General features: G+C 50.8%; 53 protein-coding genes, 1 tRNA gene and 2 pseudogenes (2 of these 56 running past the window's edge). 22 read left to right on the top strand and 34 right to left on the bottom strand.

The genetic code is table 11. The annotated features are described in order from the left end of the window. The 3 genes from pgk to AC534G_RS04160 form a co-directional block, all read right to left on the bottom strand. Positions 1 to 312, bottom strand: the start of a protein-coding gene (pgk, locus tag AC534G_RS04170) for a phosphoglycerate kinase (RefSeq protein ID WP_038633545.1). Its footprint begins 852 nt before the window's first position; 312 of the gene's 1,164 nt are visible here — the first part of the coding sequence; the start codon lies at positions 310 to 312; its stop codon lies beyond the left edge, outside the window. A gap of 39 nt (positions 313 to 351) precedes the next feature. Further along, positions 352 to 1,380, bottom strand: coding sequence for an erythrose-4-phosphate dehydrogenase (gene epd / locus AC534G_RS04165; protein WP_038633548.1), 1,029 nt, complete (start codon positions 1,378 to 1,380; stop codon positions 352 to 354). A 332-nt stretch (positions 1,381 to 1,712) separates the two neighbouring features. Further along, complete coding sequence (locus AC534G_RS04160) at positions 1,713 to 4,037, bottom strand: glycoside hydrolase family 18 protein (protein WP_110496891.1); 2,325 nt, start codon at positions 4,035 to 4,037, stop codon at positions 1,713 to 1,715. Between the two features lie 198 nt (positions 4,038 to 4,235). On the opposite strand from AC534G_RS04160, the pseudogene AC534G_RS04155 reads away from it, so the two are divergent. Then, a pseudogene (locus AC534G_RS04155) lies at positions 4,236 to 4,448 on the top strand (ABC transporter ATP-binding protein); the annotation flags it as partial. Here AC534G_RS04155 and AC534G_RS04150 read toward each other — a convergent pair. The 7 genes from AC534G_RS04150 to tkt form a co-directional block, all read right to left on the bottom strand. Then, complete coding sequence (locus tag AC534G_RS04150) at positions 4,405 to 5,115, bottom strand: nucleoside/nucleotide kinase family protein (RefSeq protein WP_110496889.1); 711 nt, start codon at positions 5,113 to 5,115, stop codon at positions 4,405 to 4,407. The pseudogene AC534G_RS04155 and the gene AC534G_RS04150 overlap by 44 nt on opposite strands. After that, positions 5,112 to 5,621, bottom strand: coding sequence for an MltR family transcriptional regulator (locus AC534G_RS04145; protein WP_038633553.1), 510 nt, complete (start codon positions 5,619 to 5,621; stop codon positions 5,112 to 5,114). The genes AC534G_RS04150 and AC534G_RS04145 overlap by 4 nt, the downstream gene beginning before the upstream one ends. 15 nt (positions 5,622 to 5,636) lie before the next feature. After that, complete coding sequence (glpX, locus tag AC534G_RS04140; protein WP_038633557.1) at positions 5,637 to 6,608, bottom strand: class II fructose-bisphosphatase; 972 nt, start codon at positions 6,606 to 6,608, stop codon at positions 5,637 to 5,639. After that, positions 6,605 to 7,882 (bottom strand): zinc-binding dehydrogenase, encoded by a 1,278-nt coding sequence (locus AC534G_RS04135; protein ID WP_038633560.1) that lies wholly within the window; start codon positions 7,880 to 7,882, stop codon positions 6,605 to 6,607. The genes glpX and AC534G_RS04135 overlap by 4 nt, the downstream gene beginning before the upstream one ends. Positions 7,883 to 7,906: 24 nt before the next feature. After that, on the bottom strand, positions 7,907 to 9,286 hold the full coding sequence (locus AC534G_RS04130; protein ID WP_038633562.1) for a PTS mannitol transporter subunit IIBC: 1,380 nt from the start codon (positions 9,284 to 9,286) through the stop codon (positions 7,907 to 7,909). A gap of 27 nt (positions 9,287 to 9,313) precedes the next feature. Beyond that, positions 9,314 to 9,757, bottom strand: a complete 444-nt coding sequence (gene cmtB, locus AC534G_RS04125) for a PTS mannitol transporter subunit IIA (protein WP_069324805.1) — start codon at positions 9,755 to 9,757, stop codon at positions 9,314 to 9,316. 317 nt (positions 9,758 to 10,074) lie between these two features. Beyond that, on the bottom strand, positions 10,075 to 12,066 hold the full coding sequence (gene tkt, locus AC534G_RS04120) for a transketolase (RefSeq protein ID WP_038633569.1): 1,992 nt from the start codon (positions 12,064 to 12,066) through the stop codon (positions 10,075 to 10,077). Between the two features lie 279 nt (positions 12,067 to 12,345). Between tkt and loiP the strand changes: the two genes are divergently transcribed. Beyond that, complete coding sequence (gene loiP, locus AC534G_RS04115) at positions 12,346 to 13,104, top strand: metalloprotease LoiP (protein WP_038633572.1); 759 nt, start codon at positions 12,346 to 12,348, stop codon at positions 13,102 to 13,104. Between the two features lie 185 nt (positions 13,105 to 13,289). Here loiP and speB read toward each other — a convergent pair whose 3' ends face one another. From speB to yqgG, 4 genes and pseudogenes are all read right to left on the bottom strand, one after another. Then, positions 13,290 to 14,210, bottom strand: a complete 921-nt coding sequence (gene speB / locus AC534G_RS04110; protein ID WP_038633575.1) for an agmatinase — start codon at positions 14,208 to 14,210, stop codon at positions 13,290 to 13,292. A 164-nt stretch (positions 14,211 to 14,374) separates the two neighbouring features. After that, positions 14,375 to 16,351, bottom strand: coding sequence for a biosynthetic arginine decarboxylase (gene speA, locus AC534G_RS04105; protein WP_496594503.1), 1,977 nt, complete (start codon positions 16,349 to 16,351; stop codon positions 14,375 to 14,377). An 8-nt stretch (positions 16,352 to 16,359) separates the two neighbouring features. Continuing rightward, positions 16,360 to 16,491, bottom strand: coding sequence for an acid stress response protein YqgB (gene yqgB, locus AC534G_RS04100; RefSeq protein WP_064507034.1), 132 nt, complete (start codon positions 16,489 to 16,491; stop codon positions 16,360 to 16,362). Between the two features lie 258 nt (positions 16,492 to 16,749). Then, positions 16,750 to 16,851 (bottom strand): annotated as a pseudogene (yqgG, locus tag AC534G_RS04095) (small protein YqgG); the annotation flags it as partial. A 417-nt stretch (positions 16,852 to 17,268) separates the two neighbouring features. Between yqgG and metK the strand changes: the two are divergent. From metK to ruvX, 8 genes are all read left to right on the top strand, one after another. Further along, positions 17,269 to 18,423, top strand: a complete 1,155-nt coding sequence (metK, locus tag AC534G_RS04090; RefSeq protein ID WP_006686850.1) for a methionine adenosyltransferase — start codon at positions 17,269 to 17,271, stop codon at positions 18,421 to 18,423. Positions 18,424 to 18,825: 402 nt separating this feature from the next. Continuing rightward, the gene (gene galP, locus AC534G_RS04085; RefSeq protein ID WP_110496887.1) at positions 18,826 to 20,220 is read left to right on the top strand and encodes a galactose/proton symporter; all 1,395 of its coding nucleotides are present in this window, start codon (positions 18,826 to 18,828) and stop codon (positions 20,218 to 20,220) included. Positions 20,221 to 20,298: 78 nt separating this feature from the next. Further along, complete coding sequence (locus AC534G_RS04080) at positions 20,299 to 20,796, top strand: SprT family zinc-dependent metalloprotease (RefSeq protein ID WP_038633587.1); 498 nt, start codon at positions 20,299 to 20,301, stop codon at positions 20,794 to 20,796. 94 nt (positions 20,797 to 20,890) lie between these two features. Further along, a complete protein-coding gene (gene endA / locus AC534G_RS04075) occupies positions 20,891 to 21,598 on the top strand; it encodes a deoxyribonuclease I (protein ID WP_038633590.1) in 708 nt (235 codons plus the stop codon). Positions 21,599 to 21,672: 74 nt separating this feature from the next. Further along, positions 21,673 to 22,404, top strand: a complete 732-nt coding sequence (gene rsmE, locus AC534G_RS04070) for a 16S rRNA (uracil(1498)-N(3))-methyltransferase (protein ID WP_110496885.1) — start codon at positions 21,673 to 21,675, stop codon at positions 22,402 to 22,404. Between the two features lie 12 nt (positions 22,405 to 22,416). After that, positions 22,417 to 23,364: a glutathione synthase gene (gene gshB, locus AC534G_RS04065; protein ID WP_038633598.1), complete on the top strand. Its 948-nt coding sequence runs from the start codon at positions 22,417 to 22,419 to the stop codon at positions 23,362 to 23,364. Positions 23,365 to 23,475: 111 nt separating this feature from the next. Then, entirely contained in the window at positions 23,476 to 24,039 is a 564-nt protein-coding gene (locus tag AC534G_RS04060) for a YqgE/AlgH family protein (RefSeq protein WP_032940453.1), read from the top strand. After that, positions 24,039 to 24,455 carry a Holliday junction resolvase RuvX gene (gene ruvX / locus AC534G_RS04055; RefSeq protein WP_038633601.1) on the top strand — a complete coding sequence of 139 codons (417 nt, stop codon included), beginning with the start codon at positions 24,039 to 24,041 and terminating at the stop codon, positions 24,453 to 24,455. The genes AC534G_RS04060 and ruvX overlap by 1 nt, the downstream gene beginning before the upstream one ends. Here ruvX and AC534G_RS04050 read toward each other — a convergent pair. Next, entirely contained in the window at positions 24,452 to 25,432 is a 981-nt protein-coding gene (locus tag AC534G_RS04050; RefSeq protein ID WP_110496882.1) for a type IV pilus twitching motility protein PilT, read from the bottom strand. The two genes, ruvX and AC534G_RS04050, sit on opposite strands and share 4 nt — an antisense overlap. Positions 25,433 to 25,449: 17 nt before the next feature. Between AC534G_RS04050 and AC534G_RS04045 the strand changes: the two genes are divergently transcribed. The 5 genes from AC534G_RS04045 to hemW are packed head-to-tail and all read left to right on the top strand — an operon-like array spanning position 25,450 to position 28,756. Then, a complete protein-coding gene (locus AC534G_RS04045; protein ID WP_069324800.1) occupies positions 25,450 to 26,154 on the top strand; it encodes a YggS family pyridoxal phosphate-dependent enzyme in 705 nt (234 codons plus the stop codon). 18 nt (positions 26,155 to 26,172) lie between these two features. Beyond that, positions 26,173 to 26,739, top strand: coding sequence for a YggT family protein (locus AC534G_RS04040; RefSeq protein WP_038633609.1), 567 nt, complete (start codon positions 26,173 to 26,175; stop codon positions 26,737 to 26,739). Next, positions 26,736 to 27,026, top strand: coding sequence for a DUF167 family protein YggU (gene yggU / locus AC534G_RS04035; protein ID WP_003027101.1), 291 nt, complete (start codon positions 26,736 to 26,738; stop codon positions 27,024 to 27,026). The genes AC534G_RS04040 and yggU overlap by 4 nt, the downstream gene beginning before the upstream one ends. 7 nt (positions 27,027 to 27,033) lie before the next feature. After that, positions 27,034 to 27,627, top strand: a complete 594-nt coding sequence (locus tag AC534G_RS04030) for an XTP/dITP diphosphatase (RefSeq protein ID WP_038633614.1) — start codon at positions 27,034 to 27,036, stop codon at positions 27,625 to 27,627. Continuing rightward, the gene (hemW, locus tag AC534G_RS04025) at positions 27,620 to 28,756 is read left to right on the top strand and encodes a radical SAM family heme chaperone HemW (protein WP_110496880.1); all 1,137 of its coding nucleotides are present in this window, start codon (positions 27,620 to 27,622) and stop codon (positions 28,754 to 28,756) included. The genes AC534G_RS04030 and hemW overlap by 8 nt, the downstream gene beginning before the upstream one ends. A 116-nt stretch (positions 28,757 to 28,872) precedes the next feature. Here hemW and ansB read toward each other — a convergent pair whose 3' ends face one another. The 4 genes from ansB to trmB form a co-directional block, all read right to left on the bottom strand. After that, a complete protein-coding gene (gene ansB, locus AC534G_RS04020; protein ID WP_038633619.1) occupies positions 28,873 to 29,919 on the bottom strand; it encodes an L-asparaginase 2 in 1,047 nt (348 codons plus the stop codon). A 188-nt stretch (positions 29,920 to 30,107) separates the two neighbouring features. After that, the gene (locus AC534G_RS04015; RefSeq protein ID WP_038633622.1) at positions 30,108 to 30,827 is read right to left on the bottom strand and encodes a YggN family protein; all 720 of its coding nucleotides are present in this window, start codon (positions 30,825 to 30,827) and stop codon (positions 30,108 to 30,110) included. 49 nt (positions 30,828 to 30,876) lie between these two features. Beyond that, entirely contained in the window at positions 30,877 to 31,203 is a 327-nt protein-coding gene (locus AC534G_RS04010; protein WP_038633626.1) for a YggL family protein, read from the bottom strand. Further along, the gene (trmB, locus tag AC534G_RS04005; protein WP_038633629.1) at positions 31,203 to 31,922 is read right to left on the bottom strand and encodes a tRNA (guanosine(46)-N7)-methyltransferase TrmB; all 720 of its coding nucleotides are present in this window, start codon (positions 31,920 to 31,922) and stop codon (positions 31,203 to 31,205) included. Before trmB ends, AC534G_RS04010 begins: the two co-directional genes overlap by 1 nt. 161 nt (positions 31,923 to 32,083) lie before the next feature. Here trmB and mutY point away from each other — a divergent pair, with 161 nt between their 5' ends. The 4 genes from mutY to AC534G_RS03985 all read left to right on the top strand — a co-directional run bounded on the left by mutY (position 32,084) and on the right by AC534G_RS03985 (position 36,072). Then, positions 32,084 to 33,136 carry an A/G-specific adenine glycosylase gene (mutY, locus tag AC534G_RS04000; RefSeq protein WP_110496878.1) on the top strand — a complete coding sequence of 351 codons (1,053 nt, stop codon included), beginning with the start codon at positions 32,084 to 32,086 and terminating at the stop codon, positions 33,134 to 33,136. A gap of 27 nt (positions 33,137 to 33,163) precedes the next feature. Next, a complete protein-coding gene (locus AC534G_RS03995; protein ID WP_003027126.1) occupies positions 33,164 to 33,433 on the top strand; it encodes an oxidative damage protection protein in 270 nt (89 codons plus the stop codon). Positions 33,434 to 33,519: 86 nt separating this feature from the next. Next, the gene (mltC, locus tag AC534G_RS03990; RefSeq protein WP_129694833.1) at positions 33,520 to 34,605 is read left to right on the top strand and encodes a membrane-bound lytic murein transglycosylase MltC; all 1,086 of its coding nucleotides are present in this window, start codon (positions 33,520 to 33,522) and stop codon (positions 34,603 to 34,605) included. 210 nt (positions 34,606 to 34,815) lie between these two features. After that, entirely contained in the window at positions 34,816 to 36,072 is a 1,257-nt protein-coding gene (locus tag AC534G_RS03985; protein ID WP_110496876.1) for a nucleoside permease, read from the top strand. Between the two features lie 56 nt (positions 36,073 to 36,128). On the opposite strand, the gene AC534G_RS03980 is transcribed toward AC534G_RS03985, so the two are convergent. Next, complete coding sequence (locus AC534G_RS03980; protein ID WP_110496874.1) at positions 36,129 to 38,264, bottom strand: ornithine decarboxylase; 2,136 nt, start codon at positions 38,262 to 38,264, stop codon at positions 36,129 to 36,131. A 467-nt stretch (positions 38,265 to 38,731) separates the two neighbouring features. Between AC534G_RS03980 and AC534G_RS03975 the strand changes: the two genes are divergently transcribed. Both AC534G_RS03975 and AC534G_RS03970 read left to right on the top strand, forming a co-directional pair. Then, the gene (locus AC534G_RS03975; protein ID WP_110496872.1) at positions 38,732 to 39,439 is read left to right on the top strand and encodes a DUF554 domain-containing protein; all 708 of its coding nucleotides are present in this window, start codon (positions 38,732 to 38,734) and stop codon (positions 39,437 to 39,439) included. A gap of 105 nt (positions 39,440 to 39,544) precedes the next feature. Further along, positions 39,545 to 39,620: transfer RNA gene (locus AC534G_RS03970), tRNA-Phe, on the top strand. Between the two features lie 594 nt (positions 39,621 to 40,214). Here the strand turns inward: AC534G_RS03970 and AC534G_RS03965 are convergent. After that, the gene (locus AC534G_RS03965; RefSeq protein WP_370606899.1) at positions 40,215 to 40,505 is read right to left on the bottom strand and encodes a hypothetical protein; all 291 of its coding nucleotides are present in this window, start codon (positions 40,503 to 40,505) and stop codon (positions 40,215 to 40,217) included. Positions 40,506 to 40,542: 37 nt separating this feature from the next. Here AC534G_RS03965 and AC534G_RS03960 point away from each other — a divergent pair. Continuing rightward, positions 40,543 to 41,690, top strand: a protein-coding gene (locus tag AC534G_RS03960) for an IS3 family transposase (protein ID WP_096755719.1) whose coding sequence is annotated in 2 segments (ribosomal slippage) — positions 40,543 to 40,780 and positions 40,780 to 41,690 — 1,149 coding nt in all. Because the reading frame shifts where the segments join, the coding sequence is not laid out codon by codon here. Between the two features lie 174 nt (positions 41,691 to 41,864). On the opposite strand, the gene AC534G_RS03955 is transcribed toward AC534G_RS03960, so the two are convergent. The 13 genes from AC534G_RS03955 to tssB form a co-directional block, all read right to left on the bottom strand. Further along, a complete protein-coding gene (locus AC534G_RS03955; protein ID WP_199981236.1) occupies positions 41,865 to 42,182 on the bottom strand; it encodes a hypothetical protein in 318 nt (105 codons plus the stop codon). Between the two features lie 38 nt (positions 42,183 to 42,220). Continuing rightward, positions 42,221 to 43,102: a formylglycine-generating enzyme family protein gene (locus AC534G_RS03950; RefSeq protein WP_110496846.1), complete on the bottom strand. Its 882-nt coding sequence runs from the start codon at positions 43,100 to 43,102 to the stop codon at positions 42,221 to 42,223. Between the two features lie 14 nt (positions 43,103 to 43,116). Then, the gene (locus AC534G_RS03945) at positions 43,117 to 45,396 is read right to left on the bottom strand and encodes a hypothetical protein (protein WP_496594502.1); all 2,280 of its coding nucleotides are present in this window, start codon (positions 45,394 to 45,396) and stop codon (positions 43,117 to 43,119) included. A gap of 28 nt (positions 45,397 to 45,424) precedes the next feature. Further along, on the bottom strand, positions 45,425 to 47,935 hold the full coding sequence (locus tag AC534G_RS03940; RefSeq protein ID WP_110496844.1) for a type VI secretion system Vgr family protein: 2,511 nt from the start codon (positions 47,933 to 47,935) through the stop codon (positions 45,425 to 45,427). A gap of 53 nt (positions 47,936 to 47,988) precedes the next feature. After that, positions 47,989 to 48,390, bottom strand: coding sequence for a hypothetical protein (locus tag AC534G_RS03935; RefSeq protein WP_162620710.1), 402 nt, complete (start codon positions 48,388 to 48,390; stop codon positions 47,989 to 47,991). Between the two features lie 6 nt (positions 48,391 to 48,396). Then, entirely contained in the window at positions 48,397 to 49,089 is a 693-nt protein-coding gene (locus tag AC534G_RS03930; RefSeq protein ID WP_110496840.1) for a hypothetical protein, read from the bottom strand. Continuing rightward, positions 49,082 to 51,706, bottom strand: a complete 2,625-nt coding sequence (gene tssH / locus AC534G_RS03925; RefSeq protein ID WP_110496838.1) for a type VI secretion system ATPase TssH — start codon at positions 51,704 to 51,706, stop codon at positions 49,082 to 49,084. Before tssH ends, AC534G_RS03930 begins: the two co-directional genes overlap by 8 nt. A gap of 160 nt (positions 51,707 to 51,866) precedes the next feature. Next, positions 51,867 to 52,358: a type VI secretion system tube protein TssD gene (gene tssD, locus AC534G_RS03920; RefSeq protein WP_003024437.1), complete on the bottom strand. Its 492-nt coding sequence runs from the start codon at positions 52,356 to 52,358 to the stop codon at positions 51,867 to 51,869. A 17-nt stretch (positions 52,359 to 52,375) separates the two neighbouring features. Further along, a complete protein-coding gene (locus tag AC534G_RS03915) occupies positions 52,376 to 54,040 on the bottom strand; it encodes an OmpA family protein (protein ID WP_110496836.1) in 1,665 nt (554 codons plus the stop codon). A gap of 3 nt (positions 54,041 to 54,043) precedes the next feature. Continuing rightward, positions 54,044 to 54,685 (bottom strand): type VI secretion system protein TssL, short form, encoded by a 642-nt coding sequence (tssL, locus tag AC534G_RS03910; RefSeq protein WP_110496834.1) that lies wholly within the window; start codon positions 54,683 to 54,685, stop codon positions 54,044 to 54,046. A gap of 5 nt (positions 54,686 to 54,690) precedes the next feature. Beyond that, positions 54,691 to 56,028, bottom strand: coding sequence for a type VI secretion system baseplate subunit TssK (gene tssK, locus AC534G_RS03905; protein ID WP_069324334.1), 1,338 nt, complete (start codon positions 56,026 to 56,028; stop codon positions 54,691 to 54,693). Between the two features lie 23 nt (positions 56,029 to 56,051). Next, a complete protein-coding gene (tssC, locus tag AC534G_RS03900) occupies positions 56,052 to 57,581 on the bottom strand; it encodes a type VI secretion system contractile sheath large subunit (protein ID WP_110496832.1) in 1,530 nt (509 codons plus the stop codon). A gap of 65 nt (positions 57,582 to 57,646) precedes the next feature. Beyond that, on the bottom strand, positions 57,647 to 57,671 hold the 3' portion of the coding sequence (gene tssB, locus AC534G_RS03895; RefSeq protein WP_038633820.1) for a type VI secretion system contractile sheath small subunit. The gene runs 473 nt beyond the window's last position; only the last 25 of its 498 coding nucleotides appear in the window; its start codon lies beyond the right edge, outside the window — the gene reads right to left on this strand; it ends in the stop codon at positions 57,647 to 57,649.

Here is a 57,671-nt window from a genome sequence, read left to right as displayed (position 1 = left end):
ACCGGCAGCGACTTCAACGCCGTCCAGATAATCTTTTACCAGGCGAACCGGAGCAGACAGTTTGTCTTTCAGGTAGTTAACAACCGGCAGCAGAGAGAATTCTTCGTTGTACTCGCCTTCGGTAGGACGACCCAGGTGGGAAGTTACCATCACTTTAGCACCCTGCTTCAGGGCCAGTTCGATGGTCGGCAGGGAAGCACGGATACGCGCGTCGCTGGTTACTTTCCCTTCTTTAACTGGTACGTTCAGGTCGGCACGGATAAAAACGCGTTTACCAGCCAGATCCAGATCGGTCATCTTAATTACAGACATGGTGAATCCTCTCGTTGATACTTAAAGTTTTGTCGACGCTCAAGCGTCGAGCCTGAAACCAATAGCAGCCATCGCTAACGTTGTGTCGAGCATACGGTTAGCAAAGCCCCATTCATTATCACACCAGACCAGGGTCTTGATCAGGTGAGCACCACTCACGCGCGTTTGCGTACCATCAACGATGGCGCTGTGCGGGTCATGGTTAAAATCTACAGAGACCAACGGTAATTCCGTATAGTCAACTATACCATGAAATGCACCTTGTGCTGCTTTTTGCAGCAACTGGTTGACTTCGCTGGCTTTTACCGGTTTTTTCACCGTCACGCTTAAGTCGATCGCCGTCACATTTATGGTCGGTACACGCACCGCGATCGCTTCAAAACGATCGTTAAATTGCGGAAAAATTCGCGTAATACCCGCCGCCAGTTTGGTATCAACCGGAATAATTGACTGGCTGGCCGCTCGCGTACGACGCAGGTCAGGATGATAGGCATCAATCACCTGCTGATCGTGCATCGCAGAGTGGATCGTTGTAACGGTACCAGACTCAATGCCGTAAGCATCATCCAGCAATTTAATGACGGGAATTATACAATTCGTGGTGCAGGAGGCGTTGGATACAATTCGGTGCTCAGCGCGCAGCTGATCCTGATTAACGCCAAATACAACCGTTGCGTCGATGTCGGGACTGCCAGGATGTGAAAAGAGCACTTTTTTTGCACCGGCGGCAATATGCGCCTCGCCGTGTTCGCGGTTACCGAAGACGCCCGTACAATCCAGCACAACGTCAACACCCAGCTCACGCCATGGCAGCGCGTCGAGCGTTCGCTCATGCAAAATGCGGATCGCGTCATCACCAACGATGAGCTGGTCACGTTCCTGACGAACATCCCAGGCAAAACGCCCATGGCTGGTGTCATATTTCAACAAATGCGCCATGCCTGCAGCATCCGCCAGTTCGTTGATTGCCACCACGGTGATTTCCGCCCGACGCCCGGATTCATACAAAGCACGAACCACGTTGCGTCCGATGCGACCGAAACCATTAATCGCTACGCGTACGGTCATAGGTCTCCTGCAAGGATTTCTCAGAAACGATGTGGCAGACAGAGTAATGCAGCAAATCGCTCAGGGAAACCTTACCTGTCGCAAACTGCGACTAATTGGTTAATTGTCGAACATTTAATCGACTGAAACGCTTCAGCTAGAATAAGCGAAACGCGGAATAAAAGGAATGATTGTCCAGCGACAGAACGCAGTTATCTGACTTGCGTCACATTTTAGCTGGAATAATAGAACGCGCCCATCACGTTTTGAGAATAGCCAAAAAGCCTGGTAAGGGTGGGCTGATACGAAAATGCCCGGGAATTCGCTTCCCGGGCAACTGAGGGATTACGTCATTAATAGTAGAAAATACCGTGGGGAACTGTCAGCGATGCCACCAGTGATTTCGCGCCGTCTACAACATGATACACTTTGATGATGTCATCCTGCTGAACTGAAATGCTGGCATCGGTGATGTACCAAATCCGCTGTGCGCCTAAATAGCTACAGGTCATATGTTCCGCTGAACATTTACCCGTTTTTAAGGTATTTGCTCTGGCTACAAAGGTGTCGTTAAGATAAACATCATACTGTGAGTCAGCATAGCCATCCATATTTAGTTGAATAGTATAGGTAATTCCGTTAGCAGGTGCGATGTAAACAGCTCTTAACTGGGTGCTGGTATCAAGTACCGCATTGCCAAGCATCTCCTGGTTCACTGTTTTTGAGGCGTCAACATACTCCTGTTCGCCATCCTGACGAACGATGGAAACGACATCACCTTCTTTCATCGTCGCATCATTACTGATGATCTTAGCAATCTGACCATCGATTGAAAAAGCCCCGTTTTCGACGATACCCTTATTAATTTTTGCGATAGAAACATTGTTAAGACGCATATCAAAGACGCCGCTTTGGAATTCCGTCACTGGCATCTCCGCATAAATGCCAGGATACACAGTGAACATCGCCGTATCACCATCGTAAGACAATCCTTTCTTAGCGCCACGATCTAAGGAAAGATACGACACAACGTGAGTGCTATCGCTATCATCACCATCGTCATCGCTGTCATCATCACCACTATCTGAAGACTTTAATGTAGCAACGATTTTACCCAGCGTGTGATCGCTGGTATCACCGCTGATATCCCAGATGATAGCCCCGCCAATTCCTTGATCTTTAATGTAATTAACCTTATCAGTAATTGAGGCTTCATCATCATAGGTCAGGAATTCTTTGGTTTTTGCGTTATAAAGATAGGGAACGTGAGACTCCGAATCCCAGTACCGCGTGTAGTCCCCGCTGGCAATTTTCTCCTGCAGCACATAGAACGGATTCGTCCCAGTGTACTGATCTTCATCATCCCATGCGCCGTGGACGGTAGCGGTTCCTGCAGCAAAAAGTCCCGGCAAGCCCTTCACGATTTCAGTGGGTTCAACGTTACCCCAACCACGACCGTAGAAAGGAACCCCCATGGTCAGTTTATTTTTAGCCACACCCCAAGTGTTAACATATTCGTTCATTGCCGAAGAGACGTTAAGTTTCTGATCTTCATCCTGACTATTGGCATACAGCGGGGCGTTATGGCCCGTAATAGCATCAAATGCACCGTGAATGTCATACGCCATCACGTTGACAGAATCGAGTAATGGTGCCGTTACCGCCGGATTGATATAGGCCATATTATTATGGTTTACCGTCACGGCAGCGGAGAGTTGATAGTAAATATCGTTTTGCTTGCCCAGTACATCCAGTTTATTACGTAAGCTGGTAATCAAATTGGTGAACTGCGTTTTTTCAACATCGGTATCAGGATATTCCCAGTCGATATCAACCCCATCGAATTGCCATTTTACGACGTAGTCAACAATACTTTGTGCAAGTTTCTCGACACCTTCAGGCGTAGATGTTGCTGATTCAAACACGCCTTCCTCTGAGTTAGTCCATCCCCCCACAGAAAGAATATTTTTCACCCCTGCCTGTTTGCTGGCGGTGGCAATTTCTTTCATTAACGTCGGGCCTTTCTCTGTATCATGGGTGACCACAACGCCATTTTCTACCACGCCAAAAGCGTAGGTAATATGCGTTATGAGATCCCAGGCGATTTTATCCGTTGTAAAATAGTTATGCGCCGCATAGACCCCCCACTCCGGATAATAACCATAAATTCGCGACTGCTTAGCGACTTTCTCTTTTTGCTGTGTCTGATACTCTTCAGCCTGCTGACCCTGCCACGGCGTAAAATTGTAAGTATCAATAATGTTGGCTTCCAGATTGGTCGCCGCCCCTTTTAACCATACCGAGTTACTGCCAGGAATTTCCCCTGGGTTCGCCCACCATTGGTTGGTCCAGTAATAGCCGTTATAACGTACTTTGGTATTCGGCGTGCCATAGCTTTGCGTTGAATCATACAGTGGCGTCGCCATAACATCGGCAAGTTTGTTGGCGACAACAACCGTTTCTGTGCCGGGAAAATCGTTATTTGTCCCCGCACTGGTTCCATCACTTGTTACAAGCTCCAGCCAACTTTCACCATTGTCAGTGGACCGCATAAGAGAATTACTATACGTGCCTTCAATCTTATTTGTATCGTCATTCGCAGTTAACGCCGCCAGCGCATTTGTAGAGAGCAAACATGCCGACACCGCCATCGCAATTATTGATGGTGATAATTTCATACAATATCCTTATTGGTTTATTGATGATGCTAATGGAAATATATTACTAGTGAACAACTTAATTGAGAGTAACAAAACACATCATTAAAAACCAATGTAGATATTAAGTGAATTACCAAAAGGCATTCATAATATTAATAAAAACAAAAAATAAAAGATATTAATTGAGTATGAATAATATACGAACATTATATTTAAATCCTGCTGGATGAACCGAGCCGGGATTTTGATGCGCACTGGCTGAGTGTTTTTGATAACTGGCTGGCGGTGTGCCGTGCGCGTGGCGCAAGCGTTGTGGCGATCAGTCATGACGCTGCGTTTACGCAGCGTCATTTCTCACGAGTGGTAAGGTTACACAACAAAAATCTCACACAATCCGATATTCACCATCAACCGTCATCTCCAGCATAAAGTCGGCTGGTCGGCTCCCCTCCAGCACCCGACGAACATTCGGTCCGTCGGTACGCTCATAAAACGCCTCAGCGTCAGCTTGCGATAGTCCGCCAGCCAGTTTACGGCCTACCAGTCGCGAACGAAGCGCATTAGCTGGAGCGTGAATAAAAAGCGAGTAATCACAAAATTCGGCTAATGCCCGCCATCTTAGGTCATCGCGCAATAACCAGTTTCCTTCCACAATGACAATCGGCGCAGTCACTTGTATGGCTTCTTCGACCGGATCGTGCTTTTGCCGGTCATACTGCGGCCAGGAACCTTCCCCTACCCTTATCTGGCGCAGATTCTGCGCAAGCTTATCCACATCAAACGTTTCCGGCGCACCTTTGTATGCCCGCAGGTTATGGACCTCCAGCCAGGCGTTGTAGTGATGGAAGCCATCCATTGGCAGCGTCTGGATCTCCGGCAGACCCGGCTCCTGACGGGAGAGATATTCCCAGAAGGTGGTCAGCGTCGATTTACCCGTTCCCGGCGGCGCGCTAAGAAAAACAATCGTTCGTCGCTGCGGGTTAGTAGCGTGTATTTTTGCCAACTGCTGTAATAACAGTTTATGAACGTTCTCTATCTCATCATCATGGTAATGTGCTTCAACCTGTAGCCCATTCACCGTTAGTTCGATTTTCACGGCGTTAATTCCTTTAAAATCGCTGTCACTGCCAGCGTCATTGCCGTCTTGACCATTGCGCTAAAGCGCACTTCAGACCACGCTGCAAAGTCGGCGAATTTCATCGACTCCAGCGCACCATAGAGTGTCGCGTTGCGAGTAATACTGTTCACGTTGCTGACAAAATCCCAGGTAATGTCATCGGCAAAACTGGGAATGTTATCCTGCTCGTTCAGGTACTGATAAAACTGAGAAAAATGAGTAATGTCGGCATAAAGCCATTTATCCATTTTTCCCAGTGCATAAATCAGACGTAACGCAACGTCGATATCGTCAAGCGGTCCACTCTGGGCAAGTAACGGCTTCACTGCATATTCCACGATCTCTTCATCGTTATTGACGAACAGCGACGGTAGAAAGCGCTTAATGCCCTGGAGCAAAATGTTATGTGCCGTCGTCATAAACGAGAGTAAATTATTTTGAGCATCCAGTTGCTCAAGCACATCGTCTTCTGTCAGCGTCGTCATTCGTTTCTCGATAAATCACCATGAATGCAGAGAGTCTATTATATTACACGTTCGATCCGCGCCGCCGATCAGTAAAGTTTGCGTGCGCACACCATTCGCAACCTGTTGGATCCCTTTAACAAGATCGCCGCCCGTAACACCCGTCGCGCTGAAGAGGATCTTATTTCCCCCTACCAGTTCGTCGAGCGCATAGATACGGTTGATCTCAACGCCCATCTCCGCGCAGCGCTGACGTTCCTGTGTCGCAATCAGACGATTATCGGCGCTATCCCCTTTCGCTTCGCAGAAATCGATTAGCTCAGCCTGCATATCGCCTCCCAGCGCTTTAACCGCACAGGCTGAAATAACGCCTTCAGGTGCCCCGCCAATGGTATACATCAGGTCATAGGGATTCTCTTGCATACAGGCCAGCACGCTGGCAGCCACATCACCATCGGGCAGCGCAAAGACCTTGACGCCTAGTCGTGTCGCCTCGGCAATCGTCGGTTGAAGGCGCGGTTTATCCAGCGTCACCATCCGCAGCCGCTCCAGCGGTTTACCCAACGCCACAGCCACATTACGCAGATTATCTGCCAACGGCAGCGCCAGATTAATCGCCCCTTTTGCAAAGCGATTAACAACCAGTTTTTTCATATACATATCAGGAGCGTGTAACAAACTACCGCGGGGGGCAAACGCCATGACCGCCAGCGCATTGCTTTGCCCCATCGCCACCATACGGGTTCCTTCAATGGGATCGACGGCGATATCCACCTCTGGCCCGATGCCATTTCCCACTTCCTCACCAATCCACAGCATCGGGGCGCGATCAATTTCTCCTTCGCCAATAACGATTCGCCCACGAATGGCAGCGCTGTTCAATGCTTCCCGCATTGCCGTCACGGCCAGGCCATCAATCTTGTTTTTATCACCGCACCCGGTTTGCGGCCAAGCCGCCAGCGCGGCCTGCTCAGTAATGCGAAACAGCGGCCATGCCAACGACATCATATCGCCGCCTCCCCAATATCCACGCCAAATTGCGCCAACAGGTATTTTTCCGCTTCTTCATTCCAGATACCGTGCGTTTTTTCCACCAGCCTTGCCAGTTCTTTGAAAAGCGGGTCGGTTTTCCCCTTCTCAGCAAAATCCGTTATGGCGGTAAGTGGCATCGTCACACCGTTATAAATCAGCTTTTTACCTCCAGGGATCGCAGGCAAATTCAATACCGTATCCGGTACGGCATCCAGCCCCCCAATATGCGTCACCATAAACGAGGGCTGTAGTTGACCGGTTGCGCTGAGCGCAATAGCCTCTTTCATATCATCCGTTGAACCGCCGGACGTTCCGACAACGTGAGTGCTGTTATAGTGAACGTTATAAAAATTAAACGGCACTTTAAAATTGCTGTCAGTCGGGCCGGCAAAAAAGTTCAGACAACCATCTTCCGCGAGGAGATCATCTGCCATTTCAATCACCGCTGGCACAGCCGCATACACAAAGACATCATCAAAACCAGTGTCATTGGTTAGGGCGCGCAGCATCGCGGTTGGAGAATCCATGCCGGTAGTGTTCACATAGATAAGCTCAATCCCCTTTTCTGCCGCTAACTCAACCGGCAACAGTTTTTTAGCCTGCGTCAGTCGCGCTTCGTCGATATCCACGACCACCACGCGTGACGGCTGAATATTGCCGTTAATGGCATAATCTATAGCGCCAATCCCCATCGGCCCGGCGCAGGCCAGCAACGCAATGCTGCCTCCCGGCTTAATCCCCATACGATGCTCATACACGTAAGGCGTGGTGTGATAGTTCGCGTTATAAGCGCCAATGATGCAACACATCGGCTCCGCCAGGGACGCTGCGGCGAAATAAGAGCCGTGATACGGTAAAACACAGCCCAGATTAATCGCCACCTCAGGAATAATCATGTAGGTAGCATTGCCACCAAAATATTCGTAGCTGTATCCCGCTGAATAACCGCTTGGCAGCCCCATCGCGGGCTGTAAAACAAAACGTTGACCTTTTTTATATTTATCAGTCAGGTTTTTCCCGACCTCAATAATGATACCTGCACATTCATGGCCGGTAATAACCGGATGATTTTCGAGGTCATCCGGTACGCGTTTATGATCGCTCCCCAATGCAGCAGCTTTCCAGGTTGATAAACAAACGCTATCAGAGATTACGCTTACTAATAATTCATTATCTGTAATTTCAGGAAGTTCAAATTCACGGATACGAATATCCTGCTTGCCATATATGGCAGCAACTTTCGTTTTCATATTCACTCCAAAAATAGAAGAATGTCAGTTCGCCGTAATGCGTTTAAATAAATCGTCTAACAGCGGGTCACCAATATAGTTTTTAATCAACACTAATGGTTTTTCACTTACACGTTTAACACGGTCTTCAAGACTGGCATGGGTGACGATAATATCGGCATCTTGTGGAACGTTCTCTATGGCATAATGCGCCACATTAATATTCAATCCCGCTTTTTCCAGACGTTTACGGAAAGTAGTTGCTCCCATAGCGCTGGAGCCCATTCCAGCATCACAGACAAAAGCAACACGCTTGATATTTTTATAGGAGAATTTACCTTCCTGCTTCATTGCCTTAACAGTTCTGGCAGATTCAGCGAAGTCATCTTCACTTTCTGTTTCGACGTTCTTTTCCATTTTCAGGATTAAAGAAGTGATAACAAAGGTGACAATCGTTCCCGCTGTGACGCCTGCAATGGTCGCGAGGAATGAACCTTTTGGCGTTAATGCCAGGTAAGCAAATATTGATCCTGGACTCGGTCCTGCCACCAACCCACCGTCAAATAGATGGAATACCCACGTCCCGCTCATTCCCCCGGCGATCATGGCAATCAGAGTCAGAGGTTTCATCAGTACATATGGGAAATACAGTTCATGAATCCCCCCCAGGAAATGGATAATCATGGCCCCTGGCGCAGATTTTTTACTCATCCCTTTACCAAAGATGGCAAAGCCAAGTAGCAAACCCAATCCCGGCCCTGGGTTGGAGGCTACCATGAAAAATATCGATTTTCCCGTTTCTGAAGCTTGTTGCATTCCGAGCGGATAATACACACCCTGATCGATGGCATTATTCAGAAAGAGGATTTTCGCAGGCTCGTTAATCACGGATAACAACGGCAGATAACCCGCATGAACCAACGCTTCAATACACTCTTTCACAAAATTATTAGCCACGAGAACCGCCGGGCCAATGACTTCAAAGCCCAGCAAACATAAGAGCATTCCCGCAATGCCAAGGGAGAAGTTATTGATAACCATCTCGAAACCTGCAGGAATGCGTTTCTCCAGCAGACGATCGATATACTTAATCACCCAGCCACCAAGCGGCCCCATCACCATAGCGCCAAGGAACATCGGGATATCAGCGCCCACAATCACGCCGATAGTACCAATCCCGCCCATTACTGCGCCACGTTTCCCACCCACCAAATGTCCACCAGTGGAGCCAATCATGACAGGTAGTAAATAGGTAATCATCGGACCGACAATTTTGGCGAAATGCTCGTTCGGCATCCAACCGGTAGGAATAAACAATGCAGTTATAAAACCCCAGGCAATAAATGCGCCGATGTTGGGAATGACCATCGCAGTCAAAAACCCACCAAAAGCCTGGACTTTGGCACGAGCAGACTTGTTTTCCATAATAATGTCCTGAAAGGAGGCTGTGAATTATGCGTGGGCGATAATATCCGCCAGTTGTTTTTCTGATTTAGCCGTTAACAAAGCAGTTAACGCTTCCTCTTCACATAATAATTCGCTTAAGGCCTGGATAGCGCCAATATGTGAGTCAGCATTTGCCGCCGACAATCCGATTAATAACTTTATACCTTCATCATCATCGGCAAATTTTACTTCCTGTTTAAGAAGCGTTAATGACATCCCGGTTTTTAACGCACCGCATTCTGGTCGAGCATGCGGCATCGCGACGCCAGGTGCCAAAATATAATAAGGGCCATTGCTAATTGTTGATTCCTTAATGGCCTGAACATAGTCCGAATTAACATAATGGTTAGCCAGCAAAGATGACATAGAAAAATCTATTGCCTCCTGCCAGTTCTTTGCTGAATTTTTTATTGAGATAGATGAATCTGGAAAGTAATCAATTAGCCGCATACATTTTCCTTATTTTATTTTTAGGGTACGAGTTAGCGTTAAAAATAAAATACTCGTGCGGCAAAGCGAAATCAATCGATAGAGAAAAAACACGTAGTGCAAACTACTTTTTTATGAACTCTTTAAAAACAAACGGTTATGGCAACAAAAATAAAAAGCAACATCAATAATGTGACTTTCATTGCATATTACGAACATCACTAAATATTGTATTTGTGATAACGATCCACAATTAAGCATTGCACTGACACAAACAAACATAATCTTGCTAAAAAAAACGGGCCGCCTAAGCGACCCGTTTTCATCTGTAACCGTAATTACAGCAGTTCTTTTGCTTTCGCGACAACGTTGTCTACGGTGAAACCGAACTCTTCAAACAGCAGCTCAGCCGGAGCAGACTCGCCAAAAGTGGTCATGCCGACGATAGCGCCGTTCAGGCCCACGTATTTGAACCAGTAGTCAGCAATCCCCGCTTCGATTGCCACGCGTGCAGAAACGGCTTTCGGCAGTACGGATTCACGGTAAGCGGCATCCTGTTTGTCGAACGCGTCGGTGGACGGCATGGAAACCACGCGCGCCTTCACGCCTTCAGCTGTCAGTTTGTCCCACGCAGCCACAGCCAGCTCAACTTCAGAACCGGTCGCGATGAAGATCAGTTCCGGCTGACCAGCGCAATCTTTCAGCACGTAGCCGCCGCGAGCGATGTTCGCCAGTTGCTCTTCGGTACGTTCCTGCTGTGCCAGGTTCTGACGGGAGAGGATCAGCGCGGTCGGGCCGTCCTGACGCTCAACACCGTATTTCCACGCCACGGCGGATTCAACCTGGTCACACGGACGCCATGTGCTCATGTTTGGCGTCACACGCAGAGACGCAACCTGCTCTACCGGCTGGTGAGTCGGGCCATCTTCGCCCAGACCGATGGAGTCGTGGGTGTAGACCATCACCTGACGCTGTTTCATCAGCGCAGCCATACGCACCGCGTTACGGGCATATTCTACGAACATCAGGAAGGTAGAGGTATACGGCAGGAAACCACCGTGCAGGGAGATACCGTTAGCGATAGCGGTCATACCGAATTCACGCACACCGTAATGGATGTAGTTACCGGCGGTATCTTCGTTGATCGCTTTAGAACCAGACCACAGAGTCAGGTTAGAAGGTGCCAGGTCAGCAGAGCCGCCAAGGAATTCCGGCAGCAGAGGACCGAATGCTTCAATCGCGTTCTGAGACGCTTTACGGCTGGCGATTTTCGCCGGGTTAGCCTGCAGCTTAGCAATGAACTCGTTCGCTTTCGCGTCGAAATCAGCCGGCATGTCACCTTTCATACGACGGGTGAATTCAGCCGCTTCCTGCGGGAAGGCTTTCGCATATGCAGCGAACTTCTCGTTCCACGCAGCTTCTTTTGCCTGGCCTGCTTCTTTCGCATCCCACTGGGCATAAATTTCAGACGGGATTTCGAACGGCGCGTATTTCCAGCCCAGCTGTTCGCGGGTCAGTGCGATTTCAGCATCGCCCAACGGCGCACCGTGAGAGTCATGGGTACCCGCTTTGTTCGGAGAACCGAAACCGATAATGGTTTTGCACATCAGCAGAGACGGTTTGTCGGTCACTGCGCGCGCTTCTTCGACTGCGCGTTTAATCGCGTCAGCATCGTGACCATCAACGCCACGAACCACATGCCAGCCATAAGCTTCGAAACGCTTAGCGGTGTCATCGGTGAACCAGCCTTCAACGTGACCATCGATAGAGATGCCGTTGTCATCGTAGAACGCAACCAGTTTGCCCAGCTTCAGCGTACCGGCCAGAGAACATACCTCGTGAGAGATACCTTCCATCATGCAGCCGTCGCCCATGAAAGCGTAGGTGAAGTGATCAACGATGTCATGACCTGGGCGGTTAAACTGCGCCGCCAGCGTTTTTTCAGCGATAGCCATACCGACTGCGTTCGCAATACCCTGGCCCAGAGGACCCGTCGTGGTTTCAACACCAGCGGTGTAACCCACTTCCGGGTGACCCGGCGTTTTGGAATGCAACTGACGGAAATTCTGCAGCTCAGACATCGGCAGGTCATAACCGGTGAGGTGCAGCAGGCTATAAATCAGCATGGAGCCGTGGCCGTTAGACAGCACGAAGCGGTCACGGTCAGCCCAGGACGGGTTAGTCGGGTTGTGGTTCAGGAAATCACGCCACAGGACTTCGGCAATGTCAGCCATACCCATCGGGGCACCCGGGTGACCGGATTTGGCTTTCTGTACTGCGTCCATGCTCAGCGCACGAATAGCATTGGCAAGCTCTTTACGTGAGGACATTTTGACTCCAGATCGGATAATGAAGGCCACGCCCTAAACGACTTGACGACAGCGCGTTTTGGGCTACGCCGGAAAAAAGTGCCAACAATGTAACCCAAGCCGCGTGTCATGTACATGGAGCATCCTTTTACCGCTTCAGAAATCTCTGGATCATGCACACATGTTGCGCAATCTTCTCGCCCGCTTATTGTTCTTTTCTTTATACTTATGCTGAGCGTCGGTTAACCTGCAAACGACGCATTTTTTAGAATAATCCTGACTTTGTGCGGAAGAGAAAAAATGAAAATTCGCGCTTTACTGCTTGCTACGAGCATGGCGGCGGCATTGACCGGCTGCCAGAACATGGACTCAAACGGACTGCTTTCCTCAGGCGCAGAGGCTTTTCAGGCCTACAGCCTGAGCGATGCTCAGGTAAAAGCGCTGAGCGATCAGGCCTGTAATGATATGGACAGCAAAGCTACCATCGCCCCGGCTGGCAGCGAGTATGCAACGCGTCTTGGCAAAATCGCCTCCGCGCTTGGCGATAACATTAACGGTCAGCCGGTGAACTACAAAGTCTATATGGCGAAAGATGTAAATGCTTTTGCCATGGCGAACGGCTGTATCCGCGTATACAGCGGCCTGATGGATATGATGACGGATAACGAAGTCGAAGCGGTGATCGGCCACGAAATGGGCCACGTCGCGTTGGGTCACGTGAAAAAAGGCATGCAGGTTGCGTTGGGCACGAACGCGGTGCGTGCAGCGGCGGCCTCCGCTGGCGGCATTGTCGGCAGCCTGTCGCAGTCGCAATTGGGCGATCTTGGCGAAAAACTGGTGAACTCACAGTTCTCCCAGCGTCAGGAATCCGAAGCGGATGATTACTCGTATGATTTGTTGCGCAAACGCGGGATCAATCCGGCAGGCTTAGCCACCAGCTTTGAGAAACTGGCAAAACTGGAAGCCGGACGTCAAAGCTCAATGTTTGACGATCACCCGGCATCCGCCGAACGTGCGCAGCATATTCGCGATCGCATGAGCGCGGACGGAATTAAGTAATCTTCAAGCAGTGCCGGATGGCGGCGTGAAGCCTTATCCGGCCTACAGATTTCATCCCATTATCGGACGTAATTGGCGAAGTCAGTTTGGGCCCGGCCAGCGCACAGCCACCGGAGCGTACACGTAGTACGTGAGGATGGCGAGCACTGCCCGGACCCAAAATGACGAGTAAAATAGTCCGACTATTATTCGCCTTTCTTCGCCGCCTGGATATACAGCATTTCTAACGCTAACGTCGCCGCCGCCAGCGCGGTGATCTCAGACTGATCGTAAGCCGGTGCCACTTCCACCACGTCCATCCCCACGATATTCAGATCCTTCAGACCCCGTACCAGCTTGATCGCACGATCGGACGTCAGACCACCGATTACCGGCGTACCGGTACCCGGCGCAAACGCAGGATCCAGACAGTCGATATCAAAGGTCAGATACACTGGCATATCACCAACGATCTGTTTCACCTGGGCAATGACGTCGTCTACGCCGCGATCGTTCACCTGGCAGGCATCCAGTACGGTAAAGCCATTATCTTTGTCGAACTCAGTGCGGATACCAATCTGTACAGAATGGTTCGGATCGATCAACCCTTCATTTGGCGCAGTATAGAACATGGTGCCGTGGTCGAATTCGCAGCCGTTAGCGTAGGTGTCGGTGTGGGCATCAAAATGCACCAGCGCCATCTTACCAAAGTGCTTAGCGTGCGCGCGCAGCAGCGGCAGTGTGACGAAGTGGTCGCCACCGAAGGAAAGCATGCGCTTACCTGCAGAAAGCAGTTTCTCTGCGTGTGCCTGCAGTTTCTCACTCATTTCACGGGCATCGCCAAACGCATACACCAGATCGCCGCAGTCCACCACGTTCAGGCGCTCGCGCATATCGAAGTTCCATGGGAAGCGGTTGTGCTCCCACGCCAGGTTGGTAGAAACCTGACGGATTGCTGCCGGGCCATGGCGACCGCCCGCGCGGCCAGACGTTGCCATATCAAACGGTACGCCGGTGATCACCCAGTCGGCGTCGCTATCGTAAGGCATGAAATTCATCGGCAGACGTAAAAAACCAAAGGCGTTAGAAACCAGGGAGTTGTCGTATTGATGACCTAAGGTGCTCATGTGCTGACCTCTTGTAAAATCGGTGAAAAAAAATCCCCTCCGCGTCGTTAAGCCCGACGAGGAAGGGATTGATTTACGTGACTACTTGTATCGGCGAATTATCGCCGTTAATTTGTACGGATTCAAGTGAGCGCCGCAAACGCAGCGCCACCGGGAATTTACCGTTATTCATCTTCCAGATAGGTGTATCCGTACAGCCCTGCTTCAAATTCTTCGAGGAACTGTTGTTGCAACTCGGCGTCCAGATCGGTGTTTTTCACCTGATCACGGAACTGCGTCAGCAGCGTTTTCGGATCCAACTGCACATACTGCAGCATGTCCGCCACGGTATCGCCTTCGTCAGACAGCTCAACTTCCACGCTGCCGTCAGGGAAGACAAACACGTCAACGGCTTCGGTATCGCCGAACAGGTTGTGCATGTTACCAAGGATCTCCTGATACGCGCCGACCATAAAGAAGCCCAGCATCGGCGGGTTCTCCGGATCGTATTCCGGCATCGGCATGGTGGTGGCAATACCATCCCCGTCAACGTAATGGTCGATAGCACCATCAGAGTCACAGGTAATATCCAGCAGCACCGCGCGGCGCTCAGGCGCCTGGTTCAGCCCTTCCAGCGGCAGCACCGGGAACAGTTGGTCGATCCCCCACGCATCCGGCATTGACTGGAACAGTGAGAAGTTGACGTAAATCTTATCCGCCATCCGCTCCTGCAGCTCATCGATAATCGGGCGGTGCGCGCGGTTGCTCGGATCGAGTTGTTTTTGCACATTATGGCACATGTTCAGATAGAGCTGCTCTGCCCACGCACGTTCCTGCAGGCTAAAGGTGCCAGAAGAGTAGCCAACGTGAATATCGTGCAGGTCCATCTGGCTGTCGTGCAGCCATTCACGCAGCGAACGGCGCGTGCCCGGCTCGTGCATCTCTTGCCAGGTTTCCCACATGCTTTGCAGGGAGCGCGGCGCGTTGTCTGCCGGCGGCGTCGCTTCGGTAATTTCGCTACGCTCAACGCCAATGATGTTGGAGACCAGCACGGTATGGTGCGCGGTAACGGCACGACCCGATTCAGTGATCACTGTCGGGTGCGGTAGACCATGCTCTTCACAGGCGTCGCCAATCGCCCAGATAATGTTGTTGGCGTATTCGTTCAGGCCGTAGTTTACGGAGCAGTCGGACTGCGAGCGGGTACCTTCATAGTCCACGCCCAGGCCGCCGCCCACGTCGAAGCACTGAATATTCACGCCCAGCTTGTGCAGCTCGACGTAGAAACGGGCCGACTCACGCACGCCGGTGGCGATATCACGAATGTTCGCCATCTGCGAGCCGAGGTGGAAGTGCAGCAGTTGAATGCTGTCCAGACGGCCGCGCTCACGCAGAATTTCTACTAGTTGCAGTACCTGGTTTGCCGCCAGGCCGAATTTGGATTTTTCACCACCGGAGGACTGCCACTTGCCGGAACCCTGCGACGCCAGACGCGCACGCACGCCCAGACGCGGAACGACATTCAGGCGTTCAGCTTCATCCAGCACGCTGGCGATTTCAGACATCTTCTCGATAACCAGATAGACCTTATGGCCCATCTTCTCGCCAATCAGCGCCAGACGGATGTATTCACGATCTTTATAGCCGTTACAGACGATCACGCTACGGGTCATTCCGGCATGAGCCAGAACGGCCATCAGTTCAGCCTTGGAACCCGCTTCCAGTCCCAACGGTTCGCCGGAGTGGATCAGTGATTCAATCACGCGACGGTGTTGGTTGACCTTGATCGGGTAAACGAGGAAATAGTCACCGTTGTAGCCGTAGGATTCACGGGCGCGTTTGAACGCGGCGTTAATCGAACGCAGTCGGTGTTGCAGGATCTGCGGGAAGCAGAACAAAGCAGGCAGACGCTGGCCCTGCGCTTCACGGGCTTTCACCAACTCAGCAAGGTCAACACGCGCTTCTGGTACGTCCGGATCCGGGCACACGCTGATGTGACCCAGTTCATTGACGTCATAGTAGTTATTACCCCACCAGGCAATATTGTAAGTACGCAGCATCTTGCTGGCTTCCTCGGAACTCATTGCAACCTCCTGCATGGAGCGTAGTACACCGTGTTCGCCTGCTGACGAAGGCGAACCCAAAGAAATGTCGTCAGACATAGCGAACCTCAAATTTTATTAACAAGTGTAAAACAGTTGACTACTATCGCAATCCAAAGACGCGATAACAACCCAAATACAGGCAGAATTTCCAGCAGATAGTGCTGACGCTCCGACTGTGCGACCGGTTTCTTTTTCATATCATTGTAAACACGTAACCGAACGTACTGCTGACAGTTCGGCGAAACCACGAGAAAACTCTTGTTTACCAAGAGCGCCCTTGTTCAGTTCTTAGTGACCGTTACCGGCTCTTGAGTCCTGAGATACGCCGAGATGGGTATACACTTCATCCTTCATGCAGCCTCTTTGTTGGCTACGCGCATTCGCCCCAGTCACGTACTACTCGTACGTTCAGGGGACTCATTCATTTGCCGCCTCGACGCAGCATAAATGATTTTGTGTATATAACATCGACAGGTATGCAAAACAGAGATGCAGATTGCGGGGGACATATGTACACCAGAACGGTGCGACAGATTCAGCAGAATACAACGGTTCATTATCTCGTATCACCTCCACGGTTGCTCCTCACGGAGAACCCACAAGCCAAAGCTAAAGTTTTAACCCGGCTGGAAGTGGCAACACGATGAAAATGTCGTGTGCTTTTTGTATGAGCCGCGCGCCGCGTTTTATACCGACAACAGTACGAAAAAGCAAAAGATAAATGCACACATTGCCAGCACCGTCAGGAAAAATTTTCAGTTACATTTTCAGTACAATGCGACCTCAATCAAAAAAAGCTGGAAATCAGGCGAAGAACTGTCCTAAAATAGCCATCCAGATGTTAATCCATCTATACCGATTAACACTCAGACTGCCAGTGTCCGTCATCTGCAGACTCATGGTAGAATCTTCTACACATGGCTATCCCACTCGACAGTTTGAGCTAACCAAATTCTCCTTAGGTGAAATTAAATATGGCAAAACACCTTTTTACGTCCGAGTCCGTATCAGAAGGGCATCCTGACAAAATCGCTGACCAAATCTCTGATGCCGTGCTGGATGCAATCCTGGAACAGGATCCGAAAGCACGCGTTGCCTGCGAAACCTACGTCAAAACCGGTATGGTTTTAGTTGGCGGTGAGATCACCACCAGCGCATGGGTCGATATCGAAGAGATCACCCGTAACACGGTGCGCGAAATTGGCTATGTGCATTCCGACATGGGTTTTGACGCCAACTCTTGTGCGGTCCTGAGCGCAATTGGTAAACAGTCTCCGGACATCAACCAGGGCGTTGACCGTGCCGATCCGCTGGAACAGGGCGCGGGCGACCAGGGCCTGATGTTTGGCTACGCCACCAACGAAACCGACGTGCTGATGCCAGCCCCGATTACCTATGCTCACCGTCTGGTGCAGCGTCAGGCTGAAGTGCGTAAAAACGGCACCTTATCCTGGCTGCGCCCGGATGCAAAAAGCCAGGTTACCTTCCAGTATGACGACGGCAAAATCGTCGGTATTGATGCGGTCGTTCTGTCGACTCAGCACTCTGAAGATATCGATCAGAAATCGCTGCAAGAAGCCGTTATGGAAGAGATCATCAAGCCGGTACTGCCGACTGAATGGCTGAATGCTTCGACCAAATTCTTCATCAACCCAACCGGTCGTTTCGTTATCGGCGGCCCAATGGGCGACTGCGGTCTGACCGGTCGTAAGATTATCGTTGATACCTACGGCGGTATGGCTCGTCACGGTGGCGGCGCATTCTCTGGTAAGGATCCGTCTAAAGTTGACCGTTCCGCAGCCTATGCGGCCCGCTACGTCGCGAAAAACATCGTTGCCGCTGGCCTGGCTGACCGTTGTGAGATTCAGGTTTCCTACGCCATCGGCGTGGCTGAACCGACCTCTATCATGGTAGAAACGTTCGGTACCGAAAAAGTGCCTTCAGAACAGTTGACCCTGCTGGTGCGTGAGTTCTTCGACCTGCGCCCGTATGGTCTGATTCAGATGCTGGATCTGCTGCACCCAATCTACAAAGAAACCGCAGCCTATGGTCACTTTGGTCGTGAACATTTCCCTTGGGAAAAAACCGACAAAGCGCAACTGCTGCGTGACGCTGCCGGACTGAAATAATTCAGTCACGACTGAACGCTTATGCTTCTTAAGACCAGCCTCGGCTGGTCTTTTTTATGCCCATCTTCTCTCTGCCTCCCCTTTCCAGAACAGCGCTATTAATCCTCTTTTTGAACGAAAATGAAAGCGATTACATTAAGCTGTGTTTCCTCCCTTTTCTAATTAACATAACCTGGCCATCTCTTGTGCATCATTGTTACATTACTTTTCAGTATTGTCTTAATTCCAGGCAAGTAACTGTATCGTATTCTTATAAAAACCTTATCTTTCAAAGTCATAATTAATAATCACTATGAATGCCAATGTAAGCGATTACACTAATGTGATGTGATTCGCATTTTTTTACCCCGTACTCACCTACCCTTAACATCAACAAAACTAGCTACCCAACCGGAGGGCATCATGCCTGACAATAAAAAAACGGGGCGTTCCAACAAAGCCATGACATTTTTTGTCTGCTTTCTTGCAGCCCTGGCTGGATTACTTTTTGGCCTGGATATCGGTGTTATTGCCGGCGCTTTACCGTTCATCACCGACGAGTTTCAAATTACCCCGCACACTCAGGAATGGGTGGTGAGCTCAATGATGTTTGGTGCGGCTGTAGGCGCTGTCGGCAGCGGCTGGCTCTCCTTCAAACTGGGGCGTAAAAAGAGCCTGATGATTGGCGCGATCCTGTTTGTTGCCGGTTCATTGTTCTCCGCCGCGGCACCAAACGTTGAAGTGCTACTGGTTTCCCGCGTGCTGCTGGGCCTGGCCGTTGGCGTTGCGTCTTATACCGCGCCGCTGTACCTGTCCGAAATCGCACCGGAAAAAATCCGCGGCAGCATGATCTCGATGTATCAGTTGATGATCACCATCGGGATCCTCGGCGCTTACCTCTCCGATACCGCGTTCAGTTATAGCGGCGCATGGCGCTGGATGCTGGGCGTAATCATTATCCCTGCTCTGTTACTGCTGATTGGCGTTATCTTCCTGCCGGACAGCCCGCGTTGGTTTGCAGCTAAACGTCGTTTTGTCGATGCCGAGCGCGTTCTGTTGCGTCTGCGTGATACCAGCGCTGAGGCCAAACGCGAACTGGATGAAATTCGTGAGAGTCTGCAGGTTAAACAAAGCGGCTGGGCGCTGTTTAAAGAAAACAGCAACTTCCGTCGCGCAGTGTTCCTTGGCGTGCTGTTACAGGTGATGCAGCAGTTCACCGGAATGAACGTCATTATGTATTACGCGCCAAAAATCTTTGAACTGGCGGGTTATACCAACACCACCGAGCAGATGTGGGGAACGGTTATCGTTGGCCTGACCAACGTGCTGGCAACCTTTATCGCCATTGGTCTGGTTGACCGCTGGGGCCGTAAACCTACGCTGATTCTTGGCTTTATCGTTATGGCGGTGGGTATGGGCGTGCTGGGCACCATGATGCATGTGGGTATCCACTCCGCTGCCGCCCAGTACTTTGCCGTGCTGATGCTGCTGATGTTTATCGTTGGCTTCGCAATGAGCGCCGGTCCGCTGATTTGGGTACTGTGTTCTGAAATTCAGCCGCTGAAAGGCCGCGATTTCGGCATCACCTGCTCTACCGCAACCAACTGGGTTGCTAACATGATCGTCGGCGCAACCTTCCTGACGATGCTGAACTCGCTGGGCAGCGCTAACACCTTCTGGGTCTACGGCGGCCTGAACGTCCTGTTCATCTTCCTGACCCTGTGGCTAATCCCGGAAACGAAAAACGTCTCTCTGGAACACATTGAACGTAACCTGATGAAAGGTCGTAAACTGCGCGAAATTGGCGCACACGACTAATCACTCAAGGCTTCCTCCCCAGGCGGGAGGAAGCCTTCCTCTTGCAGTCCCTTCCCTGTCGCACTATCCTCTGGCGTTATGAAAACCTCCCGACTTCCCATCGCCATCCAGCAAGCCGTTATGCGCAGCCTGCGGGAAAAACTCGCCCAGGCCAATCTCAAGCTGGAACGTCATTACCCGGAGCCAAAGCTGGTTTACCAACAGCGCGGAACCGCCGCAGGTACGGCGTGGCTACAAACTTACGAAATCCGCCTCAACCCGGTGCTGCTGATGGAAAACGTCGATGCGTTCGTTAACGAAGTGGTCCCCCATGAACTGGCGCATTTGCTGGTGTGGAAGCACTTTGGCCGCGTCCCGCCGCACGGAAAAGAGTGGAAATGGATGATGGAGAGTGTGCTGGGCGTCCCGGCCCGACGCACGCATCAGTTTGAGCTGCAATCCGTGCAACGTAAAACCTTTGCTTACCGCTGTAAGTGCCAGGAACATCACTTGACCGTTCGCCGCCATAACCGTGTTGTTCGCGGTGAAGCTACCTACCGCTGCGTCCATTGCGGCGAACCACTGGTTGCAGAATAATATTCAGAATTATCAGGAACCTTTCTGATCTAGCTGATTGCATACAAGAACAACTTTCGCTACGTTGCGGGCTCGTTTTGACACGGAGTTCGTGATGTACCGTAATCTTTCTTTTGCCGCAGCCATGTTAGCCGCTGCGTTTTCTGGCCCGGTGTTAGCCGAAGGTATCAACAGTTTTTCTCAGGCGAAAGCAGCAGGCGTCAAAGTTAACGCCGATGCGCCGGGCGATTTCTACTGCGGTTGTAAAATTAACTGGCAAGGTAAAAAAGGGCTCGTTGACCTTGAATCCTGCGGCTATAAAGTGCGAAAAAACGAAAACCGCGCCAGTCGTATCGAATGGGAACATGTTGTCCCTGCCTGGCAGTTTGGCCATCAGCGCCAGTGCTGGCAGGACGGAGGACGTAAAAACTGCGCCAAAGATCCAGTCTATCGCCAGATGGAAAGCGATATGCATAACCTGCAGCCTGCAGTGGGTGAAGTAAATGGCGATCGCGCAAACTTTATGTACAGCCAGTGGAACGGTGGCGAAGGCCAGTATGGGCAGTGCGCCATGAAGGTTGATTTCAAAGAGAAAGTTGCCGAGCCGCCAGCCCGCGCCCGCGGCGCTATCGCACGCACCTATTTTTATATGCGCGACCAATACAACCTGACGCTCTCCCGCCAACAAACCCAGCTTTTTAATGCCTGGAACAAGCAATATCCGGTTACCGACTGGGAGTGTGAGCGCGACGAACGCATTGCGAAGGTACAGGGGAACCATAACCCCTATGTGCAACGCGCTTGCCAGGCGCAAAAGAGCTAACCTACACTAGCGGCAATATTTTTAACCATGCCCTGGCCTTTCGCAGCCCAGGGCCATGACGCGGATGTTTAACTATGCGCATTCCTCGCATTTATCACCCTGAACCACTCGCTTCCGGCAGCCAAATTTCACTGTGTGAAGATGCCGCCAACCATATCGGTCGTGTGCTGCGTATGGGACCAGGCCAGGCGTTACAGCTGTTTGACGGCAGCAATCAAATCTTTGACGCCGAAATCACTCTCGCCAGCAAGAAAAGCGTTGACGTGAAGGTGCTTAACGCCGAACTCGACGATCGTGAATCGCCGTTGCACATCCATCTGGGCCAGGTGATGTCGCGCGGCGAAAAAATGGAATTTACTATCCAGAAATCGATCGAACTGGGCGTAAGCCTCATTACGCCACTTTTTTCTGAGCGCTGCGGCGTTAAACTGGACAGTGAACGCCTGAACAAAAAGCTCCAGCAGTGGCAGAAAATCGCCATTGCCGCCTGCGAACAGTGCGGTCGTAACCGGGTGCCTGAAATTCGCCCGGCAATGGATCTGGAAGCATGGTGCGCTGAGCAGGACGAAGGGTTGAAACTGAACCTGCATCCTCGCGCCAGCGCCAGCATCAATACGCTGCCGCTGCCGGTAGAGCGCATCCGCTTGCTGATTGGCCCGGAGGGTGGGCTGTCGGCAGATGAAATTGCCATGACCGCACGTTATCAGTTTACTGATATTCTGTTAGGACCTCGCGTTCTGCGTACTGAGACAACTGCGCTCACCGCCATTACCGCGCTACAGGTGCGTTTTGGCGATCTGGGCTAACGGAGAAGAACAATGATCAAGCTCGGCATCGTGATGGATCCCATCGCAAGCATCAACATCAAGAAGGATTCCAGCTTCGCTATGCTGCTGGAAGCACAACGTCGTGGTTACGAAATTCACTATATGGAGATGGCCGATCTTTATCTGATCAACGGTGAAGCCCGCGCCCGTACGCGGACCCTGAGCGTAGAGCAGAACTACGACAAATGGTATGAGTTCAAGGGCGAGCAGGATCTCCCGCTGGCCGATCTGGATGTGATTCTGATGCGTAAGGATCCGCCATTTGATACTGAGTTCATTTACGCGACCTATATTCTGGAACGTGCAGAAGAAAAAGGGACGTTAATCGTCAACAAACCGCAGAGCCTGCGCGATTGTAACGAAAAACTTTTTACCGCATGGTTTGCCGACCTGACGCCAGAAACGCTGGTCACCCGTAACAAAGCGCAGCTAAAAGCTTTCTGGCAAAAGCACAGCGACATCATTCTCAAGCCGCTGGACGGCATGGGCGGCGCATCTATTTTCCGTGTGAAGGAAGGTGACCCAAACCTCGGCGTCATTGCCGAAACGCTGACCGAACATGGTACTCGCTACTGCATGGCGCAGAACTATTTGCCAGCGATTAAAGACGGCGACAAACGCGTACTGGTTGTGGATGGCGAACCCGTTCCGTACTGCCTGGCGCGTATTCCGCAGGGTGGTGAAACCCGTGGCAACCTGGCCGCCGGTGGTCGTGGCGAGCCGCGTCCATTAACCGACAGCGACTGGGAAATTGCCCGCCGCATTGGGCCCACGCTGAAAGCGAAGGGATTAATTTTTGTCGGTCTGGATATCATTGGCGATCGCCTGACGGAAATTAACGTCACCAGCCCAACCTGTATTCGTGAGATTGAAGCAGAATTCCCGGTTTCAATTACCGGTATGCTGATGGATGCCATTGAGGCACGTTTGCAAAAATAAAAGTACTCGCCGGTAGAAGGGATCCTACCAATACTCATAGTGACAGCGCTCGTATTTGTACGCATACTGGGCGCTGTTGCTTTTTTGAACCAGGAAACAGAACCTCTGACAATGAATTTACAGCATCACTTTCTTATTGCCATGCCTGCTCTCCAGGATCCGATTTTCCGCCGTTCCGTGGTGTATATCTGTGAACACAATGAGAACGGAGCAATGGGGATTATCATCAATAAACCTCTGGAAAACTTACAAATTGAAGGGATTCTGGAAAAGCTGAAAATTACACCTGAAGCACGCGATCCGGCTATTCGTCTGGATAAACCGGTGATGCTCGGCGGACCGCTGGCGGAAGACCGTGGGTTTATTCTGCATACCCCGCCGTCACGCTTTGCATCCAGTATCCGCATTTCAGATAACACCATCATCACCACCTCCCGCGATGTATTAGAAACCTTAGGTACGCAGGAGCAACCCTCTGAGGTGCTGGTTGCGCTAGGCTATTCATCATGGGAAAAAGGCCAGCTCGAACAAGAACTGCTGGATAATGCCTGGCTTACGGCCCCCGCCGATCTCAACATCTTGTTTAAAACGCCGATTGCCGACCGCTGGCGCGATGCGGCGAAACTTATCGGGATAGATATTCTGACCATGCCTGGCGTGGCGGGACATGCCTGATGAGCGGAACATTACTCTCTTTCGACTTTGGTACCAAAAGCATTGGCGTTGCGATTGGTCAGCGTATTACCGGTACCGCGAGACCCTTGCCCGCGATCAAAGCACAGGACGGTACGCCGGACTGGAATTTGATTGAACGTCTGCTGAAAGAGTGGCAGCCGGACGAAATCATTGTCGGCTTACCGCTCAATATGGATGGCACCGAACAACCCCTTACCGCACGCGCACGCAAGTTCGCTAACCGTATTCACGGTCGTTTTGGCGTTACCGTGACGTTGCATGATGAGCGTTTGAGTACCGTCGAAGCCCGCTCCGGCCTGTTTGAGCAAGGCGGATACCGGGCACTGAATAAAGGTAAAGTGGACTCCGCTTCTGCCGTTATTATTCTCGAAAGCTATTTCGAGCAGGGCTACTAAAGCCGTCCCTGCGCCTGGCGCTGCTGCAGGCTTTGCGTAAACGTCTGCATGCCTGTCTGTTGCCCGGTTTGCATTATGCCGGGTAGCTGATGCGTTTTCCCTTCACGGATCAGGTTACCAACGGCGGGCGTGTTGATGAGCAGTTCGAATAGCGCCACGCGTCCTCCCTGCTTATCTTGTTCCAGCTTTTGCGAAAGCACTGCCCGCAGGCTGTCTGCCAGCTGATTACGCACCGGATCTTTCTCAGGTGCAGGAAAGGTATCCACCAGCCGCGCAATAGCCTGAGCCGCCCCCCGCGTGTGTAACGTTGCCAGCACCAGATGCCCGGTTTCCGCAGCCGTTAACGCCAGACGAATGGTTTCCACGTCGCGCAGCTCGCCCAGCAAAATGACATCAGGATCTTCGCGTAGCGCGCCGCGCAAACCGGCGGCGAAAGAAGCGCAGTGTACGCCCACCTCCCGTTGTTGAATGAGACAACGCTGGCTGGTGTGACGATATTCAATGGGATCTTCCAGCGTCAAAATATGTCCCGCGACGTGCTGATTAAGATATGCCACCATCGCCGCCAGGGTCGTTGATTTACCGCTGCCGGTAGCGCCGGTCACCAGAATTAATCCATTTTCACTGTGCAGCAGCTCAGGTAAGGCGGCGGGAGTCTGGAGATCATCCAAACATGGGCAATCAAGCGGCAATAGCCTTAGCGCCAGAGAGATTCCCTGCTGATGAACAAATGCGCTCGCACGCAGACGCCGTGAGTACGCCAGCGTAATGGCAAAATCCAGCTGCCCCTGTTTCTGCCACTGTACCTGTTGTTGCTCACTGAGCCAGCACATCAGCAACGTCTCTACGTCAGGCGTGGTAAACGGCGCGATTTCGACATTTCCGCGTATGCGCCAACGCGCAGGCCATGCATTGCACAGGTGTAGATCCGACACGTTATGCTTTACACTAAGGGCCACTATTTCTTCCATATTCATATGAACATCCTCGGAAAATGAACGATATCGCGCATAACCTGGCACATGTCCGGGACAAAATCTCAGCCGCCGCGACGCGTTGCGGGCGGTCTTCAGAAGAAGTTACGTTGCTTGCAGTCAGTAAAACCAAACCTGCGAGCGCCATCGAAGATGCCATTGCCGCAGGTCAGCGAGCCTTCGGTGAAAATTATGTTCAGGAAGGGGTGGATAAAATTCGCTACTTCCGGGAACAAGGCGTCAACGATCTGCAGTGGCATTTTATCGGCCCACTGCAGTCCAACAAAAGCCGTCTGGTCGCTGAACATTTTGACTGGTGTCATACGATTGATCGTCTGCGCATCGCTACCCGTCTGAGCGAGCAGCGTCCGGAGGAACTACCGCCGCTGAATGTGCTGATACAGATTAATATCAGCGATGAAAACAGTAAGTCGGGTATTCCGCTGGCAGAGCTTGATGCACTGGCCGCTGAAGTCGCCGCATTGCCGCGTATTAACCTGCGTGGTCTGATGGCAATTCCGGCGCCTGAGTCAGATTATGTAAGGCAGTTTGAAGTTGCACAGCAAATGGCTGTAGCATTTACCGGGTTGAAAACACGCTACCCAGGCATCGACACCCTCTCACTGGGGATGTCTGATGATATGGATGCCGCAATTGCGGCGGGTAGCACGATGGTGCGCATTGGCACCGCCATTTTTGGTGCTCGTGATTACACTAAAAAATAAGGAAAACTAAGGAACACCATGAATACGTTGACCTTCCTGCTCTCAACGGTAATTGAGCTGTATACCATGGCGCTGCTGCTACGCGTGTGGATGCAATGGTCTCGCTGCGATTTTTACAACCCGTTCTCGCAGTTTATAGTGAAAATCACTCAGCCTGTTATTGGGCCGTTACGCCGTGTGATTCCCCCGATGGGGCCGATTGACAGCGCCTCGGCATTAGTGGCGCTCGTTCTCAGCTTTATCAAAGCCATCGTGCTGTTTAAGGTGGTCACGTTCCAGCCGATCATCTGGATCGCCGCCGTACTGATTGTCCTCAAGACCATCGGACTGCTGATTTTCTGGGTACTGCTGGTGATGGCGATTATGAGCTGGGTCAGTCAGGGCCGCAGCCCTGTGGAATATGTGTTGATCCAACTGGCGGACCCACTGCTGCGCCCTATCCGTCGTATCCTCCCGGGCATGGGCGGCATCGATTTCTCGCCGATGATTCTGGTTCTGCTGCTCTATGTGATTAACATGGGTATCGCGGAAGTGTTACAGGCGACAGGCAATATGCTGCTGCCGGGGCTGTGGATGGCGCTATGAGTGCCGTTACACCCTGCGACGACGGTCTGGTTTTACGGCTCTACATTCAGCCTAAAGCCAGCCGTGACAGTATTGTGGGTTTGCATGGCGACGAAGTAAAAGTCGCCATTACCGCCCCGCCGGTGGATGGGCAAGCGAACAGCCATCTGGTGAAATTTCTCGGCAAACAGTTCCGTGTGGCAAAAAGCCAGGTCGTTATTGAGAAGGGCGAGCTTGGCCGTCACAAACAGGTTAAAATCATTCATCCGCAACAGATCCCGCCCGAAATTGCGGCACTAACTGATTAGGTATCCCATGCAAAAAGTTGTCCTCGCGACCGGCAATGCCGGTAAAGTGCGTGAACTCGCCTCTCTTCTGAGTGATTTCGGACTTGATGTCGTTGCCCAAACGGATCTGGGTGTTGATTCTGCAGAAGAGACCGGGCTGACGTTTATTGAGAATGCCATTCTGAAGGCGCGTCATGCCGCGCAAATTACCGGACTGCCGGCCATTGCTGATGACTCTGGTCTGGCGGTGAACGCCCTGGGCGGCGCGCCGGGCATCTATTCGGCCCGTTATTCCGGCGAAGATGCGACCGACAGGCAGAACCTGGAAAAACTGCTTCACACCCTGCAGGATGTTCCTGATGACAAGCGCCAGGCACAGTTCCACTGCGTGCTGGTCTATATGCGCCACGCAGACGATCCAACGCCGGTAGTGTGCCACGGAAGCTGGCCGGGTATTATTACCCGTGAACCTGCCGGAAACGGTGGCTTTGGCTACGACCCGATCTTCTTTGTGCCGACTGAAGGGAAAACGGCGGCTGAACTGACCCGGGAAGAGAAAAGTGCGATTTCTCACCGCGGACAGGCGTTGAAGCTGCTGCTGGATGCCCTGCGTAATGGTTAAGCTTCCGCCGCTAAGTCTTTATATTCACATCCCGTGGTGCGTGCAAAAATGTCCGTACTGCGACTTTAACTCGCATGCACTGAAGGGCGATGTTCCTCATGACGACTATGTGCAGCATCTGTTGAGCGATCTGGATACTGAGGTTGCCCACGCCCAGGAACGTGAAGTAAAGACAATTTTTATCGGTGGCGGTACGCCGAGCCTGCTTTCTGGCCCGGCAATGCAAACACTGCTCGACGGCGTGCGCGCACGCCTGAAGCTGGCCGCGGATGCAGAAATCACGATGGAGGCGAATCCCGGTACGGTGGAAGCCGATCGCTTTGTTGATTATCAACGCGCTGGCGTAAACCGAATCTCCATTGGCGTACAGAGCTTTAGCGCCGCCAAACTTGAGCGCCTGGGGCGTATTCACGGACCGGAAGAAGCCAAACGTGCCGCGAATCTGGCGAGCGGTCTGGGGCTACGTAGCTTTAATCTCGATCTGATGCACGGCCTGCCGGATCAGACTCTGGAAGAGGCGTTGGGCGATTTGCAACAGGCCATCGCGCTCAACCCGCCGCATCTCTCCTGGTATCAGCTGACTATCGAACCCAACACGCTATTTGGTTCACGTCCGCCGGTATTACCGGACGATGACGCGCTGTGGGATATTTTTGAGCAAGGCCACCAGTTGCTGACTGCAGCGGGGTATCAACAGTACGAAACCTCAGCCTATGCGAAACCGGGCTATCAGTGTCAGCACAATCTCAATTACTGGCGTTTTGGCGACTATCTTGGCATTGGCTGCGGCGCGCACGGCAAAATCACTTTCCCGGACGGACGCATCCTGCGCACCACCAAAACGCGGCATCCACGCGGATACATGCAAGGACGTTACCTGGAAAGCCAGCGTGATGTCGCCGAAGCCGACAAGCCGTTCGAGTTCTTTATGAACCGTTTCCGGTTACTGGAGGCCGCGCCGCGTGCAGAATTCACGCAATACACCGGGCTTGCCGAAGACGTTATTCGTCGACAGATTGATGCAGCTATCGCCCAGGGTTACCTGAGTGAATGCGATGAATACTGGCAGATTACCCAACACGGTAAGCTGTTTTTGAATTCGCTGCTGGAGCTGTTTCTGGCGGAGTAATACGGTAACGATGTAGGCCGGATAAGGCCTTGAGCCGCCATCCGGCAAATTGCCTGATGGCGCTGCGCTTATCAGCCCTACAGGGTTAGGGCGATAAGCGCAGCCACCTGCATCGATTAATACTGATTAAACATTTCCTGGATCTGCTTAGGATCCTTGGTTTGCGTCAGCGCAAGCTGCAGCAGAACACGCGCTTTTTGCGGGTTCAGAGAACCTGAAGCCACAAAGCCGTATTTCGCATCATCAACTTCAGCATCCTGCGTAGTGGAGCCGGTTGGTACACGGGAGGAACGCACCACGACGGTACCTTTATGCGCGGCAGTGGCCAGCGTATCGAATACCGTTTTATACAAGTTGCCGTTACCTACACCCGCACTGACGATACCCGCATAACCCGCGTCGACCAGTGCTTTGGCTGGCAGATCCGAGGCGTTAGCGTAGTTGTAAACAATCCCCACTTTCGGCAGTTCGGTCAGCTTAGACACATCGAACGGAGTAGACGTGGTGTGCTTACGCGCAGGCGTACGCTGGTAGTCAATCTTGCCGTTATGGATGTAGCCCAGCGGGCCATAGTTAACGGATTTGAAGGTGGCTACATCGGTAGTGTTGGTTTTGGTCACGTCGCGACCATCCATCACGGTGTCGTTCATCACCACCAGCACGCCACGGTTGGCAGAGGCTTTGTCTGCAGCCGTCACCACTGCGTTATACAGGTTGAACGGGCCATCGGCGCTCATCCCTGTAGACGGACGCATTGCACCCACCAGCACTACCGGCTTGTTGCACTTGACGGTCAGGTCGAGGAAATAGGCGGTTTCTTCCATGGTATCCGTACCATGCGTCACCACAAAACCATCGGTTTTATCACACTCGGTGTTAATCTTTTTCGCCAGCGTTAACCAGACGTCGTCATTCATATCCTGAGAGCCGATGTTCACCACCTGCTCGCCTTTAACAACCGCGATGTCTTTCAACTGAGGTACGGCTTCAACCAGATTCTCTACGCCTACCTTGCCTGCCGTGTAGTTAGATTTTGTCGCGGAATCACCACCGCCGGCAATGGTCCCGCCGGTTGCTAAAATAGTGATGTTTGGCAGTGCAAGCGCCGCGCCGCTGAAACCCATAACCAGTGCGGCAAGTGCCGTTTTCTTGAAAAACTCCATGTTATTTCTCCAGTTACTTGAATTTGCAGCATTATGTCTATCTTACAGATGAATAATGTGACGGCATCCAATTAACCAGATTTATATCTCCATCAAATTGCCATTCTTAGAGATGGATATCAAAAAAACAGAAAGATACAAAATAAAACGGCACAGAATGTTTCTGTGCCGTTAAAAAGAGGTGAAAATTATTTCAACGTGCTAACCAGCGTTTTACGATCGTTTTCCAGCGTCACGACGCGGGCGCAAACATCTTTGCCAAACTGCTGGAAGTCTTGTTCCTGATTCTTCCATTCGTTCTGAATTGACGTTTGCAAACCACCGAGGCTCCCGAGCACGCCCTGCAGCGGGTTACCGCCGCCTTTGAGCACAGCTTTGGCGCCCATCTCGTTGATGCTGTCCTGCAAAATGCCGCCCATCGCCTGATTCACTAATTGCTGCCCGTCGGCGCGGACCTGGTCAATCGCCTTATAGTGGAAGGTCAGCCCATCAGTACGATGTTCGATGATGCGGTTCATCTGCGCTTTCAATTGCGCATCCAGCTTGGTTAAGCGGCCACGCATGTTGCTGCTTTCACCGACCTCTTTGGCGATGATTTTGTCCAGCGCCACGCGACCTTTCTCTACGCGCGCTCTGGCACCTTCGTCAATCCACGGCAGGCTGCTACGCAACGCGGCCTGATAATCTTTAGCCTGCTCACGCTGTGCGGCGTTCAGGTTGTACTGCTTACCGTTAAAGGTGACATCGCCGGCCTGGGTAATAACCAAATCGCCGTTTTCGCCTTTCACCTGCACCGTTTGTGGGTTCAAAATCACATCGTCACGTGGGGTGACGCTGCACTGATAATCGGCATGTGCGGCCATCGCCGTGAACGTTAGGACTGCCGCCAGCAGCGTTTTGCGCATCATATCTTTCCCTCAATACAAATCGGGCCGGCATTTGCCGACCCTGTGCTACTTAGTCCCACCAAATATCGAAAAGTTCGCTGGTGCGCACTTCTTCAAGTTTATGCTCTTCCAGCCACTTACGGACGATTGCCTGATGTTCTTCGGTGCATTTGCCGATTTCCTGCAGACAGATCAGACCTTCCCAGGCCAGATAGCCGCTGCCGTCAAAGGCCAGTTTGTTAGGTTCGATAACCTCATCGATAAAGTCATCAACGATTTTATCAACCTGCTCTCCAGATGTACCTTCCGGGAAACGCCATGCAACCGAAAATCCTATTTCCTGGAATTCGTCGATGTGCATTTTTTTACGCAGACGACGGCTACGGTTCTTTGCCATTATTTCACCCTCTCGAACATTAAGTCCCATACGCCGTGGCCAAGACGATGACCACGTTGTTCAAATTTGGTTACCGGGCGCGATTGTGGGCGCGGTACATAATCGTTACTCTCTGACTGGTTTTTATACCCGTCGATAGAGGACATCACTTCCAGCATGTGCTCCGCATACGCTTCCCAGTCGGTTGCCATATGGAACACGCCGCCCAGCTTCAGCTTACTTAAGATATGCTCAGCAAACGGTACCTGAACGATACGGCGTTTATTATGACGTGCTTTATGCCACGGGTCAGGGAAAAACAGCTGAACCATAGATAAAGAATTGTCAGGAATCATTTTATGCAGGACTTCAACGGCATCATGGCACATGACACGCAAGTTCTCGACGCCCTCTTCATGGGCTGAAGCCAGACACGCGCCAACGCCCGGCGAGTGAACCTCGATGCCGAGGAAATTCTGTTCGGGACGCGCTTTCGCCATCGCCACCAGCGAAGCCCCCATCCCAAAACCAATTTCAAGCGTGACTGGCGCATCGCGACCAAACAGTGCAGCGAAATCTACAGGCTCTTCGCTGAACTCAACGCCCATCACCGGCCAGTAGTTTTCCAGCGCGTGTTCCTGCCCTTTCGTCAGTCGCCCCTGGCGACGAACAAAACTACGAATCCGGCGCAGAGGGCGGCCGTTTTCATCAAATTCCGGTGAAATGACGTCGTTCTTCATAAAAGTTTAGTCTGCTGTGTTTGAGTTCTGAAAACGGGCATTATCCAAAGTTAGTTGCCGGATGCAAGTAAAGGAAGAAAGTGAGCAGCTGAAAGTTCCGGTTTACACCCCGTTGCCGCTGTGCTGCAATCTTGCCCCCGGCAATTAATGAAACGGTAATCATGCAAGCCTCTCAATTTTCAGCTCAGGTTTTGAGCTGGTACGACAAATACGGGCGCAAGACGCTGCCCTGGCAAATTGACAAGACGCCTTACAAAGTATGGCTCTCTGAGGTGATGCTGCAACAAACTCAGGTTGCCACCGTTATCCCCTATTTTGAGCGCTTTATGACGCGCTTCCCGACGGTAACGGATTTGGCCCATGCGCCGCTGGATGAAGTCCTGCATTTATGGACCGGGCTGGGCTATTACGCCCGTGCGCGCAATTTACATAAAGCCGCGCAGCAGGTTGTGGCGCTGCATGGCGGTACTTTTCCGCAAACCTTTGATGAGGTCGCCGCCCTGCCAGGCGTTGGACGCTCGACCGCAGGCGCGATCCTTTCACTCTCTCTGGGTCAGCATTTTCCGATTCTTGACGGTAACGTCAAACGCGTGCTGGCTCGCTGTTATGCTGTAAGCGGCTGGCCGGGGAAAAAAGAGGTCGAAAAGAAACTGTGGGAGCTGAGCGAGCAGGTTACGCCTGCCCACGGCGTTGAGCGTTTTAACCAGGCGATGATGGATTTAGGCGCTATGGTTTGTACACGTTCAAAGCCTAAATGTTCGCTGTGTCCGTTAGAAAATGGCTGTGTAGCGGCCGCCAATGCAAGCTGGGCGCTGTATCCTGGTAAAAAACCCAAACAGACGTTACCGGAACGTACGGGCTATTTTTTACTGCTGCAGCATGATGACGAGGTGTTGCTATCGCAGCGTCCGCCCAGTGGCTTATGGGGTGGTTTATACTGTTTTCCGCAGTTTGACGACGAAGATGGGCTGCGTAAGTGGCTGGCGCAACGGCAAATTAACACAGATAATCTGATCCAACTTAATGCGTTTCGCCATACCTTTAGCCATTTCCACTTAGATATTGTGCCTATGTGGCTTCCCGTGTCTTCATGCACCTCATGCATGGATGAAGGCAACGCGCTCTGGTATAACTTAGCGCAACCGCCATCTGTTGGGCTGGCGGCTCCCGTGGAGCGTTTGTTACAGCAATTACGTGCCGGTACACAGGTTTAACGTAGCGGTCGAAAGAGAGGATTTTTTATGAGCAGAACGATTTTTTGCACTTTCCTGCAACGCGAAGCAGAAGGTCAGGATTTTCAGCTGTACCCAGGCGATCTGGGAAAACGCATTTATAACGAGATTTCTAAAGAAGCCTGGGCGCAATGGCAGCACAAGCAAACCATGCTGATTAACGAGAAGAAACTCAATATGATGAACGTCGAGCACCGTAAACTGCTGGAGCAGGAGATGATCAACTTCCTGTTTGAGGGTAAGGACGTGCATATTGAAGGCTATACACCAGAGTCATAAGAACCGTTGCCGGATGGCGCTGCGCTTATCCGGCTGACGATTTAATCTGGTCCTTGCATATAACAAACACAACACGCACTCCCGGAATGATGAAAAAATATCTCGCGCTTGCCGTTATTGCGCCGTTGCTCATCTCCTGTTCCAGTTCGACCAAAAAAGGCGATTCCTATAACGAAGCCTGGGTCAAGGATACCAACGGTTTTGATATTCTGATGGGGCAATTTGCCCATAACATTGAGAATCTGTGGGGATTTAAGGAAGTGCTGATTGCGGGTCCGAAGGACTATGTAAAGTATACCGATCAGTACCAAACCCGCAGCCACATCAACTTTGATGACGGTACGATAACCGTCGAGACCATTGCCGGAACAGATCCTGCCGGGCACCTGCGTCGGGCGATTATCAAGACGTTGCTGATGGGCGATGATCCGGGTTCTATCGATCTCTATTCCGATGTCGACGACATTAAGATTTCCAAAGAGCCGTTCCTGTACGGACAGGTGGTCGATAATACCGGCCAGCCAATTCGTTGGGAGGGACGTGCCACCAACTTTGCCAACTACCTGCTGCAAACGCGACTTAAAAGCCGCAGCAATGGCCTGCGTATCATTTATAGCGTAACGATCAATCTGGTACCAAACCACCTTGATAAGCGCGCGCATAAATACATCGGCATGGTGCGTCAGGCATCGCGTAAGTATGGCGTTGACGAATCGCTGATTCTGGCCATTATGCAAACCGAATCCTCGTTTAACCCGTATGCGGTCAGCCATGCCGATGCGCTGGGACTGATGCAGGTGGTACAACACAGCGCCGGGAAAGATGTGTTCCGCTCGCAAGGGCGCTCAGGCACACCTAGCCGCAGCTTCCTGTTTGACCCGGCCAGCAACATTGATACCGGCACGGCTTATCTGGCCATGCTCAACAATGTCTATTTGGGCGGCATTGATAATCCAACCTCGCGTCGCTATGCGGTGATCACCGCGTATAACGGCGGTGCCGGCAGCGTGCTGCGCGTGTTCTCGAATGATAAAATTCAGGCCGCGAATATCATTAACAGCATGTCCCCTGGGGACGTTTATCAAATCCTGACCACCCGACACCCATCAGCTGAATCACGCCGATACCTTTACAAGGTCAATTCCGCACAAAAATCATATCGACGCCGCTAATGTATCCCTCTTCTGTCCCCTTAAACGAGGTTCAGAAGAGGGAAAAGTGTTAACTCCATCACTCTTTTACCTTGCAATTAGAAATTGTTTGCAAATATTTGTCACAGGTAACAAAAAAAGAGTGCTGCTCGTTGATAGAATCACATCATATAGCCACGGCAAATGTGCCTTTTAAAACATTCATCCGCATTACGGTGTGAGGAAATTAACATGAATCTTAAGCTGCAGCTGAAAGTTCTCTCGTTTCTGCAGTTCTGCTTATGGGGTAGTTGGCTGACTACTCTCGGCTCCTATATGTTTGTCACCCTTAAATTCGATGGTGCATCCATTGGCGCGGTGTATAGCTCGCTGGGGATCGCCGCCGTGTTTATGCCGACGCTGTTAGGGATCGTGGCCGACAAATGGGTCAGTGCGAAATGGGTATACACCATTTGTCACCTGGTCGGTGCCGCAACGCTGTTCGCCGCAGCCGAAGTCACCACGCCAGGCGCCATGTTCTTTGTGATTTTGCTTAACTCGCTGGCCTATATGCCAACGCTGGGGCTCATCAACACCATCTCCTACTATCGTCTGCAATCAGCCGGGATGGATATCGTTACCGATTTCCCGCCAATTCGTATCTGGGGCACCATCGGTTTTATCATGGCAATGTGGGGCGTAAGCTTCTCCGGCTTTGAACTGAGCCATATGCAGCTGTATATCGGTGCGACGTTGTCTGTGGTACTGGCGCTGTTCACCCTGACGCTGCCGCATATTCCGATCGCCAATCAGCAGAAAAACCAGAGCTGGTCGTCTATGCTGGGTCTGGATGCCTTTGCGCTGTTTAAAAACAAGCGCATGGCGATTTTCTTCATCTTCTCAATGATGCTGGGCGCAGAGCTGCAGATTACCAATATGTTTGGTAATACCTTCCTGCACAGCTTCGACAACAACCCGCTGTTCTCTGGTAGCTTTATCGTTGAACACGCATCGGTGATGATGTCGATTTCACAGATTTCTGAGACCCTGTTTATCCTGACCATCCCGTTCTTCTTAAGCCGTTACGGTATTAAGAACGTGATGCTGATCAGTATCGTCGCGTGGATGCTGCGCTTCGGTCTGTTTGCCTACGGCGATCCGACGCCGTTCGGTACCGTACTGCTGGTTCTGTCGATGATTGTTTACGGCTGCGCCTTCGACTTCTTCAACATCTCTGGCTCCGTGTTCGTGGAGAAAGAAGTTCGCCCTGAAATTCGTGCCAGCGCACAGGGTATGTTCCTGATGATGACCAACGGCTTCGGTTGTATTCTGGGCGGTCTGGTGAGCGGCAAAGTGGTTGAACACTACACGCTGAACGGTATTACCGACTGGCAGACCGTGTGGCTAATCTTCGCAGGTTACTCGCTGGTTCTGGCATTTGCCTTCGTTGCGCTGTTTAAATACAAACACGTGCGCGTTCCGGCAGGCACGCAGACCATCGCACACTAATCTTTATAATGAAAGAAGGTCACCATCAGGTGACCTTCTTTTTGGCCAGATGGCGCTTATTTCACAACATATCCATACAGACGCTTAATACCGTCTGCATCCGTCTCACTGTAAACGCCTTGCAGCTCCGGCGAGAAGCCAGGCAGCAGGTTTACACCCTCTTCCAGCGCCAGGAAGTATTGTTGCACCGCCCCGCACCAGACTTCGCCAGGCACCACGCACAGCACGCCCGGAGGATAAGGCAGCGCACCTTCCGCCGCAATGCGGCCAGCAGCATCACAAATACGCACCAGTTCAACATCACCACGAATAAAAGCGCTGTTGGCATCCTGCGGATTCATCGCCACGGCAGGCAGACTCTCCTGACGGAACATCGCTTTTTGCAGATCTTTCACATCAAAGCTGACGTACAGTGAGTGCATCTCCTGACACAGTTCACGCAGCGTGTAATCCCGGTAGCGCACCGGATACTTGTTGAAGATAGTGGGCAGCACTTCAGCCAGCGGCGTGTCGTTCTCAATGTGCTGTTCAAACTGCGCCAGCATCGCCACCAGTTGCGCCATTTTCTCTGCGCTTTCAGCCGGGGTCAGCAGGAACAGAATCGAGTTGAGGTCGCATTTCTCCGGCACAATGCCGTTTTCACGCAGGTAATGCGCCAGAATCGTCGCCGGAATACCAAACTCAGTATATTGCCCGGTTTGCGCATCAATGCCCGGGGTAGTTAACAACAGCTTGCAGGGATCGACAAAATACTGGTCGCGCGCGTAACCGGAAAAACCATGCCACTTCGCGCCAGGCTCAAAGCTAAAGAAGCGACGCTCGCTGGCAATCACCGCCGTCGGATAGGTTTCCCACGGTTTGCCATCAACCACCGGGGGAATAAACGGCTGAATCATCTTACAGTGAGCAATTATCGCTTTACGGGCCTCGATTCCCAGCGCCACGCACTCTGCCCATAGCCGACGACCGCTCTCGCCTTCATGAATTTTGGCGTTAACGTCCAACGCCGCAAACAGCGGGTAAAACGGACTGGTGGAAGCATGCAGCATAAACGCGTTGTTCAGCCGCTTATGCGGGCAGAACCGCGCCTGGCCGCGAATGTGGTTATCCTTTTTGTGGATCTGCGAGGTTTGCGAGAACCCAGCCTGTTGTTTGTGTACTGACTGCGTCACAAAGATCCCCGGATCGTTAGCATTAAGCTCCAACAGCAACGGTGAGCTATCGGCCATCATCGGGATAAATTGCTCGTAGCCGACCCATGCGGAATCAAACAGGATGTAATCACACAGGCTACCGATCTTGTCGATCACCTGCCGGGCGTTGTAGATCGTGCCGTCATAAGTGCCGAGTTGAATGATCGCCAGACGGAACGGACGCGGCTGGTCAGCCTTTTGTGGCGCAACTTCACGGATCTGCTGACGCAGGTACTGCTCATCAAAGCAGTGCTCATCAATGCCGCCGATAAAGCCAAACGGATTACGCGCCGCTTCCAGATAAACCGGCGTTGCGCCCGCCTGGATCAGCGCGCCGTGGTGGTTCGACTTATGGTTGTTACGGTCAAAAAGCACCAGATCCCCACGCGTCAGCAGCGCATTGGTCACCACTTTATTGGCCGCAGAGGTTCCGTTCAGCACAAAGTAGGTTTTATCCGCGTGGAAAACTTTCGCGGCAAATTTCTGCGCATGTTTCGCTGACCCTTCATGAATCAGCAGATCGCCAAGCTTAACGTCAGCGTTGCACATGTCCGCACGAAACAGATTCTCACCAAAAAATTCGTAGAAATGCCGCCCCGCAGGATGCTTCTTAAAAAACTCACCGTGTTGGTGTCCCGGGCAGGCAAACGTGCTGTTCCCCATTTCGACATACTGAGTCAGCGTGTCGTAGAACGGCGGCAGTAGATCGTCTTCATACTGACAGGCAGCAGTCTCCAGCTCCAGCCACTCCTGAGCCTGACCGCGAATGACCGCATTTACTCCCGCTGGCACCTCCGCATCGGATTCCGCGAACAGAAACACGGGTAAATGAAAACCTGTGCGTTTAAGCAAAGCAAGGATCCCGCTGCGGCTGTCCGCAACGGTAATGACGACTGCCGCAACGTCAGTAAAATCGGTACTGTCCAGCGAGACTACCTGACGATGGCTGGACAGACGAGAGACCAGTTCACCACTGGCGGCAATTTTCATTGATTTCATAAGCGCAATAACCCGTTTCGGGAAAATCAAAAGTCCCGGCAAAGCCGCACTGCTTTGCCCACGAAATGACAGGTCAAACTGGTTACCAGCCCCGACCGCCAGACATCAGTAAAAGCAGATAGCCTCTGATCTTACTGTTATCCTGCAGTGAGCGTGCGCTTACCTCACCGCATGGTGGAAGCGTGAAGATATGTTGCAGGAAGGGGCAAGCGTCGCGCAAAAAGGCGATATGGAAGGCGATGTAGGGGGAATAATTTCATCCCAGGCAGCCCCATTCAGACAGGAGAAAATTCGCGCAATCATGGCACCTTTCACTGACAGGCGCAAGATAAAATCCGGCGCTAAAACCTCACAGATAAACAAACATTTTGTCTGAAATTAGCGGCATAATAATGCAATCTGAAACATAATTTCACCCAGTCAATTGCCTTCAGGATCAAGACGATAATGGGTATGCAGGAGCAAACGTGGTAATCGGACCCTTTATTAATGGCGGCGCCATTTTATTTGGCGGCGTTTTCGGCGCACTACTTAGCCAGCATTTACCGGAGCGCATTCGGATCTCGATGACCTCCATATTCGGCCTGTGCTCTTTGGGAATTGGTATCTTGCTGGTTATCAAATGCGCCAACCTGCCGGTAATGGTTCTGGCAACGCTGGTTGGCGCGTTAATTGGCGAATTCTGTCATCTGGAGAAAGGGATTAACGCCGCCGTAGCCAAAGCACAGCAGCTTTTCACCCGTTCGGACGCCAACGCAACGCATGAATCATTTATCCAAAGTTACGTGGCCATCATCGTGCTGTTTTGCGCCAGCGGAACCGGGATCTTCGGGGCGATACATGAAGGCATGACCGGCGATCCAAATATATTAATTGCGAAATCGTTTCTTGATTTCTTCACGGCCATCATTTTTGCCTGTTCACTGGGGATCGCGGTCTCTGCCATTTGTGTGCCGATGCTGGCAATCCAGTTGACGCTGGCCGCCTGCGCGGCGCTGATTTTACCCCTGACCACGCCTGCGATGATGGCTGATTTCAGCGCTGTAGGCGGACTATTGCTGCTGGCAACCGGTTTACGTATTTGCGGCATCAAAATGTTTGCCGTTGTAAATATGCTTCCGGCCCTGCTGCTGGCAATGCCGCTTTCCGCCGCGTGGACGGCATTTTTTGCCTGAGAATGCGTGCAATAGCAGCAATGTGGTGATAGATTGTGCAGTCTGCATTGATTTGAAGAAATTTCGTTGACGAAGCGAAGCGAATCGGGTTTAATGCGCCTCGTTGCCCGGATAGCTCAGTCGGTAGAGCAGGGGATTGAAAATCCCCGTGTCCTTGGTTCGATTCCGAGTCCGGGCACCAATATTCATAAGGCCTCGCTGCAAAGCGGGGCTTTTTCCTTTTCTGGCTACGGTAGATTTCTGGTCGTTGCAACACGTTATTTGTTTGCTGGATTTCTCGCCATTTTCGCAGATGTTCGTTACTTTTAGACACCTCAACACCCTCTGATGTGCCTTCCCTCACCTCACAGCTACGGTCTTTCTACGGTCCTTTAGGGTTCCTTTCTCTAAGATTATTCATAATGAAGCAGAGAATACGGGGGAAATGGGGGATTTCATAATTTACTTTATTTAACAACAAATTACCTGCCATCATCCCCGGGGGAAGACCGGGGAGACTCCTCTTCAGGCAAGGGGGAAGAACTCAGCGTTATCAACTCCCCTTGTCAGTCGGGTGTTTCCACCATCTACTCCACCTGTAATATTCCTGTTTTTCACCTTATGATTCTTCGCATCAGCAAAATCCCCCGCTTTCCACGTCATTAAAAAATGACTCAGCCCCATCGGAATTCCTTACCTGAACATAAACTTTGAACTGTAATACTTACATTAAACAATGTGTATTACCGATTTAAAATAGACTTAATCCAGCCCCTTATAAAGGGGCTAGATTTTGTTAGAAAATAATATTACTTATATCAGAAATAGCATTCAAAGATCCTCTATAGTCGCTCCCTGTTTTAGGAAGAATGTAAGAGTATCTGGAATCACCATTATATACTATCTTCCAATGTTTACCTTCCTCAGACAACTCAAACCCAAGTTCCTTAAGCTGCCTTGACGTTGCCTTATCCATACTCCTGTAGCCATTAAGTGCTCTTTTCAAATGAGTTTGACGCGAATTTGCTTCCATGGTTTGAGGGTTGTTGGAAATTAAAGAATGAATCGCCACGGGTTTAACAGACACCTCAGAGTCATTTAAGATGGCTTAAAGAGAGGTGCCCATGAGCGGTAAGCGTTATCCCGAAGAGTTTAAAATTGAAGCAGTCAAACAGGTTGTTGATCGCGGTTATTCTGTTGCCAGCGTTGCAACACGTCTCGATATCACCACCCACAGCCTTTACGCCTGGATAAAGAAGTACGGTCCAGATTCTTCCACTAATAAAGAAGAGTCAGATGCTCAGGCCGAGATCCGCCGTCTCCAGAAAGAGCTGAAGCGGGTTACCGACGAACGGGACATATTAAAAAAAGCCGCGGCGTACTTCGCAAAGCTGTCCGACTGAGGTACGCCTTTATCCGTGACAACACCTGTTGCTGGCCTGTTCGCCTGCTCTGTCGGGTGCTGGATGTTCATCCCAGTGGTTTTTACGCCTGGCTTCAGCAGCCGCATTCACAACGCCATCAGGCAGACCTGAGGCTGACAGGGCAGATTAAACAGTTCTGGCTGGAATCGGGATGCGTCTATGGTTATCGCAAAATCCATTTGGATCTGCGGGACAGCGGGCAACAGTGCGGAGTGAACAGAGTCTGGCGACTGATGAAACGTGTCGGGATAAAGGCTCAGGTCGGATACCGGAGCCCGCGGGCACGTAAAGGCGAGGCCAGTATCGTGTCGCCCAACAGGCTCCAGCGACAGTTCAATCCGGATGCTCCGGATGAGAGTTGGGTAACGGACATAACCTACATCAGGACCCACGAAGGCTGGCTGTATCTTGCCGTGGTTGTTGATCTGTTCTCACGCAAAATTATCGGCTGGTCCATACAATCCCGGATGACAAAGGACATTGTCCTGAACGCACTGCTGATGGCTGTATGGCGGCGTAATCCCCAAAAACAGGTGCTGGTTCATTCGGATCAGGGCAGTCAGTACACAAGCCATGAGTGGCAGTCGTTCCTGAAATCACACGGCCTGGAGGGCAGCATGAGCCGTCGCGGTAACTGCCATGATAATGCGGTTGCAGAAAGCTTTTTCCAGTTGTTGAAACGTGAACGGATAAAGAAAAAAATCTACGGAACGCGGGAAGAAGCCCGCAGCGATATTTTTGATTACATCGAAATGTTTTATAACAGTAAGCGTCGGCATGGTTCTAGCGAACAGATGTCACCGACAGAATATGAAAACCAGTATTATCAACGGCTCGGAAGTGTCTAGATTATCCGTGGCGATTCAAACCAGTCTTCTTTATCCATCTTTGTTAATAATTGAGTGAATCTTTTTTGTGCTTCATTCGCCTTTTGACTGGCTTCTAAAATAAGTTCAGGAACCAAATACAATCTGGTCTCGATGGGAAGTCGTTTACGAATCCTGCGGCATGAAGAAGGGCTGTTAGGTACCTTGCACTCTTTCCATTCTGTCGTTTGGGTGGTGTTGAAAAATACGGCAATACTTCCATGATGCCAAAAACATTCCCAAAACTTTAACCCTAGCGCTTGAGGCATGAGTTCTACTGACTTTATGCAGATATTTATCATCCTGGTTCATGCTGAAGGGCAGTTTTTCCCAAATCAGCGGGCCGAAGTCCCCCATTAAAAACTCACCGCCCGTGACCGGGACCATATTATCCAGCGAGCGCTTCACCAGCACCTGCGTGAGCTGCTGGTTTTCAGCACTGGTGCTGCTATCACAACCGGTCAGCGCCAGCAAAAATATTCCCGGGGTAAGAAGTCTCAGAATATGCGCCGTCATCCGTTATTCACCACACAGCGAAAGCCAAAATTGGGAGGAAATTGGTCATCTTCTGCTTTATGCCCGTCAAAAAGTGGGGAAGGGAGGTTCGACTTACGAAACATGGTCAGGGCATACTGATAATCTCCTCCTGAATATCCCCTCATAACCTTCCTGTCGCCGGTCCCCGGTCCCTGCGGGTTATCAACCGGCGAGTGTGCATAGTAGTCCGCCGCATACCAGTCATTAGCCCATTCATCACCGCTTAGTCCCATGTCATACAATCCCAGTGGATTGGGGGGATATTTCCCGACCGGGTAAATCGATATCCCTACACCGTTCATTTTTGCTATTGCATCAAAGGTTGGGACATTGCTTCCCTCTTCTATTTTTCCGTTACTGGTGGCATAGGGCAAATACTGTCCCCGGGAGCGGGCCGCGTATTCCCACTGCGCTTCAGTGGGCAAATCCACCCGTTTACCCGACATTTTACCCAGCCACAGGCAGTAGTCTTTGGCCATCTGCCAGGGGACGCTGACGGGAACGTCATCCGCCAGTAACTTCCCATCAAAAATATAAGTAAGCTTTTTATGATAGGTGATTTTTATATACTCATTATAATCTTTATGCGTGACCTTATATTTGCCAATCATAAAGTCACTCAGCCTGACCTTATGCAGGTATTTATCATCCTGGTTCATGCTGAAGGGCAGTTTTTCCCAAATCAGCGGACCGAAGTCCCCCATTAAAAACTCACCGCCCGCGACCGGGACCATATTATCCAGCGAACGCTTCACCAGCGCCTGGGTGAGCTGCTGGGTTTCAGCACTGGTGCTGCTATCACAGCCATTACAAAAACTGATTGTTACTAATAGCGCGGCGCAGTATTGCTTATTCATTATGACATCCTTAATTAAACCGTTCTGGTCTGTCCGTCATCACTCATGGGGTCATATGTCTGTTGCTGATCAATCAACGCTAAATACTGATCCATTAATTTATCGGGAATAGGCTTGAACGGTTCCTCTGGTGAAACCCTCTCCGGAAGATTGTTATATAACTCAGGTAGCTTCTTACCGTAATGGGTAAAAAATACAGAATCATTCTCACCATCAGAGAGGAATGTAATCACTGCTTGTTCATTTTTATTACGGTCACCTTTTGTCGCCCCCGGACTTTCAGTAATATGCTGCATAACATTGTCGTAATCCGCTTTACTCTGCACCCATTTCAACGCCAGGAAGATGGCCTGCTTACGGCGTTTCATTGGCCCTAACTTCCAGGCGTTAAACGTGAGCGGGTTATTATTTTGGTTTCGCGGGTCGAGAGGGTCCGCCCAACTGATATCCATTAGCTGCGCAATCAGCGCGCCTTTGGTTTCCGGTGGCGAGTATTTAAACTGTTCCGGATTATTCAGCACACTTTCCATCAGCTTAACCCGGTTATTTTCATGCTTTAAATCATACGCTAATTGAGCAATGATATCCTTTGTCTCTTCGACCATAGCGACCGCCGCATGGACGCCACGGGCCGCCATAATTAAGGGGATCGCGCACAATGCCTGAAAGGCATCTAATTTCATCATGTCGGCTAACTTCTGATAATCAACGTTGCGCAGCATATACATAAAGCTTTTCATAAAGGCAAAATAGCAGCCGCTATCAACCTCGAACCCCAGACTCCCCTTTGCACCGGCTCCCCAGCAAAATGCCGCTTTACAAAAAATACGAAAACGCCCCTGGATGTAGGTGACATAGAAAACCGCACTTCCCCCGGCACCCGCCTGTAGCGATCCCCCCATTTCCAGCTTCGCAATTGCCGCAAATTTCCGTTCTTTAGTGACGATGGTTTTATCGTCCGTCTTCCCGACGTTAGCGGGAGGCGTGTCGTCAGGATGCGGATCGAACCATTCTATGGCGCCGCTGATATTGCCCCCGAACTGGGCACCCACAAAAGCGCCAATTTCTCCTCCGCCCTGTGCTTCAGGTGTTTCCGGAGTATGTAAATTAATCGTTCGTTTGCCCGGTAGCGGCGGCGGGGATAGCTCAGCCGGGCGGCCTTTAATTCCGTAACCTTTGCCTATTTCACCGCTCCAGTCGAGCGTTGCGCCAACCTCAACTGCCACACTGGCTCCGACACTGCCGGACAACACCATTTTCAGGGCAAAACGCAGCGCCCCCATATTACAGATACCGCCTGGCGTTTGCGGTGTATCGGCTTTCGCCGGAAACAGCAGACTAATGCCTAGCCTGTCCGGAACATATAAAGTGCTTTCTGCTTTCGCTTCACCTAACGCAAAACTGGCGTGCCCCTCTAATTTCCCTTCAACCTTACCCTTTAGTGGATTAAATTCCGCGGATACCCCTGCGCCATGGCTAAATCGCATGAGCTGGGCCTGAGCACTAATATCAACATACTGATGATAGACGGACTCATCAGCCTCCCCCCCCTTCGGCCAGGACAGCGATTTATTCATCTCTTTTGCCCAATCGCTGACAATAATGTTGCTATCTTCACAAATATCAAAATTGAACTTAACAGAAGCTTCTTTCAGCTGTTTTTTTAGTTCCTGGGGGGCTATTTTCGCCTGACGTACAGTTTTATTAACAGTTTTACCATTTTCATCTTGCACGGAAATGTTTTTGTCATGGTACTTAATAAAGCTGGCTTCACCTGTTTTTTTGTCAACATTACTAAGCTTATATCTGCGCCAACCTTCTTTGATCTTATCAGAACGAATATAAGTTTTTTTGAATCCAGTGACAGAGTTTTTGTTAAGGGGGATTAACTCCATGATGCCAATGGCACTCTCCTTCATTTTTTTATCCAAAAGTTCCCCTTCAGGGACATTGGCCGTGAGAGTCATTAATTCCTGGCGAAATGCTTTGTTGGCTTTATTGAGTGCGACGTATGCTTCTGTTATCTTACTCTGAAGTTGCCTTTCTGGTACAGTATCAGCCTGTAAAATTGCCGCATAATTGGCTTCATCAAGATCTTTCTGTGCCTTTAGCTGTTTTTCCAGTAATCCTGATAAAAAGTAATGCTCCTCCTTAATTGTTTTTTCAGCAATTGCGTCAACACAAAGTACTGTCGCGCTACCAGGGTGGAGATAAATTTCCGGTTCGTATTTACCTTTAACAACTTTTCCTGAGCCTTGCGCAGACGTTTTAGTTTTCTCTTCACCTGTTGCCATAAACACCTCCCTGTTTAAAATTAAAAAATCAAAGTAATTCGATATCTAAAGATTCAGGCTGTGCGGTATATACGGTAATGGTTTTGCCTTCAGCATCCGTTACCCCCTCATATACGTTTCCCTCTCCTGTTTTAATTCGATAAGGTACGAAAGGCATAATCTCTCCGGAATCCTCATCTTTGGCGATAAAGAAATCATTAAATCCTTTCGGTAGCTCTGGCTTTGGCAGATCATAATCAGCAGCCATTAATTTCTGCACACTGATAGATTTGAGCAGAATATTTTGCGGACACCCTATCTCCACATTTCCGCCGCTGAGTTTTATATAGGCTCCTCCGCAGTTCAGCACCAGTTCGTCGGCTGCCGTCACTAACACTTTGCCCTCCACGCTTGTGATGGTGATGTCCTTTTTCGCCACGGTATCTATCCCGTCATCCTGGGCCTGGATTTCAACCTTACCCTTTGCGGCAAATAAACGTATACCCAGCTTCAGGGCCAGCAGACTGATGGCTTCCCCCGCCACGGCAGTAAATTTCTTCATCACGCTGATATCTGTATTACCACCCGCGACCAGCCCCACGCTTTCACTGCCTGAGGACAGACGCACCGACTTCGGACTACTGATGCTTATGTGCTCCGGTGCATTGAGCACAATCCCTGGCTGAGTAAGATTGTTTAACGCTGTATTCAGTGCCTTTGCTGTATCTGAGTCTGCTGGCCACGCCTGTGCGATATCGGCGGCATTCGCCAGGGCATCACTCACAGACAGCGCCTGAACCATTTGCGCGGCAGCATTCTTCATCTCCAGCATCCTGTCCGAAGCTTCACTCTGCCTGTCCGAAGTGATAAAAACTCCTTTACCGCCGCGTACCGCCACCCAGTCGTCGGTGCGCAGCTCTGCCCCCTCTCCCCGCAGCGCACGCTGTGCATCCACGTTATGCCCCAGATTAAGCTGCGTCTTCCCGCCGTACTCGGTACTGAGCTTGACGTGCTCCTCACCCCGTTTGTCCTCCATGCGCAGCTTGTTGTTCGCGGGCGTGCGGATGACGTTACGGGTATGGTTTGCCTGTGTCACGTGGTCAGGATGCCGGGAGTCATGCAGCACATGGGCGATATAGGGCCGGTCCGGGTCACCTTCATGGAACGCCACCGCCACTTCTGTGCCCTGTATCAGCGGGAAGTGAATACCGTAGGTGTCGCCACCGTAGGGTTTGGCAAGGCGTACTGGCATACTTTCGTAGCCCTGCTGTTTCGCATCGCGGTCCGCATCAAACTTAACCCAATAAAGCCCGCTCTGGTTTAAATGAGCATATTCATCATTCTTTTTCGGGCTTGAAACACGTGCCATTAGCGTGCCGCTAATCACTGGCCGCGGTTTGAGTGGAGGTCTCCAACAGCGCGTTTCACTGTAAATGGTCGCCATCAACACCACTTGTAGCGCTTCCTTTCGGCTTGCGCTGAATGAAACCGCCGTAACCAGCAAGCTGTTACGCACACTGGCAGGAAGCGTTGGGACAGGTGTCGATTCCGTAATATTCAGGACCTGAGCCGGGCGGAGGCTCACATCGGTTGATAATCCAGTGATTGTCGCTTGTGAGGAGAGATAACGTTCATGTTCCAGTCGCGCCCAATAATTCCCTGTCTCAGGCGCCGGCGAAACCTGATCACCCGTTTCAAGATGGCGTGGGCCATAGTGGTAAACATCCCCGTAAGTCACCCCGTCACCTTCACCGTAAGTCATATCGGCTTGTGCAGAAAATAATATTTTCTGAGCCTGGCGATGGTTATAATCCCCGGCTGTAACCGATGCCTGCACCGTAGACTCTTGGAACTGAATATCCCAGACTGAGTCGACTCCATTGTCATTCATTCCGGAGGGACTATTCAGCGGTAATGTTTTACCAAACTCCCATGCGCTTTGTTTGTCAGCAAAATAGATCACCTCTGTGCCAGCATCAGGCTGAAGTCGGAAGAAGAAGAATATTCCAACTTCAGAGAGCAGGCGTTCAATAAAAACCAGATCGCTCTCCTGATACTGATTAATTTGCTCTCTTTTGGGATATTCCATTACCAAATCAAAATTATATTCCCAGTCTTTTAAACCATGCTCCTGTAAAATTTGAGTAACCACTTCAGGAACTGACATATTAATAAAGAAACGGTGTGTGCGAAATTGGTTTTTCAGCAACGCGACAAAAGGTTCAATGATTATCTGATAGATTGCCTGGTCTTTTGAACCACTGATACGATGGAAAGATGTCACAATACCATGTACGATTTTGCGGGCAGTTAACTCACTTAACTCCCCCATTCCCATGGTTAATGTCGTTGATTTTCTAAGTATTGATACGACCGCAATATCTTTATCCTGGCTGGAAAAATGTACTACGTATCGATACAGCGAACTCATTTCCTCTGTACCATTAAAGTTAATAACATCCAGTACAGACTTGCATGAAGGGATATACAATTGATAACGATTCAGCGTATTTTCAGATATAAATGACATCCCACCGCCAAGTGATTCATCCATTCCCATATATTTAACCCCTGTAAATTTATAAAGAGCCGCTTCCAGAACAAAACTTACCCTCAACGCATTGTTTTTATTAAACTGACCAAATCTTTTTTCTTGTTAGTGACAATAGAAAAAGTAAATCGATGATTATCATTTGATATCCAAAGTTCTTCTCTTCCATTATCACTATAATCATAAAGATGAAAGCCAAGACCTGTTAGATAATCACGAATAATTCCCACATCACCACCGTGAAAAATAACAATATTTGTTTCTCGTGTACTTCCATCAGGAGAAATATATTCAAAGCGATAATTATTTGATATCCTTGGAGCCTGCTTGATATCAACATCAGTATAGAAATAGTAGTCAAAAAGATCGCTTTCCCGATATTCTAATTTATCTGGCCAAGGTATTAACAGCGGTGACAAGAAAATCAAAGCAATCGTCACCAGTATTATTTTATAGTAGCTCATTATCATTCACCTCGACAAAAATGAATAATAACCGCCATCCTCGGTGATAATTTCTACCCGACCAGAAGTGAAATCACTCCACGGTTGCACCCATGTCATAAATGAAGGCAGGCGCCCTTTATAAGGTTTATGGACAGCACAGTTATCCTGGGGGTCTGGAAACAGTAATGGTAAAAATCCTTTATTCTTATAATTGCCTATCGGCCCATAAAAATCCCATCTACACAGTGCCCGCTCTTTACTGACTAAGCTCAGTCTTGACGGGTAGTCTGAGGGAAGGATTGCCCGGTAGAAGCCTAAAAGATCGGAGGTAAGATCCTCTCCGCTAAATCCACTGTCGGTATACCAACTAAAACACCAATTAGATTGCAAACGTTCAAACAAGCGCGCCGTCATCATCATCATAGCTAACGCAACGCTGTTTTTCTCACATGTAGATAAACCTTGTTTGATACGCCACTTAACAAACTTTCCTGTACCAAACTGGCGATGATATACAAACATCTTTTGGCTATAGGTGACGTCATAATAACCATCACGACTTGATTCACCTCGTTTTATATCTAACAGTAGGTTTTTAATATCACTTCCCTGTGCATGGCCTATATCTATCCATCCCAATATTTCGCTGTAAACAAGCCCTGTTTTACGATCCAAGGTCCACTCGGAAGGTTCAATAATATCGTCACGTTTACTCATCATTAAACTCCAGCATCATTCCCTCTTCATCATTCCAACTTAGAGTGAGTTGCTGAGGTTTTTGCTGCCGGGAAAGATACGTTAACAACTGCTGACTGAGCACAGGTAAGATTTGTTGATTCAGCAGACTATCAATATTCCTCGCTCCCGTATCCGGTAGCAGGCAAGCGGCGGTCAGGGCATCAAAAAGGTTCTCGGATATTATTGTGGTGATGCCGTAGTGACGCAGTAATCGCTGGCTAACCTGCTCCAGTTTCATCTGTACAATCGTACGTAACGCAGATTCACTGAGCGGATGGTAGATAATTGTCTGGAAGCGGGCCAGCAGCGCCGGCTGGAAATGATCGCGCAACAGTGGGCGCAGCAGTTCGTGCAACTCTGACTCTGTGGTTCCCGGTTGCTCTTCCAGCAGTTGCATCACTGCGTCGCCGCCAAGATTGGAAGTCATCAAAATAACGGTATTGCGAAAATCAATTTCACGACCTTCGCCGTCACGCATGAAACCACGGTCAAATACCTGGTAAAACAGGTTCATGACGTCGCGATGCGCTTTTTCTACTTCATCCAGTAGTACTACGCTATAGGGGCGTTTTCGCACCGCTTCGGTCAGGATCCCTCCCTGTCCATAACCCACGTATCCCGGAGGTGAGCCCTTTAGCTGGCTCACAGTATGCGGCTCCTGATACTCAGACAGATTAATCGTGATTAGCGATTTTTCACCGCCAAAGAGAATGTCAGCCAGGGCCAGCGCAGTCTCTGTTTTGCCGGTTCCGCTTGGCCCGGTAAGCAAAAACACGCCCTGTGGGCCGTTTTCCGGCGTAAGCCCTGTTTTTGATGCTCGCAACCGCTGTGCGATTGTATTCAGCGCATAATTCTGCCCGATAACGCGGTTTCCCATCTGGGTTTCAAGCGTCAGTAAAGCCGCCTGGGAATCCTTCATTAATGAAGACAAAGGTACACCGGTCCAGTCGGCGATCACCGTAGCAACGGTACGTGCGTCTACATCCGGAAACAGTAACGGATGGCCCTGCTGAAGCACACTAAGCTGCTGCTGCAATTCAACCGTTTCCGCCTGACGAGAAATATCACGGCGGGCGGCCAGCAGTTGCTCAGTGAGCGTTAATTCCTGGCCGTACTGGGTTTCGCGTTCATCCAGTTCGACAAGCAGACGATTTTCCCGCTGTTCAATACTGGCCAGCCTTTCACCATGCTGGCCATTTCCTACCGCGAGGTCTGCAAGCAATGCCTGCTTTTCAATTTCAAGCGCGGTGATCTCCGACTTCAAACGCGTCAAAGGTTCAGGAACGGTATCAAGGCTCATCCGCACTCTTGCACCTGCGGTATCCAACAGGTCGACGGCTTTGTCGGGTAATTGCCGCCCGGTAAGATAGCGGCGAGAGAGCGTAACGGCGGCTTTAACCGCTTCGTCGGTGATGTGAACGCCATGATGTTCTGCATAGCGTGATTTCAGACCACGCAGCATTAAACAGGCAGTGTCATCATCCGGCTCATCAACTTTAACCATCTGAAAACGCCGCTCCAGCGCAGCATCACGCTCAAAATACTGTTTATATTCGCTCCATGTGGTCGCCGCGATGGTTCGTAGTTCACCTCTGGCCAGAGCGGGTTTTAGCAGGTTGGCTGCGTCTGCGCCCCCCGCCTGATTACCAGCCCCGATGATGGTATGGGCTTCATCGATAAAGAGCAGAACAGGCGTTGGCGATTGCTGAACGGCGTCAATGATATTTTTTAACCGCTGCTCAAACTCACCTTTCACTCCAGCACCGGCTTGTAACAGCCCAAGATCCAGCGTGCGTAGCGTTACTGATTTCAGGCTATCTGGCACATTACCTTCAGCAATACGCAGCGCCAGTCCCTCCACCAGAGCGGTCTTGCCGACGCCAGGTTCCCCGACCAGTATGGGATTATTTTTTCGCCGACGGGACAGCACATCCACCATTTGCCGGATTTCATTATCGCGACCAAATATCGGGTCGATATCGCCTGCACGCGCTTTCGCGGTCACGTCCAGCGTAAATTTCTCGAGCACGCCTTGTAATGCTGGCGACAACGTCGACTGAGCAAGGCCTGGACGCACTTCGTCATCTGGGGAAACCTGCGTCAGAGCGGCTTCTTGCTGCCTTTCCGGACGTTCATCCGACTGGACATTTAATAGCGGCAGAAGCCGTTCCAGTTGAATATGTCCGGCGCTCAAAAGAGGCCACAGGCCGTCACACTGCAATAGTGAAGGCTTTCCTACCAGCGCCATCAGCAGATGTACGCCACGTATCTGCGAATTTTCATCCGTTGCGGCACACAGCCACGCTTGTTGCATTAAAGAAAGGAGCGCATCAGACAACTGCGGGCGACTTTTCACGGAACGAGGCTGAACATCCAGATGCGCCAGCAGTGACTGCCAGAGATTGTCGATATCCCATTCATAACGACGAGCAATGACCGTAATATCGCCCTCTCCCTGCTCCAGCAGCTTTAGTAACCAGTGTTCGGGCGTGATTTCTGCATGCGCGCGCGTCTGGCATAACGATGCCGCTGCTTCAAGCGCCTGAGCACAATAGGGGTTGAGACGTCGTAATAACACTGCTGACTGGTGTTCCATTTGCTTCCTGACTCCCTGTATTCAGGCACGCTACCGCCCGTGGCCGTAATCCAATGCCCATAAGGTAATAGTGATGTTGATACTCTCTGCTGAACCCCGCCCGGGACGCTCAGCAGAGGGCATAAAAAAACGGATGAGAAAATCCTCATCCGTTAGTGCATTACGCGGTGGTACGCTCGTTCCAGGCGTCAGAATGGATGATGTTGCCATCCTTATAGGTCCAGACGATCTTCTCGTAGCGCAGTTCAATCTGTTCCAGGTGGTTATGCTTCTCTTTAGCGGGATCTTTAATGTCGTACATCACCGGGTTTACTTTCACCACTTTCACGTTGTGCAGTGTGGTGTTGAAGTATTCCACTTCCTGACCCGCATCATTGATGCGATACCATTTGAACTCTGCCTGACGCAGGGTCTGACCGGTGGTTACAGCCTTGTACAGATACGGGCTGGAGGCATCGATTTCCTTAGTGAAAAGGAACGGGGTATGGATGCGCGTCCCGGTCAACTTACCGGTGTTGTTATCCGTAGGGATGTACAGATTATGTTCCTGGGCCACGACTTCGATACTGCCCACACGGTCTTTCACATCAACAGAGCCTTTAATATCCGCGCCGCCGTCGTCTTTCAGCCAAAGGTAGACTGGAATTGCCATAACTCTTTCTCCATTTTTTACTTCGCTAATGCGTCACCGCCTTGCGGTGACGGTTCCTTCATGCCCGGTACCTGACAGGCATCAGCCTGCGGTACCAGACTGATCTCTACACGGCGGTTAGCTGCCCGCCCCTCAGGCGTATCGTTGCTTTTGTAGGGACGTAATTCGCCATAGCCCTGAACGGCAAAACAGCTCTCCGCAACATCGCCGGTATCGCGCATCCAGTCGCGAACAGATTCCGCACGTTTGAGAGAAAGCTGCTGATTAGATTTATCGTCACCCACATCATCGGTATGTCCGGCGATGACGATCAGCCAACCGGGTTTAGCTTTGATATTGACCAAAGCCCTAATGAGTACTTTTGTTGAACCTGCTTTTAACGCCCATTTGCCCGTATCAAACAGCGACATACTGTCCAGACGTACGGTTTGCGGGGAGGTCACTTTCGGTTTTTCAGGTGGTAGCCAGTCGCTGATGGCGGCCAGCAAAGGCGGGATCAATCTCATCCCCTGATACAATCCCATTGAAAGAGAAAGGGGTTCACCTTGCTGATACCAGCGATCCAGCCGCTGCGCATCCCGACGAAGTTGATCCTGAGCCTGAATCTTTGGCTCGACAGGATTACCGCTAAGATGGCGGTATACCGTCAAATGATCGTTGGTGATCCTGATGAGATGTTGGTTATTGATAAAGCTGCATGTCATTGCCAGCCCGACAAAAAGGCCGCACAGAAGACCACTTACGCCCACCGCTCGTTGAAAAGCAGTCAGCGCCCGGCGGTGGGATAAAAAAGGCAACGCTAAATCAGGAAAAGGCAACTGTACGGGCGCTGCTGACGCGGCTGGAGGAAGCGTTGTTTGAGCCGTGATATGCCGTTGCCACAGATTATTTTCGCAGACTGCCAATGAGGTGAAACACACTACCCGTAAAGCAGAGAAAAGAGGCGGAGCATGGCGCTCGGTGTCGCCTTGTACCTTCTGCAGCCATCCCAGTAAATTATCTAACCACACAGCATGTGTAAGATGAAAATGACGAGCCGGGCGCTCTTGCGAAGAGAAAGCCGCAAAGTCGTCTAATCCCGTAGCCGACTGCACTTCCGCATCCTGAGGCGTACGAATAAACCAACGTACACTCTCATTGCACTGAGGAGAATTCAGCCAACAGCACAGCCAAAACGGCGGTATACCTGATAACCAACGCCGGCTTTGGGCCACCACACGCCGCCAGCTGAGCAGCATGTGCTTAAGCGCGTCTTCATCATTATGCCGTTCTGGAGCCAAGGCCAGCATCACGGAAACGCGCATAAGAAGCCCCGGACGCTGCGTAGCTAACTGACGAACCAGAGCAATATAATGCTCCGGAGACTGGACAGATAAATACCAGCCCTGTGAACTCTCGCAAGAATCGCCGCGTCCAGTGAACAAGAGGTCATTATCGCCACACACCAGCACAACCGGCCCACTGAAACTCTCAGGAGGGAGCGGAACTTCATGAGCAGAATGAGCAGACTTCAACCGACCATACTGACGCCAGGCATAAACCATCCCTGGAATGAAAAGCAGTAAAATAAAGACGGTAAGCCCACTCCTTACACCCGCACTTAACGGACTAAATCCCCAGACCAGCAACAAAGCCAGCACGGCCGCCAGCACAGAGTTAACGATCCCTCGCAACTGAGCCATGTCTTATCCCTGCCCAATAAGCTGAGCTACCTGCCCTTGTAAGACATGAGAAAATGTCAGCCACAGGGCACCCAACGCCAGCACACCGACAATCCATGCCAACCACCAGCGACGCTTACCGCCTGAGAATCCAGAGGCCAGCATGATAACTGGGGCATCGTGCTTTAACTTAAAAGGCATCGCCTGAGTCGCCAGCGCTTCAAGAACATCTTCACGACGCTCGTCACCTTGCTCACGATAGCGCCCAACAAAACCGAGCGTGATTGCACGATAAAAGCAGGTTAATACGGCAGTATCAGGAACGGACTCGCGCAGGACGGTACGGATGCGCTCCCAGAGCTCTTCTCCTGCATTGGTCGTGTTGAAATAGCGGGCCTGTAAGGGGGTCGCAAGCCAGGTGGTATAACCGCTATCCTGCCGATTGCGGTTCAACACGCTTTCATCCAGTAACGCACATTGCGTGTAGAGCATGTGCTCAACGCTGTGTTCGCTGTACCCCATCTCACGCAATGCCTCACGTGCAGAATCAACCCATTGACAGGCCTGGCGATAGAAAGCTGCCCCATCATCGACTTCCGCCCCGCCACGTAACTGGCTGACAGCAAGCCAGGTTGGCCAAAACACCTGATCAATATCCTTATTCATTTATTTCAATCCCTTAAGACTGCGAAAAGCTCAAGTTGAATCTCTCCCAACGTTCCCGGCACATAGAAAGCGCAATTACCGGCATCCAGCATGGCCTGGGCTGCTGGATGATTAATCTCAAGAGCAAAGTATTGATTTTCCAGTCGTAACGGGATGGCTGCGGGTACATGCGTTAGCGGTTTTAAAGGAATACCGCTCAGTGCCACATTGACGACATCAGAGACATCTGCCCGGCTCCCTGCTTTACAGAGCTGTGGGAATTGCGTAAGGAGGACATGCGCAGGAAGATCCGAGCGAATGGAAAGGTAAAAATCAGCGCCTTCACGCAGTCGGGCATCCGACAAAGCGCCATACCAGAACTGTCGCTCTTGCGTCAGTTCAATAGCGACAACGCGAGATGGCAGGCTGGCTTCCAGCAGTTCCACCAAAAGTGCAAACAGCGGAGGGAATACCTGCTGCGGATTTGCGTGCTGGTATGGAGGTACAACGCTGACATCATGGTCTAATGAAAAAGTCAGCAGGCTGCCTGCTAACCGCGCCAGCTCACGCCACAAAAGTTCGGGGTGACGGCCTGGGTTTTGCAGCATTTCTTTCAGAACAGGCTCTGAGCTATTAAGCGCATTCAGCAGCCAAAACAACGAAACATCAGCTACCGCAAAATCCGCCATTCGTTCATTACTTTCTCGGCGCAAGGCCATCAGGCGGCGACAACGAGCCTGGATACGATGCACCAAATCACTAAGCGAATTGATTAATGAGGGGCTGGCTGAGAGTGAAAGCGCTGGGGGTAAAAAATCACGTCCCAGCTCCCATTGCCCCTGAGCATTACGAATAAGGCAAGCTACCGGACAAGTCAGGTAAGCGCTGTTATCGTCATGGCTATACCGGAGGGTGATAGCATGCCGCAGCACTGCCATATCAGTTCTTTCCTGACCTGAGAGATCCTGTACTGGCAGCCATTCCTGCTGCCAACGACACGGACGGCTAACGCCGTTGCCTGATGAAAGATTGCCGCCATTAGCCGAAAGCAGCGGCAACGCCAGCACAATATCAACACTGCTGTAACCAGTAAGATGCGATAAATCACACGCCGGAGGCAGGTTATCTGAAATACCTGTATCCACTAACGTGCCGTCAGGAAAGCGCACAACCAGATTAACGGGATTCAAACGGGAAACCGTTAGCGCACTTTCATCAAACTCCGCGCTGATGACACCCCACGGTGATGAAAGTGACATGTGAGCAACAACGTCAGCGACATAGGCATCCCAACGTGTCTGTTGCTGAAACTGCTGGGGAGCCAGAAAGGCCCCCTCGCTCCATAACGGACGATAGATCTTCATCGCACCTCCTGTGCGCTGCGTCGTTAAGATTTCGACTTAGGCATTTGTGAAACTAACGACAAGCTGACGTCCATACCTTCAACCTGGAAATGCGGAATGGCATACAGGCGCACACGGAAGAAACCGGGGTTATCCTCAATATCCTCCACCACGACACGCCCATCACGCAGCGGGTGTGATGCCTGCAAATCATCGCCAGGATCGGTCATTTCGGTTACCAGACTGCGCAACCAATTATTAAGCTCAAGCTCAAGCAAGCGGCGATCTTTGGTCGTACCAATATTTTCTCGCTGCAGTATTTTCAGGTAATGTGCAATACGAGAAAGCAGGAAGATATACGGCAAACGAGAGTTAATCCGACTGTTAGCCGTCGCTTCCGGCGTATCATACTGCGCAGGTTTCTGAGCCGAGTTAGCGGAGAAGAAGCAGGCGTAATCACGATTCTTGTAATAAGAAAGCGGAATAAAACCAAGGTTGGCGAATTCAAACTCCCGGGTTTCCGGAATCATCACCTCAGATGGAATCTTCACTTGATTACCCGTACCCAGATCGTACAAATGGATAGGCAGGTCTTTAACTGCGCCGCCCGCTTGCGGCCCACGGATCTGGACGCACCAGCCATTCTTGATAAAACTTTTCACCATGTTCACAGCGAAAGAGAAAGATGCGCTGGTCCACAGATATTTTTCGTGATCCGGCCCCTTCACCTCTTCAACATAGTTAAAGCTACGTACCGGCACGGTATCAGGACCATACGGCAGACGACCCAATACACGCGGCATAGTCAGCCCGATGTAGCGTGAATCGTCGCTATCACGAAATGCTTTCCACTTGATGTATTCAGCACGTTCGAAATAATCATTGATGTCTTTTATGGCCGCGACTTCTTCCATATTTTCTTTCAGGAAAAATTTCGGCCCAACGGAACCGATAAACGGCATATGACAGGCTGCCGACACGCCAGAAATATTGCGCAGCAGTGCAATATCCTGCGGGCTGTTATCAAATTCGTACGCTGAAATCATTGCCGCAATGGGTTCGCCACCAGGCTGATCATATTCATCAATATAAACATGGCGGTATAACCCGCTCTGGATAAGCTCCGGCGCATCGTCAAAATCATCACGTAACGCATCCTTGCTGATATCCATCATTTCTACCCGGACATTGCGACGAAAATCGATGCCGGTGATCATCGAATGTAAACCGCGCCAGAGCGATTCTTGCTTCTGAAACTCAGCATGATGCATAACTTCATTAACCTGATCGCTAATCTGCTTATCAAGACGAGCAATTTGTTCATCAAGCAGCGTTTTATCCAGGCGCTCTACTGGCTGTGCAGCGTCCGCCAGACATGAGACCAGAACCTGAATAGCGGCGGTCACGCGTTCAGCCGGAGCGGCATCAGAAAGCGCTTCATCGCTCTGCCACGCATCTACATTTTTTAATGCCGAAACCGGGGAAAGATTAATTTTGTCAAAGAGGGATTGATAAACGCTGCGTTCACTGGTCGTAGTGGCCGCGACTGAAGAGGTATGTTCCTGAACAGACATCAACATATTCCTTTTATGGTCCTTTACTATTCCTGCCAATTAAGCGGAGGAAACCCTGTATAGCGTTAAATCTCTTCTGGCATCATGGTT

This window comes from Citrobacter sp. CRE-46 (genome assembly GCF_059615875.1).
This window is presented reverse-complemented; position numbering and strand designations above follow the sequence as displayed.

Bases quoted from the DNA above. Each gene is read 5' to 3' on its own strand.
- yqgB (WP_064507034.1), bottom strand. From the start codon at position 16,491: ATGAAAAAGAAACCGGTCGCACAGTCGGAGCGTCAGCACTATCTGCTG.
- AC534G_RS04130 (WP_038633562.1), bottom strand. From the start codon at position 9,286: ATGGAAAACAAGTCTGCTCGTGCCAAAGTCCAGGCTTTTGGTGGGTTT.
- yggU (WP_003027101.1), top strand. From the start codon at position 26,736: ATGAGTGCCGTTACACCCTGCGACGACGGTCTGGTTTTACGGCTCTAC.
- mltC (WP_129694833.1), top strand. From the start codon at position 33,520: ATGATGAAAAAATATCTCGCGCTTGCCGTTATTGCGCCGTTGCTCATC.
- tssL (WP_110496834.1), bottom strand. From the start codon at position 54,685: ATGAATAAGGATATTGATCAGGTGTTTTGGCCAACCTGGCTTGCTGTC.
- AC534G_RS04015 (WP_038633622.1), bottom strand. From the start codon at position 30,827: ATGATGCGCAAAACGCTGCTGGCGGCAGTCCTAACGTTCACGGCGATG.
- ruvX (WP_038633601.1), top strand. From the start codon at position 24,039: ATGAGCGGAACATTACTCTCTTTCGACTTTGGTACCAAAAGCATTGGC.
- galP (WP_110496887.1), top strand. From the start codon at position 18,826: ATGCCTGACAATAAAAAAACGGGGCGTTCCAACAAAGCCATGACATTT.
- AC534G_RS03935 (WP_162620710.1), bottom strand. From the start codon at position 48,390: ATGAGCTACTATAAAATAATACTGGTGACGATTGCTTTGATTTTCTTG.
- hemW (WP_110496880.1), top strand. From the start codon at position 27,620: ATGGTTAAGCTTCCGCCGCTAAGTCTTTATATTCACATCCCGTGGTGC.
- tssK (WP_069324334.1), bottom strand. From the start codon at position 56,028: ATGAAGATCTATCGTCCGTTATGGAGCGAGGGGGCCTTTCTGGCTCCC.
- loiP (WP_038633572.1), top strand. From the start codon at position 12,346: ATGAAAATTCGCGCTTTACTGCTTGCTACGAGCATGGCGGCGGCATTG.
- ansB (WP_038633619.1), bottom strand. From the start codon at position 29,919: ATGGAGTTTTTCAAGAAAACGGCACTTGCCGCACTGGTTATGGGTTTC.
- AC534G_RS04010 (WP_038633626.1), bottom strand. From the start codon at position 31,203: ATGGCAAAGAACCGTAGCCGTCGTCTGCGTAAAAAAATGCACATCGAC.
- tssD (WP_003024437.1), bottom strand. From the start codon at position 52,358: ATGGCAATTCCAGTCTACCTTTGGCTGAAAGACGACGGCGGCGCGGAT.
- AC534G_RS03980 (WP_110496874.1), bottom strand. From the start codon at position 38,264: ATGAAATCAATGAAAATTGCCGCCAGTGGTGAACTGGTCTCTCGTCTG.
- rsmE (WP_110496885.1), top strand. From the start codon at position 21,673: ATGCGCATTCCTCGCATTTATCACCCTGAACCACTCGCTTCCGGCAGC.
- AC534G_RS04030 (WP_038633614.1), top strand. From the start codon at position 27,034: ATGCAAAAAGTTGTCCTCGCGACCGGCAATGCCGGTAAAGTGCGTGAA.
- AC534G_RS03950 (WP_110496846.1), bottom strand. From the start codon at position 43,102: ATGAATAAGCAATACTGCGCCGCGCTATTAGTAACAATCAGTTTTTGT.
- AC534G_RS04040 (WP_038633609.1), top strand. From the start codon at position 26,173: ATGAATACGTTGACCTTCCTGCTCTCAACGGTAATTGAGCTGTATACC.
- tssH (WP_110496838.1), bottom strand. From the start codon at position 51,706: ATGGAACACCAGTCAGCAGTGTTATTACGACGTCTCAACCCCTATTGT.
- epd (WP_038633548.1), bottom strand. From the start codon at position 1,380: ATGACCGTACGCGTAGCGATTAATGGTTTCGGTCGCATCGGACGCAAC.
- gshB (WP_038633598.1), top strand. From the start codon at position 22,417: ATGATCAAGCTCGGCATCGTGATGGATCCCATCGCAAGCATCAACATC.
- AC534G_RS03930 (WP_110496840.1), bottom strand. From the start codon at position 49,089: ATGAGTAAACGTGACGATATTATTGAACCTTCCGAGTGGACCTTGGAT.
- AC534G_RS04145 (WP_038633553.1), bottom strand. From the start codon at position 5,621: ATGACGACGCTGACAGAAGACGATGTGCTTGAGCAACTGGATGCTCAA.
- AC534G_RS03940 (WP_110496844.1), bottom strand. From the start codon at position 47,935: ATGGGAATGGATGAATCACTTGGCGGTGGGATGTCATTTATATCTGAA.
- AC534G_RS04045 (WP_069324800.1), top strand. From the start codon at position 25,450: ATGAACGATATCGCGCATAACCTGGCACATGTCCGGGACAAAATCTCA.
- speA (WP_496594503.1), bottom strand. From the start codon at position 16,351: ATGTCTGACGACATTTCTTTGGGTTCGCCTTCGTCAGCAGGCGAACAC.
- cmtB (WP_069324805.1), bottom strand. From the start codon at position 9,757: ATGCGGCTAATTGATTACTTTCCAGATTCATCTATCTCAATAAAAAAT.
- AC534G_RS04050 (WP_110496882.1), bottom strand. From the start codon at position 25,432: ATGAATATGGAAGAAATAGTGGCCCTTAGTGTAAAGCATAACGTGTCG.
- endA (WP_038633590.1), top strand. From the start codon at position 20,891: ATGTACCGTAATCTTTCTTTTGCCGCAGCCATGTTAGCCGCTGCGTTT.
- AC534G_RS04080 (WP_038633587.1), top strand. From the start codon at position 20,299: ATGAAAACCTCCCGACTTCCCATCGCCATCCAGCAAGCCGTTATGCGC.
- AC534G_RS04060 (WP_032940453.1), top strand. From the start codon at position 23,476: ATGAATTTACAGCATCACTTTCTTATTGCCATGCCTGCTCTCCAGGAT.
- mutY (WP_110496878.1), top strand. From the start codon at position 32,084: ATGCAAGCCTCTCAATTTTCAGCTCAGGTTTTGAGCTGGTACGACAAA.
- metK (WP_006686850.1), top strand. From the start codon at position 17,269: ATGGCAAAACACCTTTTTACGTCCGAGTCCGTATCAGAAGGGCATCCT.
- AC534G_RS04135 (WP_038633560.1), bottom strand. From the start codon at position 7,882: ATGAAAACGAAAGTTGCTGCCATATATGGCAAGCAGGATATTCGTATC.
- AC534G_RS04160 (WP_110496891.1), bottom strand. From the start codon at position 4,037: ATGAAATTATCACCATCAATAATTGCGATGGCGGTGTCGGCATGTTTG.
- tkt (WP_038633569.1), bottom strand. From the start codon at position 12,066: ATGTCCTCACGTAAAGAGCTTGCCAATGCTATTCGTGCGCTGAGCATG.
- tssC (WP_110496832.1), bottom strand. From the start codon at position 57,581: ATGTCTGTTCAGGAACATACCTCTTCAGTCGCGGCCACTACGACCAGT.
- AC534G_RS03985 (WP_110496876.1), top strand. From the start codon at position 34,816: ATGAATCTTAAGCTGCAGCTGAAAGTTCTCTCGTTTCTGCAGTTCTGC.
- AC534G_RS03915 (WP_110496836.1), bottom strand. From the start codon at position 54,040: ATGGCTCAGTTGCGAGGGATCGTTAACTCTGTGCTGGCGGCCGTGCTG.
- speB (WP_038633575.1), bottom strand. From the start codon at position 14,210: ATGAGCACCTTAGGTCATCAATACGACAACTCCCTGGTTTCTAACGCC.
- glpX (WP_038633557.1), bottom strand. From the start codon at position 6,608: ATGATGTCGTTGGCATGGCCGCTGTTTCGCATTACTGAGCAGGCCGCG.
- AC534G_RS03945 (WP_496594502.1), bottom strand. From the start codon at position 45,396: ATGGCAACAGGTGAAGAGAAAACTAAAACGTCTGCGCAAGGCTCAGGA.
- trmB (WP_038633629.1), bottom strand. From the start codon at position 31,922: ATGAAGAACGACGTCATTTCACCGGAATTTGATGAAAACGGCCGCCCT.
- AC534G_RS03995 (WP_003027126.1), top strand. From the start codon at position 33,164: ATGAGCAGAACGATTTTTTGCACTTTCCTGCAACGCGAAGCAGAAGGT.